The following is a 50,140-nucleotide window of genomic DNA, read 5'->3' on the forward strand; positions in this document are numbered from 1 at the left end:
TGAAAAATTAGCAATTGTTGCTAGAGAAACTGGAATTGCAATGGCGGTGGGATCAACACATGCAGCTTTGCGAAATCCTAATATGATTGAAACATTTAGCATTGTGCGTAAAACAAATCCCAAAGGAACCATTTTCAGCAATGTGGGTGCCGATGTACCAGTGGATAAAGCGCTACAAGCGGTTGAATTATTAGACGCTCAAGCGCTACAAATTCATGTGAACTCACCTCAAGAATTAGTCATGCCAGAAGGGAATCGTGAATTTGCTTCATGGATGTCAAATATTGAATCTATTGTTAAACGCGTTGATGTTCCAGTTATTATTAAAGAAGTTGGTTTCGGAATGAGTAAAGAAACATTACAAGCGTTACATGATATTGGTGTTAACTATGTTGATGTCAGTGGACGCGGAGGGACTAATTTTGTTGATATTGAAAATGAAAGACGTTCGAATAAAGATATGAATTATTTATCTCAGTGGGGACAATCTACCGTAGAATCCTTACTTGAGAGTACTGAATTTCAAGATCGATTAAATATTTTTGCTAGCGGTGGCTTACGTACGCCACTCGATGCTGTAAAATGTTTAGCATTAGGTGCAAAAGCAATAGGGATGTCTCGCCCGTTCTTAAATCAAGTAGAACAATCAGGTATTACAAATACCATCGACTATGTAGAGTCTTTTATTCAACATATGAAAAAAATTATGACGATGTTAGATGCACCGAACATTGAGTGTTTACGACAAGCAGATATCGTAATGAGTCCGGAGTTGATATCATGGATCAATCAACGTGGCCTTCATTTAAATAGAAAATAAAAAATGAAATAGTACATTGTAATAATTTCAACATACAAATAAAACGATAATTCCCAAGTGAGATTTATAGGAATTATCGTTTTTTTTATTGTTATGCCGAAATATAAGAGGTTTTTATTATAAAGCGTGTACTTATAATAAAAAAGGTGAATGGTTTAACTGAAAAGTTGAATAAAACTCATAACAATAATTACACCGATTAAGTCGATGAGGAAAGCACCAACAATAGGAACTACTAGATATGCTTTAGGAGAGTTGCCAAACTTTTTAGTGATAACATCTAAATTAGCCATCGCATTTGGTGTTGCGCCCAGACCATGACCAATAAATCCTCCTACCATAACAGCAGCGTCGTAATCTTTGCCGAGTCCTTTAAATAATATGAAAATCGAGAACAGTACCATAAATACGACTTGTACAAGAACAATTATGATTAGTGGGATAGCTAAAGAATATATTTGAGTTAGTTGGATACTCATTAAAGCTAATGATAAAAAGATGCCTAATGAAATATCACCTATTTGTTCGCTCATTTTTAAATCAACGATATCCCAACCAATAAAGTCTGTAGCATTTCTAATAATTACTGCTACAAACATTGAACCAACATACATTGGAATATTAACTCCGGTTAAATCGGTAAAAGTATTGCCAATATATGTTCCTAATGCCATGCAAAATACGAGTATAGAAAATTGTATAAAAAAGACTTGAATAGGTTTATATTTTGTATGTAATGATTGATTGTATTCAACGATACCATAATTTTTAAATGAATCGTCACGATGCTCTGGCTTAAGATCATAGCGTTTTATTAAATATTTAACGATGGGACCGCCAATGAGTCCACCGAATACAAGGCCTAGTGTAGCGGCAGCTAAAGCAGCTGCAACTGCTGAATCTACACCCATATCTTGTAAGGTTTTACCATAAGCTGCAGCATTACCGTGACCACCCTCCATTGACATTGAACCTGCTGTAAGACCTAATAAAGGTTTAATGTTTAAGAGTTTAGCGAGTGATACACCAATAATATTCTGACAAATAGCCATAATTCCACAAAAAGTGAAATAAATCAACATGACTTTTCCACCAATTTTGAATAGTTTTAATGATGCGCCCAGTCCAATTGTAGTAAAGAAAGCGAGCATAAAGAAATTCTGAATGAACGCCGAGTCAAGTTTTATTTTAACGATATTAAATGAATCTAATATAGCCACTAATATTGCAAATAAAAGACCACCAATGACAGGTGCTGGAATACAGATTCGTCTTAAAATAGAAACATGGTTGATTATTGTTTGACCAATTAAATATAAAACACATGCCAAACATAATGTGGTAATTGCATCAAATTCTATCATTTAAAAGCCCCCTTTGTATGAAACCCTATATAACTAGTTATATATTAGAGTAACTCAATGTAAACCTTATAAAGTCCCATAATACACATTATACATACACAAATAAAATAAATCCAGTTTGCCAAATAATGATATAAGTATATTAAAAACATTAATTTTTATAATTTATCAATAAAAGATGGTGAGATTTGTATAAAGATGTGTGTATTAATAAATTAGACACAGTACCTTGCAATGTATAGTAGTAGATGCTATAGTTATTTTAAATCACTACTGTGTATAGTTTAATACTGTTTATACGATTGAGGAGGTAGGTATATGAATGCACAGTTTAAGAAAGGTGCTTTAGAATTAATCGTTCTGCTTATTATTAAAAAAGAAGATCAGTATGGTTATTCACTTGTACAAAATATCTCGAGATACATGACCATAGCTGAAGGTACAGTTTATCCTCTACTAAGGCGTTTGGTTAAAAGTGGGGAACTGAGTACGTATTATCAACCTTCAACTGAAGGACCGTCTAGAAAGTACTATCAATTAACTCAACAGGGGGCTGCGAGGGTTGATCAATTGGAAGAGGAATGGAAATTGTTTACGGAAGCTGTAGAACATTTCATTGAGGAGAGTGAGAATGAATGAATAAAAATGATTATTTAAAAGAACTTAAAAAGCATTTGAAACATATGAATAAAGAAGAAAAAGAAGATATTTTGAATGAGTACGATACGCACTTTTATAGCGGACAGCAAGAGGGAAAGTCTGAATCAGACGTATGTAAAGAGTTAGGTAATCCAAAAGTAATAGGTAAGGAACTTACAGCTACTTTTAGTGTAGAAAATGCACATCAAAAAGTGTCTTTAATGAATATTTCATCCGCAATTGTAGCAGTAATGGGGCTAAGTTTGCTTAACTTTTTTATTGTTACAATACCAGCTTTTTTAAGCATTCTGCTCGTATTAACCTTCATCATTTTTACTCTAGCTTCACTAGTTGCACCATTGATGTTGCTCATTAAAGGAATTATGGATGGTTTTCATTCCATTATCCTATATGACATATTTATGACTGGTTTAATGTTTGGTGTTGGACTTGTACTTGCAGTGGTGACTTACTACCTCATTAAGTGGCTATTTTACTTAACTATGAAATATTTAAAATGGAATATTTCTATTGTCAAAGGAAGTGTACAATCATGAAAAAAATTTCAGCGATAATATTATTAATAGGCTTGTCACTAATTATTATTTGTAGCGTGGGAGTATATGCACAAAATAAAAAATTGAGTAAAGACAAGCAATATAATGATCAAACAACAAATTTAATGAAAAACTATGATGATAATACTGTGAAAAGTATTTACGTTGATGGAAAAGTAAGCGATATAACTGTGAAAAAAGGTGAACATTTTTCGGTTAAGTCCAAAGGGAATGACAAAAATTTAAACGTCACTAGCAAGGTGAACAATCAACATTGGGTAATTACAGAGCGTCAAACAAGGCCGCATATTAATTTTAGAATACAAGGTCATGTTAGTAATCATATTACGATTACAGTACCTAAATATATTAAAAACATAGATATTAAAACTAATGATGGGGATTTAAATGTTGTTGGAGTAAATAGTGACACAGGAAGATTTGATACTGAATCTGGAGACATTAAAGTTCAAAACGGACGATATAAAAAGGTGACGCTTCATAATGAGGATGGAGATATTCATACGAAAGATATTCATTTTAATCATGCTGATATTCAAAATGACAATGGGGATATTCAAATGAAACAATTGCCCCCTGATATTCCTTTACGTATTAAAAATGAAGAAGGGGATATAAACTTGAATTATAAAAAAGAACTTCATCACACCCAAATCATCACTCGTAATGCAGAAGGGCAAACAGACATCGATCATCGTGTGTTAAATAATAGTAAAGTTAACAATGGGAATAATAAAGTGAAATTAATTAATGAAAATGGAGATATTACAGTGAAATAAAGGCATTTTTCTAACATTAGCTCAAAAATTGAGGAAAGAGGTACTTTCAATAAACAATGAATGGTGTATTTTAAAATGCACTTTTCTGCAGATTTTAATTTGAATAAATTTAGAAAAAGGAAGTAGGACAAATAATAATATCCTGCTCCCTTTTTTATTTCCATGTATCGTCGGGATTTTGAAAATCTGATTTGCGCATTCTAGAGACATATGGATTGCCTTTAACAGTGAAACGTAGTGGTTTATTTGTCCATTCTCCTTTATTAGGAATACCGATACGACCACTTTCTACAATAGTTTTTGGATATTTGCGATGATTGGTATCTATAGATAATTTACAGTCATTTAAGGTTGAGCCATCAATTGACCGTGGAATATTGAAAGCTTTAGTCCATTTTCCTGGACCATTAGTGAGCTCGTATCCAGATTTTCCACGATTGACGTTCATAGCGCCGATACCTTCATCTGGTTCAATAGCACGAATAAGTACACCTTCTGGAATGCCCTCAGTTCGTGTAACAAAATTGATTAATAAATGTGTATGCATCACATGTGCATATATTGTGCCACCTTTTTTATATAAAGATGTCACTTTTGGTGTTATTTTGCCACCAAAACCATGTGCCGCTTTATCTTGTATACCTAAATAAGCTTCAGTTTCTACAATATATCCAGTATATGTTTGATAGTCATCTTGGTATATAATTTTAACACCTAATAAAGCTTTTGCAGTTTGAGTTGTCTGCTGATTTATAAAGTCCAAATATATCATCTCTCTTTTTTATTAAAAGAATTTACTTAAAAAAATGTAAATTGAAATATTATGTTTTATATTACTATTTTTATTTAAAATACTTTTTGTTATACTTTCATTATGAGTTTTAATAGAAATAAACTCTTTTTAATGTAACAAATAATGTATTGATTTAAAACACTTGTTTTAATGACAAAATGAAAAGGAGTATATCTAATGAGAGAAAAAGTTAGATTTACACAAGCTTTTAAATTATTTTGGACTAACTATTTTAATTTTAAAGGGCGCTCACGTAGAAGTGAGTATTGGTTTGCTATGTTATGGCATTTAATTTTTATGATTCCTGCAATTATTGGTTACGCTTTTGGATTTATCTTTTTAATATCAAGTGAAACTTTTAAAAGTGAAGGATTTATCTTGTTGGGGGTAGGAATTTTAATCTTTTCTTTAATTTATATTTTTATTTATAGTTTAGTTACATTAATACCTAATGTTGCGATATTATCAAGAAGATTCCATGATCGCTCAATGACGATGACTCTTCCGATTATTTTTTATGTTTTCACTATCATTGTATCTGCTTTTAATTATATATTAAATATAGATAATTCAGCGGTATTAATATTTATGGGAATTATCTGCTTAATCTACTGGATTGGGTCGATATTAATATTAGTATTGACTTGCTTAGATAGTAAAACAGAGTCTAATAAATATGGACCAAGTCCAAAGTACAATTGCAACGAGACAAATTTCCATGGTGATAATGCTAATCCAGTTGATAAATAAAATTTAAACAATAATATAGCCCGAGACAATCATGATTGTCTCGGGTACTTTAATTGTATTGATAGTTTTTGATTGAATTGAAAATGTTCATGTATTCAGCGTAAGCATTATCAAGTAGTTATTAATCCTTGTATGCCTTTATATGTATTTTAGCTCTTTTGTTGTCGTTCCTCTGATAACAAAAGCTCAAGTTAAGCTTTAATTATCAAGTTTAGTTATTTTTGTGATACTTATTTTGTTCTTCATGCTATATGATGATAGAAAAATACATGTTTATAGAAAACCAGAATTTATTAAACGTCATTAAGTCAATAAAAAACAACGAGTTTAGCTTAAGATTAATTTCGCTATATATTTGCTGATTCATATCACTGTGGAACTTCTTATGCATCGACGTCCTATTGCATCAATGCTGACATGTTTATTCATTTCAACTTTAATCATGGTATCGGTGATTAAAATTAAACGTCTTGAAAGGGATAACAACTTAAATCAAATATGATAATTCAGGATATTGACGACCTAATAAATCATGTAGTTCACAATATTTATGGTAAAGTGGTTCATATGCTTGAACTTTTTGGAATTCAGGTTCTTGTATATAAGCTATAGGTTGCTTCATAGATAATGCCGCCTCTTTTAATGTACTATATGCGTTACCAACAGTTGCACCTAACATCGCTGCACCTAATGCTGAAGCATTAGACGAATCTAAGACGACAACCTTTTTATTTAAGACATTTGCATAAATTTCAACGAGTAATTTACTCTTTTGTGGGATACCGCCAGATGCATATACTGTATGAACAGGGATATGATTATCTTCAAATTGTTTCATAATTAATTTTGTTCCAAATGCTGTAGCTTCAATATATGCTCGATGAATCATTTCATATGGTGTTTGAAGTGTAAGACCAAAGATACTTCCAGTTAGATGGCTATTACTTAGTATACTACGATTTCCATTCAACCAATCTAAAACAACAACATGTTGTTCTTCTATTTTAATATGACTTGCTAATTCTTCTAAATAGTTAAGCACAGGCATATGATGTTCATTTGCTTTATCCACAATATGTTTAGGTGCTTGGTTCTTTGAGTATTCGAACAAATCACCGACAGCTGGTTGACCAGCTTCATAGGCATATAATCCAGGTATAATAGCATTTTTAACTGAGCCAGTTATAGAAGAAATGGGTACTTGCTTTGAATCTAACATGAGATGACAAGTACTTGTACCAATGACTGCAGTGAATTCTCCAGCTTCTATTGCCCCAACACCTAAGACGCCAGAATGTGCATCTATGATAAAAGGTGAAACCTGGACATCTTGAGAAAGCCCCCATATCTGTTGATAGTCTTTACATAAACGACCTGCACTTTTTCCAATTGATATGATTGGCGCTTCACATTTTTCTTTGACGATTTTAGGTAAATCAGGATCCACGCTATGGAAGAACTCGTAATTAAATCCTGCATCATTGTCCCAAAAACCTTTAAAGCCAATACCACAATTTGATCGTACATTTGAATTTGTTAGTATACTAGTAATGTAATCTCCAGCTTCCATTATATACCGTGCTCTTCTAAGAATTTCTGGTGCTTCATGTTTAACTTCCATGATTTTCGGTATCATCCATTCGCTATTTACGCTTGAGCCATAATAATCTAACCAATTTTTATTCTTACTCATCTGAATCATATGGTTTGCCTCATCTTGAGCTCCATGATGTTTCCATAATTTTACGTACGCGTGTGGATTTGTCTTTAAATCTTCATGACGATGAAGCGGTTCAAATTGTTCATCGAGAAAGATAATTGTACTGCTTGTAAAGTCGACTCCAATACCAACCACATCGTTTTTATTAACTTTACTATCTTCTAATACAAATTGAACACCTTGTTCAAGAATTTGTAAATAGTCGTCAGCATTTTGTAAGAAGTAGTTTTCAGGTAACGGTTTATCATATAATGAGTTCATATAAGTTCCGTTCGCATAGTCTTCCTCATATCTTGATATGATATGTCCGTTGGATGTGTCAGCTAATATCACCCTTCCAGAAGCGGTTCCAAAATCAATTCCTATACTATAACTCATGTGTATGCCTCCTATATATAGCGTAATTGTAATCAATCATATTGTTCTGAGTCGACGATTTGATGTTTAAGTATAGTTTACATGAATGTAAGTGTTTACAAAAATAATAATTATATTTTCGAATCATCTGACATACAATTTATTTACGTTAATTGCCGAAATCTATGGAATATTACAAGAAAAAGTGTAACAATATGTAAGTGAAACACTGTTGATAAAAGTTGAATTTAAAAAGTCTTATATTGCTATTTTAAAGTATAAAGTGTTTGATTTGTTTAGCCAAAAAGCTACCCCTTTTATGGCGAACGTCTTAAAAAATCAGGGAATTGAAAGTAATGTAAGACTTTGAACGTTTTTCTATGTAAAAATTTGTCCAATTAAAAGCAGATGTTCTTATATCATTATTAACTTTTAAATCAATCGCTAGGCTGGCGATTATAAATACAAATCAAATTGATATAAGTAAGTAATTATAAACACTGTTAACTAAGGTGATGAGGGGAATTAGGACAGGTGAGATAGAGGCCTTTAGTCATTGAAATATAGTTAGAAGGGCGTTAATTTTACAAGGTTGAAAGGGAGATTATGTAATGATATCTAAAGTTGAACATCAAAGACACGGTTTAGATTTAATTAAAATTGATAATGACGATACGAAAATTGTATTTACAAACTATGGTGCAAGAATTGTTTCTTGGAAATACCATGATAACAATATCGTTTTGGGGAATGTAGTAGAAGCAGATGAATTTTATTTTGAAGAACCTTTTAATTTTGGTGCTACGATAGGTCGCTATGCAGGTAGAATTGAAAATGCATCATTTAAATTAGATGATGATACTTTTCAAATAGAATCAAATGATGGTCAACATCATTTGCATGGGGGCAGTCATGGATTAAATAGACGTATTTTTGATTATGAAATAGTTGATGATATTGGACAAGTAAAGATTATATTCACAACAACGATTAAAGAAGAAGAGGACAATTATCCTGGAGATATGATGGTAAAGGTTATTCACACTTATGATGCCAATCATCGATGGTCCGTACAATATGAGGCAAAATCAACAAAAAAAACAGTATTTAATCCTTCAAATCATGTTTATTTTAATTTGAATCGTGATAACAATGTTGTGTATAACCACTGTATTAATAGTTCAGAATTAAAAATGTATATGTTAAATGATAAACATATTGTTAAAGAGGAGCAATCTCTTGATTTACATCGATTATTGGGTACAAAAAAAGTCTATTTAAAAGATATTTTTGAAAGTGACAATGAAACTTTGCAACAACAAATTAATCATTATAATGGCATTGATCATCCTTTCGAATTTGGTGGAAATGAGCTTACCATTGATAATTCTGAATTTGAACTTAATATTAAGACTGATATGCCTCACTTTGTAATGTTTACGTTTAATAATCCACAAGTTTGGAACAATGATTTTAATATTTATAAGGCGCATTCTGGATTTTCCATCGAAACTCAATATATGCCTAATGATATAAATATGTACGGCGCCAAAGCTCAGTCTATTTTAGAGGCAGATACATTATTTACATCTAAAACAAGTTTTCAAATTCATGAAAAGTAGTATTTTTATGATGATGATCATCATTCATTGCAATACATATGAGAGTCTGAGCTTAAAAGTTTCAGACTCTTTTTAAACTACTTATCGTCAGAATTAATGAATTTTCTATTTTCGGCACGCGTTTTCATTTTCTGTAGTTTTTCCTTTCGATCAGGTGAAAGATAAGGATTTCGAAGAGCATGATAAATTAATCTTAAATTATCACGCTCATTATAGAATAGATGATTTAAGTCTTTCACAGATAGACGTGAGTTTGATTCTGCCTTTTTAATGAGTTTTAAATTATCACTCTGATGTACATATCCTTCTTTTATAACTCTAAAATAAAATCCAGTTTTACCAGATTGCGACATTTTTTGAACTAAATTAGGTATTGCATATTTAGCTTGAATTTTCCAACAAGGTTCTCGTATATCTGATACTTCTATGATTGTATCGCCTAGTTGATACTGATTACCAAAATAAACATCGGCTTCATCTAGATGTTCAACTGTCAAATTCTCACCAAACATTGCATATTCAGGTAATTGATGTAAGTCATCTTTAAATAATTGATAATTAGATTTACTAAAACAACATATCGCTTTATGTATACCACCATGTTTATGATAGGCTTGTTCATCGTCCACGAACCCAAGTCGATTGAGCCACATTTGACCTTTAAAAGGAATTTTGTTTAACGCTGATTGCATTGGTTTATAGTTACCATAAGACAATGTTTCTATTTTGCCAATAGATATGGCATTCACTTTAATCATGTATATCACGACCTTTTAATTTATAAGCTATTATCAAGTGTTGATACAAATAGTTTAACAATAAAATGAAATGATTAATATGAAATCAAAAATGAGGTATGTTAAAAAATTGAATCTCATGTAGAATATAATTAGATACTTTTATGAAGAGGAGAGCAACGACCCATGAAAGATGCAAAAGAGCTAAAATTGATGACCTTAGAAGATGTACTTGGTCAAATTGAAAATGGTATGACACTAGGAATAGGAACAGGGAGCACAATTGAATTATTAATTCCCCAAATTGCTGAATTAATTCAGCAAAAGAATTATACAATTACCGGCGTCTGCACTTCTAATAAAACAGCATTTTTAGCTAAAGAATTAGCTATGAATATAGTTGATGTAAATGATGTTGAGAAAATCGACTTAGCAATAGATGGCGCTGATGAAGTAGACAGTGCGCTTAACCTTATTAAAGGCGGTGGTGGAGCCTTATTTAGGGAAAAGGTCATAGATGAAATGGCTGACCGATTTGTCGTTGTTGTAGATGAAAGTAAACTCGTCAACTATTTAGGAGAAACATTTGCATTACCAGTTGAAGTCGATAAATTTAATTGGTACCAAGTTGCCAAAAAAATTGAGTGTACTTATGATATTCATGTAAACAGAAGAATTAATGAAGATGTACCTTTTATTACCGACAATGGTAATTACATATTAGATTGTTCATTGCAAAATCGAATTTCTGCTTATGAGCTACACGAATTTTTAATTCATTTAACTGGTGTTCTTGAAACAGGATATTTCCTCAATATTGCCGATCAAGTAATAGTAGGAACACAAGAAGGCGTAAAAATATTAAATAAAGAGACTTAGCCATTATATTAAGCTGAAAAAATTAATCTGAGATAGAGCATTTGTGTTAAAGTGATTACCTTACACAGGCAATACATAATAGAGTTGTAAAGACATGAATGACATACAATCTTATCATAGTCATTGAGTCCTCCAATTTGTAATAAAGTTAGTTCAATAACTGATTTGTGCTGAACTCCGAAAATGTAAGATTGTATGCTGATTTATGTTTTCTATATTATTGAGTGAGGTAAACATTTCTATTTTGTTTAAACTCAATTTGTTATAAACGTTAATATCAATTTATCTAATTGATGTAAGACATCAACTAATTTTTTAAGAAAAAGTTTATTGGTGTTTTAGTAATAATTTTTGAAAAAATAGTTAGGTCTTTAGCTGGGGTAAAAGGAGGTTTTATTTTGAAAGTTTTTTTATATTTCATTTACTTTTTCGTTGCGTTTTTTGTTGTTGATTCTTTAATTAGCTTGGTATTTCCAATTGAATTTGATGTGTATACAAATTTAATTACTGCATTCTTTTTTGCAGTTTTTATGACACCATTATTTTTTGTATTAAAACAAGACAAAAACAAAAAATAGAATAAAGATATATAATGGAAAAATTGATAGATACTGAGAAGAATATTTAAGCGTAAAAATGTTATGGTGTTTAAATATTACGATTAATAAAGTAATATGGATGAATTTAATATCCTGCTAATGCAAACCCTAGTAAGTAGATTAAGATTCTAAATGCAAAAGCAGTTATCATCTTAATAGTTCTAATGAAACACAATAAATTATCTTTAATCAATATAGCGAATGTATATTGATTGTTACTTAAATTGATAGATATGAAAAAGCCAGTCCAATGATTAAGGTGTCGAACGTAATCATTAGACTGGCTTATTTATGCATTTTAATACTAAAATCAAACTTTTAGAGTGCGAATCATTAATACAAGATTTATTTTAAAGTATCAATTATTACTGTGATTTATCTGTGTCGGCTTTATGATCTTCAACTTCGTGAATTTCATCTTTAACATCGTTGACAACTGATGAGTGTCTATCTTCGGTATAAGTTGAATGATCTCTAAGCTTATCATTGTGATTTGTATCCGTTTCTTTATTAACTGAAGAGGCGTCTTCTTTATAATCAGAAGTAGCAATCGCATCGTCACTCTTATTAGGTTTCTTTGATTGATATTTGTCATTATCAATTTCTTGTTGCTTTGTTTCATCTTTAGATGATACATCATGATCTGAAGTTGAAGAGGTGTCTTCTTGACTTGGTTCTTCATCTTGAATATGAGATAAATAATTATTAGGATCAACTTCGTCTAAACTTTGTTTCGTCGTTTTATAAACAATAGCACGAATGATGAGACTAAGAATAATAAATGAAACACCCACAATTGTTGTAGAAAGTGCAATGACTTTCATTGAGAAAAGGTCGCCTGTTTCTTCACTAAATAAAAAGACGAGAGCAAAAGTCATGGATGCGTGAAAGGCAGTTGCAATATAAATTGTACGACCATTAGTAGCTCTAATTAATTCACCAATAATCATTGAAAACATGAATGTATATAAGAAATGGTATCCGGCGTATTCTACACCATATGTCGTATTAGCTGTAAATACTGAATAAATAAGACCAACAACAATACTCGCAAAAAATGTATTCATTCTTGTTTCAAGAATATTTTGTAAGTAAGAACGGAAACCAAACTCCACTACAAAAGCCATTAAAATATGACCAATTAGTATAGTTAGTAATGATACTGATAAATCTGAAGTTTGTAATAGGATGAAACTATCAGCATAAGTATTAAAGCTAAACAAGCCGATCATTAAAATGATAAGTGGTAGAATGAGTGCTAAAAGTAGACGCTCAATCACCTTTAAACTGATAGAAAATTTCAATCCTGCTAATTGTTCTTTTCTGTGTTTAAATATTAATATGCACACAATTGCAGCTATGAAAGGAGCTAAATCTTTAATGCTAAAGACAAAACGTTTCACTCCGATAGTCGCTTGAAAATCTCTGAGTATCACGGACAATGCCATTGTAATAACGAAAAATACAAAGACCATCATAGCCCATTGGAACCCAGAAAATCTAGAGTTTTTCATTGTATGTAACCTCCATTAGGTAACAAGCTTAAATTGATTTATTTACAATTATACATCTTACAAGCATATGTTTAAATTGTCTATTTTAATTATAATCAAAATGTAATAGTCTTGAATCATTTTGTTAGCTAATCGTAAATAATTTTATCATTATATGGGTATGTTAAAAGAGCAAGCATTGATAAAGAAAAATTCAATAGTTATACTTTAATTAACTTAACTGATAAAAATTCAAGGGGGATATATCATGTATCAACTTGCGCAATCTAATCTATGGACAGGTCGTTTAGATAGTGAAACTGATCCTACACAATTTAGGCATTTCCAAACTGTTAAATTCGGTGATTTAAGTCAATTAGATTTTTCGGAGAAACACAAAGGCGTGGGCTTATTAGGATATGCAATTGATAAAGGAGTAGAATTAAACAAAGGACGTGTAGGTGCAAAAGAAGGCCCCAATGCCATTAAGCGAGCTTTTGCTGGATTGCCAGATTTGAATCAATGTGAAGAGATTATAGACTATGGTAATGTAGAACACAATCATGAGTTGCTAATAGATACACAGCGCGAATTCGCAGACCTTGCTGCTAAGTCTATGAAACGACATAAACAAACATTTTTACTTGGTGGTGGTCATGATATAGCATATGCACAATATTTAGCTACTCGTAAAGTTTTTCCTGAGTCGTCAATAGGTGTGATTAATATAGATGCGCACTTTGACACACGTGATGAGGATTATTCAACCTCTGGTACTAGTTTTAGACAAATTCTAGAAGAAGATGATAATGCAGATTATTTAGTGTTAGGTATATCTCAAGGTGGTAATACACAAGCTTTATTTAATTATGCTAAAGAAAAAGATATTCAATTTGTATATGCAGATGAATTACTACATCAGGTGTCTCCCCCTATTAAAGATATGATAGAACGTTTTATCCATAATCATGATACGGTTATGTTCACAATTTGCATGGATGTAGTAGATAGTGCATTTGCACCAGGAGTAAGTGCACCAGCTGTCCTAGGTATATATCCACATACAGTTTTCGAACTTGCTAAACGTGTCATTCCAAGTGAAAAAGTAAAATCTATAAGTATAGCTGAAATGAATCCAACGTATGATTCAGATCAAAGAACTGCTAAATTAGTTGCTAATTTAGTACATCATTGTTTAATTTAAAGTTAGAAGTCGTCATGTAAAAATTTAATAAATTTAGATATACTTAGTTTCAAAATGCCTGTGATATTCGTTGATGTCTCGGGCATTTTGACGTTTTTTGACAGTTTATGACTGAATAAGAAATGATGTGTTAGTCACAAATTAAAATGTCATACTTGTTATCGTAATAGGAATAACCATTTATTGTGAAGATTGTTCATTTCACTATGAAAGAGAATTTTTAATGCATGTTTATCATATATTCCAGTAATCTAAGCAGTAACTAATGAGACATGTAACTGTTTCAACATGTTTTCGCTTTTTTAAATAATTTTAATAAACTAGCTCTTAAAAACGTTGAATATTTAGAATTTTCCGATAAAATGTTAAGATAACTTTACTAAAATTGACAATTAAGTTAATTAAAAGAATGCTAAATCACAAGTTAAGCATATGAATAAATTAGAAGTGTGAGAAAGGGCTGAGCGATATATGACAAATTATTCTACTTATGTAAATTGGAGAAGAACGTTTCATCAATATCCTGAACTTTCAGATGAAGAATATGAAACTACAGAAACGTTACGGAAAATACTCAAAAGTTATGGTATACGTATACTGGATGTCCCTTTAAAAACAGGTTTAGTAGCAGAAATTGGGCAAGGAGAGGAAATGATAGCGGTAAGAACAGATATTGATGCTTTGCCTATAGAAGAACAAGTGAAGCATGAATTTACATCAAAGCATCATGGTGCAATGCATGCATGTGGTCATGATATTCATATGGCAAGTATATTAGCTACTGGTACTCAACTAAAAGAGATTGAAGATGAATTAAATGGACGCGTTCGATTAATATTTCAACCTGCTGAAGAATTAGGACATGGTGCATTTGAAATTATAAATACTGGAGTACTTAAAGGAGCTAAAGCAGTACTTGGTTTTCATAATTATCCCACTTTAAAAGTTGGTGAATTTGCTATTAAATCGGGTGCAATTACCTCTGCTGTAGATCGTTTTGAGTTTAATGTTAAAGGTAAAGGTGCGCATGCTGCAAAACCTGAGCAAGGAAACGATCCAGTCATCGTCGTAGGACAACTTATCAATAGTTTACAAACTATTGTGAGTCGAAATTTATCAGCTTTTGATAGTGCAGTTGTAACAATCGGTGAAATTTCTTGTGGTAACACATGGAATGTTATAGCTGACAAAGCTTATATACAGGGCACTGTTCGGTCATTCGATGAGGATAAACGTCATTATATTGAAAATAGGATGAAAAATATTGCTGATGGTTTAAGTCGTGTTTTTAATGTGGATATTGATTTAACTTATTCAAGACTACCTGGTGCAGTAGTAAATGATGCACATCTAACACAAGAAGCAATCGAGGTCGCTAAAAATGTTGGCTATCATGTATCAATGCTCGATGAACCGGTTACTATTGGAGAGGATTTCTCAGGTTATACAGAAGAATACCCCGGTGTTTTCGCATTTATTGGCTCCGACAGTAAATTTGATTTACATCATCCTAATTATCATCCGGATGAGCGTATTTTGGAAAAAGTTCCTCAATATTTCGTACAGCTCGTTCAACGTTTATTGACATAATTTGTGATTTCATATTTTCTATGATTAAACGTACATGATAACTGGGTATACAGAAAGCATTAAATGAATTAGGGGATGATTTGAAATGTCAGCTCAAGATCCGCGCAATAAATTTAAAACTGATAATTATGAAAAACAGGAACAAGAAGTTCCAGGTATACAAGCTAAAATGTCACCACAACCAGATTGTGGGGAAGATTCTTATCATGGCCACCATCGATTAGATGGCTTTAAAATACTAGTGACTGGTGGCGATTCAGCAATTGGACGTGCGGCAGCAATTGCTTATGCTAAAGAAGGTGCAGATGTAGCGATTAATTATTTACCAAGTGAACAACAAGATGCCGATGATGTAAAACAGATCATTGAAAATGTTGGGCAAAAAGCTATCTTAATTCCTGGTGATATTAGAGATGAACAATTCAACTATGACATGGTTGAAGAGGCTTATCAGCAATTAGGTGGTTTAGACAATGTAACGTTGGTTGCTGGTCATCAACTTTATCAAGATGAATTATCGGAGTTTAAAACTCAAGATTTTACTGAAACATTTGAAACGAATGTCTATCCGGTATTTTGGACAGTCCAGAAAGCGCTTGAGTATTTACAACCAGGAGGGTCAATTACAACAACATCTTCAGTTCAAGGTTATAATCCTAGTCCAATTCTTCATGATTATGCTGCAACGAAAGCTGCAATTATATCTTTAACAAAGAGTTTTTCAGACGAACTGGGACCTAAAGGTATTCGTGTTAACTGTGTTGCGCCTGGACCGTTTTGGTCACCACTTCAAATTGTCGGTGGACAACCACAAAGTGCTATACCTACTTTTGGGCAAAACACACCGTTAGGACGTGCTGGTCAGCCTGTTGAATGTGCTGGGACATATGTGTTATTAGCGTCTGATGATGCAAGTTATATTACCGGTCAAGTATATGGTGTGACTGGTGGAACTCAAATAGATTAACTAACTATAGCATATTAATTAGTATATATTTTTCAAAGTGAAAGCACGACGAAGGTGCTAAACATCTTACAAAACTCTACAGTTTAATATAAGATTTGTTTATGATAATAAGCGCCTAGGACAAATATCAATGTCCTAGGTTTTCTTATCTTAAAGGCAAACAGTGATTCAATTGAATATACGATTTTCTTTAACTCTTTTTAATCTTGTCTACAAAGGGACAACAATAGTTAAATAGTAAATTTTATATTTTAAATAAAAATTGATTGGATTGATTGATAGTGAAAAAAATAAAAGCTGAAACACTTTCAGATATGCAAAATTACAAATTACTTAGTGGAAGTATTATACCTAGGCCGATAGCATTTGTAACTACTCAAAATTTAAAAGGGGATGTCAACGCAGCCCCTTTTAGTTTTTTTAATGTAGTTAATCATACACCACCTATGATTGCAATTGCTGTTCAACGTACAAATGGAAATAGAAAAGACACCTCAATAAATATAGAACAATCAGGTGAGTTTGCAGTGCATATTACTGATGAGGCTATTGTTAATGATGTGAATGAAACTGCTGCTCCGTTAGAATATGGTGTTAATGAACTTAAGAGAACTTCTCTAAGCATGATTGATTCTGATTTAATTAACGTTCCAGCAATCAAAGAAGCAAAAGTAAGGTTTGAGTGTAAGCTTCATCAAATAGTACAATTGGGCAACAAAGATAACGGGAGTGATTTGATAATTGGTGAAATTGTCATGTACCATATTGATGAAGAAGTTTATTTTGAAGATAGTAAAATTGATGCAAATCAATTAAATCCGGTAGCTAGGTTAGCTGGAAATGATTACTCTTTGTTAGGTCAAACATTTACAGTTAATCGTCCTACTTCATAAAGATAAAAAGATATTTACAAATATCATTTTAAGGGTGTCATTGATGAAAGCATATCTATATAAATTCATGCCGTTGCTCATTTTAGTTATAGGACTGATTGTCTTATACGTTATTAATGATTATCCCACATTGTTACATGTCATAGTGATTATTGCTTTTATAACGAGTGGATTGAAAAATGTATACTTTGTTAATAATAATATTAGAAATCATATCATATGGATGAGCCCTAAACTCGATCGTATCCTTGGTATGCTTTCGGGCATACTATATTCTGGCATTTACTGGGTTAGCTTTATAAAGCAACAGCCTTTATGGATAGTAATACTTATTCTGGTATTAACAGTGGGTACTGCAGTTTTATTAGAAACGAAATTACATATTACATCACTTCAATTAGAGGAGAGGTTATCATCTGAACGGATAAAACGTAAAGTAATTTCAAGACATAAGGCACAACGTCTTAAGAATATATTTTTTACTGTGATTGTTGTAGTAATCATTTCAATGCTCATATCATTATATTTAAAGTTAATGGTTATTTTTGGAATTGCATTGGCGATATTCATCCTTGCATCAATCAGTGTGGCTATTTTTGAAAAATACTTTACTATATATTGAAAATATGTAAACTATTATTAAAATATTTAAAATAATAAGTGTTGACGTTATTGCAAATATCTTGTAACGTTAAACACAATTCAATAACTTATCAAGAGAAGTGGAGGGACTGGCCCAAAGAAGCTTCGGCAACATTGTATCATGTGCCAATTCCAGTAACCGAGAAGGTTAGAAGATAAGGTTAAACACGATGTTAACTGAGACTGGGGCATGATTACGTGTCCTGGTTTTTTATTTTTGAGTTATTGATTAAATAGATAGGAATTTTTTAGTATAAAATCTATCAATCCATTATACGGGAAAGTAGGTTAGATTATGAAAGAGATGAAGAATGGCAATGCTTGGGCATTAATTCCTTTATTGTTATTTGTCTTACTATTTCTAGGTGTTGGTATTATTTCTGGTGATTTTACCACTATGCCATTAAATGTTGCTATTACAATTACTGTTATTGTTGCCTTACTGATGAATCGCAAGGAAACTTTTGCGAAAAAAGTAGAGGTATTTACAAAAGGTGCAGGTCACTCTAATATCATTTTGATGATGCTTATTTTTATCCTTGCTGGAGCTTTTTCGACGACTGCTGAAAAAATGGGTGGCGTGTCATCTACAGTTAATTTAGGCTTATCACTTATTCCTCAAAATTTAATAATTGTTGGACTATTTATTATTTGTATGTTTGTATCAATTTCAATGGGAACTTCTGTCGGCACAGTTGCAGCTATTGCACCAGTAGGTTTTGGATTTGCACAAGCAACAGATGTACCAGCTGCATTAGCCATGGCAACAGTTGTTGGGGGAGCGATGTTTGGTGATAATCTATCTATGATTTCTGATACCACTATTGCAGCAGTAAGAACACAAAAAACAAAAATGAGTGATAAATTTAAAGTCAATTTTAAAATTGTATTACCAGGTGCGATTATTACAATCATTATTTTATTCTTTTTAACAAATGGTATTTCCATAGATCATACTAAAAACTATGATTATAATTTAATTAAAGTTATACCATACTTGTTAGTTTTGATTCTTGCGTTAGTTGGTATTAATGTAATTATTGTATTAATAGGAGGTACTGTATTAGCCGGTATAATTGGACTGATTGATGGTTCTTTTGGTTGGAATGGCCTTTTAAATGCTATTTCTAAAGGGATTATCGGAATGGAAGATATTGCTATGATTGCATTGCTTATAGGCGGTCTAGTAGGAATTATTCAACATAATGGTGGTATTGATTGGTTGCTTAATTTTGTAAGGTCAAAAGTAAAATCAAAGCGTGGTGCAGAACTAGGTATAGCGAGTTTAGTGAGTGCAGCTGACATTTCAACAGCAAATAATACAATTTCTATTATTATGGCTGGACCATTAGCTAAAAATATTGCTGATGAATATGATGTCGATCCAAGGAAATCAGCAAGTATATTAGATATCTTTGGTGGGTGTTTTCAAGGATTATTACCATACAGCCCGCAAGTGATTTCAGCAGCAGGTGTAGCCGGAATTTCCCCATTCCTAATGTTACAATATAGTATTTATCCAATATTATTAGGTGTTTGTGGATTAGTAGCAATTATTTTAAGAGTACCTCGTTTAAATCAATCGTCAAAGAAATAAAATACGACCCATAGTATATATTGGCTGTCAACAATCTTATGATTGTTGACAGTTTTATAATGATTCTTTGATACTCACCATCTGTATCTTATTTTTAAGTTGAGTATCAAGCAATTTAGAATAGTAGTAAAATGTTGATAAGGACAAGACTATACACTCAATCTTGAATTTAAAAAGTTAAAAATCACTAAAATTATAAGTTTTATTTAATATAATTTAATTTTATAGAGCTCAAAGTTTGTGACCTAGCTCAAATACGTTAAAATAGTATTAAGAGTGAAAGTAGGTGAAATGAAATGGCAAAATATAATGTGGAAAATGAATATGTTGAAATCGACATTGAGAGATTACTTAAATATACACCAGAGGTCGTTTATGAGGCATGGACAAAAACAGATATCTTAAAAAAATGGTTTATGACCACACAACGCACGAATAAATCGTTTGATGCAGATATTCAAGAGGGAGGAAAGTATCGCATCATTGATAGTAGAAATGGTAAACAAAACATCATAGAAGGTACATATGAAGAGTTAGTTTTAGATGAATATATCAAGATGACGATTGGAATGCCAGGACTAAGTGAGGAAGAGGATGTCATTGAAGTAGAGTTCTTTGAAAGAGAGAATGGCGGGACTCAAATGTTCTTTTACTATCGCTCTTTTATTGAAAAGGAAAGACGTTTAACAACATTAGAATATAAGCAAAAGAAAAAAGAATATCATGATTCAACAGCACATGGATTTGAATTGATGATTGATCAAATGCAAAATGTGATAGATGAAATTGAGGAACAGCGTCATAACTAAACTAAAAAGCCTGGGACAACAAAAGTTGTTGTTCCAGGCTTTTTAACGTTTTAATAGTCATTGTCTAAGTTGAAAATGGAAATGCCAAATAATATTTATATGTAAAGTGAGAATTGCATTCAATGATAATGATGACTCACTTTCCTATGCTAATTCATGATTCTCTTTATATTCGTTATATTTTCTTAGTAGTGTTTCAAAGAAAATGTGATAACTAATAAAACTGGAATAATCGGTACCATCGTTTAAATAGAAGGTATTGCTTGAAACATAGACATTGTAATCAGCTTGTTGTGCCAATGTATTGTCCTTCATTGTTGTTACGGAAATAAAATATTTTTGTCTCAGTTGAAGCAATTGTGTGACTTCTTTAAGTTGATGTGTTTCGCCAGAAAGTGAAATAATGAAAAACAAATCTTCAGGAATTGTCTTGTTTAACACCATCTTTAGTTCATGAACATCATGTAACAATATAATATTTTTATGCATAGTCAACAGTATACGTTGTGCTTCTTCAGCGACATTCATCTGTGCACGTCCAGTACCATATAAGTATATTGTTGTAGCATGATGCATTTTGTGAGTTAATAAACGATAATCAATACGTTCTAAATAGTTGAATGTATTTTCAATTTCTTGTTTAAATTGCTCCATAGAATCAGAAGGAAGTTGATGATTCTTACTATCTTCAAATTTTAAAAAGGATTTAAAATCACTATAACCATCAAAACCTAGTTTACGAGTGAAGCGATGAATCGTAGCATTTGAAGCATGTGTCTGTGAGGCTAAATCTTGTATTTTCATATTTTTACAAACATCTATATGTGTATTAACATAATGTGCAATTTGTATATCATTATCATTTAATTGATCGAAATTAGAGTTTACTCGTTCATCTAAAATCATCTTAACACCTCATCATTGAAAATATTTTCTTTATATGAAAATATAATCTAATTATACAAAAATGTTTCAAAGTGCGTCAACGTCATTGTCATTATGTAAGCGTTTACTATATATTGGTAATAACTTATTAAATAAAGAGCAATAAAGGTAAACATATATTAGTTATCATAGTTAAGGGAAGAGGGAGGTATTCAAAAATGAATGCAATTAAACGATTTGGTAGTGCAATGATAGTACCTGTTTTGATGTTTGCTTTCTTCGGTATTGTTTTGGGATTCGCTACATTATTTAAAAATCCAACCATCATGGGAGGCTTAGCTGAACAGCATACATTTTGGTTTAAATTTTGGTCTGTTATTGAATCAGGTGGTTGGGTAATATTTACACATATGGAAATTGTCTTTGTAGTTGGTTTACCGTTATCTCTTGCTAAAAAAGCTCCAGGACATGCAGCTTTAGCAGCTCTAATGGGATATTTAATGTTTAACACTTTTATCAATGCAATTTTAACTCAATGGCCACATACTTTTGGCGCTAATTTAAAAAAAGGTGTAGAAAACACAACAGGATTAAAATCGATTGCAGGTATTGAAACGTTAGATACCAATATTTTAGGTGCAATCATTATATCAGGAATAATAACGTGGATACATAATAGATATTACAGTAAGCGTTTACCTGAAATGTTAGGTGTATTTCAAGGATTAACATTCGTTGTAACAATCTCTTTCTTTGTCATGCTACCAGTGGCAGCAATCACATGTGTTGTTTGGCCAACGATTCAACACGGTATTGCTTCAATTCAATATTTTATTGTTGCATCAGGATATATAGGTGTTTGGTTATATCATTTCTTAGAACGTGTACTAATACCTACAGGATTGCATCATTTTATCTATGCACCAATCGAAGTAGGTCCAGTAGTTGTTAATCATGGTTTGAAAGCAGAATGGTTGCAACACTTAAATCAGTTTGCCGAAAGTAACAAACCACTTAAAGAACAATTTCCATATGGTTTTATGTTGCAAGGAAATGGCAAAGTTTTTGGTTGCCTAGGTATAGCATTGGCAATGTATGCAACTACACCAAAAGAAAATCGTAAAAAAGTTGCTGCATTATTAATACCGGCAACACTTACGGCAGTAGTAGCTGGTATTACAGAACCACTTGAATTTACTTTCTTATTTATTGCGCCATTTTTATTCGTATTACATGCACTACTAGCAGCAACTATGGATACACTGATGTATGGATTTGGTGTCGTAGGTAATATGGGTGGTGGTGTACTAGATTTTATAGCAACTAACTGGATACCTTTAGGAAAAGCACATTGGATGACATATGTCTTTCAAGTAGTAATTGGTCTAATCTTTGTTGCGATTTACTACTTCTTATTTAAATATTTAATTTTAAAATTTGATATTCCGTTACCAGGACGTAAGAAAGGTGAAGAAGAAGTCAAATTATTTTCTAAACAAGATTATAATGATAAAAAAGGAGATTCAACTCGCAATCATTCACCTAATAGTGAATATGAAGAAAAGGCGATGTACTACCTAGAAGGTCTTGGAGGAAAAGAAAATATTAAAGACGTTACAAATTGTACGACGCGCCTACGTTTAACTGTTAAAGACGAAAGTAAAGTTCAAGAAAGTGCCTATTTTACACATAATCAAATGTCTCATGGTTTAGTAAAAAGTGGCAAAAGTGTTCAAATCGTCGTTGGAATGTCTGTACCTCAGGTAAGAGAAGCATTTGAAAATATTGTAAATGATGATCTATCTTAGAAATAAAGTAACTCCCAAAATAATTCAAATAGAGATTATTTTGGGAGTTTTTGTATTTATATTTGTAAATAAGTTATTCTTGCTCATATATTCTATCTTTCTATTTATGAAATGCGTGCTTTATGTAGCATCTTTGCTCTATAACTTGCTGATAGGATATCAATGTTACGCGTTGCAATAGTTTGAAGCAACTTTGTGAAAATATCAGGAGGACATGTGACGCTTGCGCAATTATTATTTAATGTATAATTCACATTGTGATGATTCACAAACATATTCATGATATCAATGACTTTATCTTTAATGAAGGCATCTTGTAAACCATCGATTGCTAAATCAAAGCGCTTAATAGATTGGTAAAGTTGTTCTGAATCAAGAAGTTCATTTACACGGCTGGGTAAAAGTATTTGATAAATAGCATAATTGTGGAAACTTAAGAAACTTATCAGATAAGGTAGTTGTTGCTTGGGGAGGCTAACTTCCAATGCGAACACATCGTTTTGCTTAATGATAGAATACTGAAAGGATTCACAAAAAGTAATTTCTTTACATAAATGTATTAATTTTTTTCGCGTTGAGCGAGATTTCAAACCTGCAACATTAATAATGTAGGTTTCAAATTTATCAATCAACATATGGGGACCTCCAATCGTTAACAATATATGTGTGGAAATGATATGAATGCTTATATTTTATACGCTGTTCGTTTAAATAAATTGTACCACTCTTTTTTTTTAGAATCACTAAGACTTTTGATTGAAGTTGAAAGAATTATAGTTATCTTATCTCGAATGAGTAATCATTGAAGGAAAAGTTTTATTCATAGCATAGTTGTGAACTAGATTTTATATTATTTGATGCTTAGTTATTTAGAGGCAAGTTTATATCAAATTATGTTAGTATGAAAAATAATAAATATTGAAAGGAGATGACAACATGTATAAAGCAGTAGTGTTTGATTTTGATGGTACTGTCATTGATACCGAAAAACATTTGTTCGATTTAATAAATACACATTTAAAAATCCATCAAAAAGCGCCGATTTCTTTAGAATTTTATAAACAATTTATTGGCGGTGAAACTACTGGATTACATACATATTTAGAAGATGCTATTGGTTTCAAAAATAAAGAAAAAATTTATGATCAATATTATCAAACAATTATTCAATTGCCGGTAAATCCCACAATCATTCAATTGATGCAATATTTAAAAAAACGTCATATCCCAATGGCGATTGCCACAAGTAGTTATAAAAAGAATATATATCCTATATTTAAACAATTAGGACTAGATACATACATTGATGTTGTTGTTGGTCGTGAAAATGTTGAGAGTGTTCAACCTAATCCCGAAATTTATTTAAAAGCTGTACAAGAGCTTAATTATAATCCTACAACCTGCTTAGCAATTGAAGATTCTGTCAATGGTGCTACTGCAGCGATGCTAGCAGGATTAGATGTTGTCGTTAATACGAATATAATAACGAAGGATCAAGATTTTTCGACAGTTCAATATGTTGGACAAGATATGGAATTTGAAGATATAGAGAATTTTTTATTTAAAGAATAAATTGGAGGTATTTAAAAATGGGCTATATTATCCTATTTTTCATAGCAGGTCCAGTTATTATAGGAGTGGGTAATCTCATATTGGGACCGATATTTAATAAACGCACACCTTTACATGTTCAATTTCGATCGTTTATTATTGGCTCTCTTGTATACCTTATTCTCGCTACGGTTTGCTATTTTTTGTTACTTCAAGGCAAATTATAATACTACTTACAGTATGAGTTGATATAGAACAATGTTTAAGCTAACTTAACTAAAATCAACTTGTTATTTATATTATAGAAAAGAAATCTAAAATCTACATTAGTGATTTATACTAGTTTGAATAAAATTATTAAATGAAAGGCTCAAAATTCGTATGAATATCTTAGTTGTTCACCAATAATGAGATTTGAAAACCATGATAGATTGTGGCATATGTTTAAGTCCATCATCGAGTGTCTTTACTAAAAAAGTCTGGTACATAAATCATAATGTCCCAGACTTTTTTATCGTCTATTCAACAGTAAATTTGTTGAACCTACATAATCAATTTTAATACTAATGTTACTAATATAAGTATAATTAATAATAAGTCAATGCCTACCATAATAGTATATCGTGTAGGTTTTTGGCCTTGCTGCTTAGCTAATACCATTGCTTTATAATTTGGAAGTAAACTAATGATTAACAAAATAATTACAATGAGTCCGATAATAATAGTCAAGATGTGTGACCTCCATTTTTTCTATTTAAGAACTCCCATATGACACCAGCAATCACACCCAAAATTAGTCCGACAATGATACCTATACGCGGAGTGAAGAAAATTGATCCGAATATAAGGCATATAAAAAGCGCAATAGGTAAAGTTGTACCATAAATAATTTTACGTTCTGACGAACTTAAAATTGTAAATACAATGATATAAATGACAAAGAAAACAATAGCTGCAATGACAGTTCGTACAATAATAGACGATATTGAAGCCTCTTTCATAGTCAATAAATTAAGAATTAAAAATGCAGTCATAAATATTAAAGAAAATTTGATTGCACGTATAACAAGCGCTTTATTCATATGAGCACTCCTTTACTATTTAAAAAAAGTATATCATATTTAAATAATTATTAAGAGCAAAGACATAGGTAAAATGGTAAAGTGATTTAAGTTAAATTTGAAATGACATTGTATATAGTTTTAACAATCATTTTATGTTATATAGCTAGGTGGTAAGCAGTTAATATTTTAAATCAACTATAAGAGTGTGTTCTGAACTATTTCGTTTGCTCTATAATCTCTATTATCAAAAAGATTTTAATATGAGTGTTAGCAAAAAGCAAGAAAACATCTTAGCAGGAAAGGTAAGCGCTTTTACAGAATTGTAAAAATATTGTTTCAATTTTGTCAATTTGTAGTATAATTACGGAAATAAGATTATCAAAAATTCAATCTAGATTTAGAGATGGGGTCAAGTTATGGAAAATAATGAGTTGCAAAGGGGATTGAATGCACGTCAAATGCAGATGATTGCTCTTGGTGGAACAATTGGTGTTGGTCTTTTTATGGGAGCAACAAGTACAATTAAGTGGACAGGTCCATCTGTTATTCTCGCATATTTAATTGCTGGTATTTTTTTATTTTTAATCATGAGAGCCATGGGTGAAATGATATATATTAATCCAACCACTGGTTCTTTTGCGACGTTTGCTAGTGACTATATTCATCCAGCAGCTGGCTACATGACTGCTTGGAGCAATGTATTTCAATGGGTTGTCGTCGGCATGAGTGAAGTGATTGCAGTAGGAGAATATATGAACTACTGGTTCCCAAGCCTTCCTAATTGGATACCAGGAGTGATAGCAGTTCTCTTTTTGATGGCGGCTAACCTAGTTTCAGTAAAAGCGTTTGGAGAGTTTGAATTTTGGTTTGCCTTAATTAAAGTTGTAACTATTGTATTAATGATTATTGCAGGATTAGGATTAATTTTATTTGGTATAGGTAATGGAGGGAATCCGATAGGGATTTCTAACTTATGGTCACATGGTGGATTTATGCCAAATGGATTCATTGGATTTTTCTTTGCTTTATCTATTGTGATTGGATCATACCAAGGTGTTGAATTGATTGGGATTTCAGCAGGTGAAACCAAAAATCCTCAAAAAAATATTGTAAAGGCAGTCAACGGAGTAATATGGAGAATTTTAATTTTCTATATTGGTGCAATTTTTGTCATTGTATCAGTATATCCTTGGAACCAATTAGGTAATATTGGTAGTCCTTTTGTTGCAACCTTTGCTAAAGTGGGAATTACGTTTGCTGCTGGTTTAATTAACTTTGTAGTCTTAACGGCAGCATTGTCTGGTTGTAATTCAGGTATTTTTAGTGCAAGTCGAATGATTTATACTTTGGCAAAAAAAGGACAAATGCCTAAAGTATTTACTAAAGTAATGAAAAATGGCGTACCTTTCTATACTGTATTTGCAGTATCTATGGGAATATTAATTGGTGCTTTATTAAATGTCATACTTCCATTAATTATTGATGGAGCTGATAGTATCTTTGTATATGTATATAGCGCCTCTATTCTACCGGGAATGATACCTTGGTTTATGATTTTATTTAGTCATCTAAGATTTAGAAGGTTACATCCTGAAAAGGTTCACAATCATCCTTTTAAAATGCCGGGAGGAGCAATTGCCAATTATTTAACTATCATGTTTTTACTCCTAGTATTAGTTGGTATGTTACTTAACAAAGAGACTGCGGTATCGGTTGTCATTGGTATCGTGTTTTTAACTGCTGTGACACTTTATTATTTTATTAGATATCACAAAAAGGAACGACAAATATAATAAAAGATGAAATGACAATTGATTGTTAAAATCAGTAATTTTTAAGAGTTAGTATAAATTAAAGCGATTCTTTCATACATTATCTTTTCTAGGATAAGTATAAAGAATCGCTTTTTATTATTTTAATGTTTGAAATCTATATTCGAGAGATGTTTACGGTAATTATCTAATGCGATTTTTGATTGAGTAATAAAATCTAAAGATGATTGATAATTTAGCGCAATATATCGATAGTACAATATATCAATAGTAAACATTTGTGCAAATAATGAAGTTGTGGCTCCCATGCGCATCTCATTTTCATCGGTTTGTCCATAGGTTAAAACAATATTAGATTGCTTTGCAACTGGATTATCAGAAGTGCTTGAAATAGTCGCAATGGGAATGTGATAATCTGCAATGACTTTAGCAATAGATTGCATTTCACTTTGAGTACCATTGTTAGATATAAATATAACACAATCGTTAGAGTTACGTGTTGCTAACATAGTTGTGAAAATATGAGTTTCATGCACTAGTTGAATATTTAGACCGATGCGAGATAATTTTTGATATAAATCTGTTGCTACAACAAAAGAGGCACCATAGCCATAAATAAATATAGTTTCAGATTTTTTAATTAGATCACAAATTTCATCGATGATAGCAGCGTTAATGGTTTCATTAGCATTACTTAACGCTGCCTTAGAGCGAGAATGCAATTTGTTTTTAAGTGAAATTGTACTTTCGTTATCAACTAACTCAACATTATATTGTGTGACTTCTTTAGGTAAAAATTTAGACAAACGTGTTTTAAGTTCATTAAAACCACCTGGTGTCACCTTTTTACTTAGACGTATGATAGAAGTAGAACTAGTTTCTAATTGATTTGCAATTTCTTGAGAAGTCATATTAACAACTTTATGAGGATAGTTGAGAATAAATTGCGCAATTTTTTTCTCGTTTTTAGTGAAATAGGGATACTGGTTGTCAATCTTATACAAAATGTTTGGCAATTAAATCACCCATTTATTCAGGATTTCTCATTTCTTTAGTTGTGCCGAAGAAATAAGTAAAGATAAAGCCACCCGCATAAGCAGCTAGTAAACCTACGATGTAACCGAGATACATATTATTGGCAATCAATGGTAATAATGAAATACCACTTGGTCCTACAGCTGTCGCACCAATATGACCGATACCACCAATGACAGCACCACCAACACCGCCACCTATGCACGCAGTGAAGAAAGGGCGACCTAACGGCAGTGTTACACCATAAATTAAAGGTTCACCTATACCTAAGAACCCTACAGGAAGAGCACCTTTGAGCGTATTACGTAATTCTTTATTTTTACCGCATCTCACCCACAATGCAATCGCCGCACCGACTTGTCCAGCACCAGCCATTGCGGCAATAGGTAACAAGTAAGTGGAGCCAGTTTGATTGATTAACTCGATATGGATTGGGGTGAAGATATGATGTAATCCCAGCATGACTAAAGGTAAAAAGAATGCTCCTATAATGAATCCACTGAAAATACCTCCTACTCCAATAATCCAGTTAATGACATAAACAAGACCATCGGAAACAAAGCCAGCTAGTGGCATGATTATAAATATAGTTAACAAACCAATAAGTAGTAAGGTTATTGTGGGCGTTACGATGATATCAATAGAGTTAGGTATTATTTTATGTAGACGTTTCTCAACCATGCTTAATAACCAAACTGCAAAGATAACACCAATAATACCGCCTTGTCCTGCAGCTAGATGTTCTCCAGTGAAAATATTTTTAATTGGATTTTCATCCGTGATACCGGTTAGTAATGTAGTACCCCCGATGACACCACCTAAACCTGGTGTAGCACCGAATACTTTCGCTGAGTTAATACCAGTGAAAATAGCTAAGTAAAATAACATGCCATCTTTAATAACATTTAAGACAGTAACAATTTGTTGAATCCATTGACCTGAAATGGAACCGGCTGTAAGCAAGTTACTAAGTATTGCTGCAATCCCACCGATTAATCCTGCACCTATAAATGCTGGTATTAAAGGTATAAAGATATTAGCAATGGATTTTAACACTTTATTCCATTTACTTTGTTTACGTTGACTTTGGAATTGTTGTTTATGTTCATACGCACGTTTTTCTGCTTGTGATTTATAACTTTGATTTTTAGTCGTCTCTTCAGCTAGAGTTGCTCCCGACTGGTCAGCCATATGTTTAGCAACTTTATTAACAATACCCGGCCCAACAACAACTTGAATTCTTTCATCTTCAACAACGCCTAATACGCCATTGATTGATTTTAATTCATCATAATTAACTTTTGCATCATTGTGTACTTTAATACGAACTCGAGTCATACAATGGATGATATTACTTATGTTTTGAGAACCGCCTAATGCGTGGGTAATGTCTTTGGCAAGGCGTTCTTCTTTACTCATGGAATCTCCTCCTTAAGTGTTGATAGCTTGCTTAATCACTCCATTATTTTGTTTTAAACGAAGTCTTGCATCTTGTTGAGTTGTGGAACATAAGTGCATTACGATAGCTATTTTGATATTGTGGTCTGATTTTTCATATAATTCTATAGCCTCTTGATGATTTAAATCACACACATCTTGAATGATGCGAATAGAACGATGGATTAACTTTTGATTTGTAGGCCGTAAATCAACCATTAAATTATCATAAACTTTACCCACGCCAATCATTGTCATTGTAGAAATCATATTTAAAACTAGTTTTTGAGCAGTACCTGATTTTAATCTCGTAGAGCCTGTTAATACTTCAGGCCCCACATTGATTTCTAATACGTGATTTGAATTTTTACTTATATCACTGTGAACGTTACAAGAGAGTGCGACTGTTTCTGCATTCAATTTATTTGCATAATCTAGTGCACCTTTTACATATGGTGTACGTCCACTAGCAGAAATACCCACTACAATATCTTTGGATTGAAGATGAATGTTCTTTAAATCCTGTGCACCTTGTTCAGCATCATCTTCTGCACCTTCAATAGCTACCGTCATAGCTTTTTGTCCACCAGCGATAATCCCAATAATGTCATTTGGTGAAACGTTAAAAGTTGGGACACATTCTGCCGCATCTAGTACGCCAAGTCTTCCACTTGTACCAGCACCAATATAAATAATTCGCCCTCCATTATTAAAGCGTTGAATTGCACTCTCTATCACTTTTGTTAAATTAGGAATAACAGGTTCTATCGCTTTAGGTACAAATTGATCTTCTTGATTCATAGTCTTTAATGCATCTTTTAGATTCATTTCATCTAAATGCATTGTTTGTATATTTCTCGTTTCAGTAGTTAAATGATTCATTTGTTATTCTCCTTCGTATATACAAATTTAAAAGTATCTCCTGGTTGAATCAGTGATAACAATGGAACATCTTTATCACAAACATGACCAATACAATTGATGTGGGAATGACCTGGCATAGGAGCTTTTATAACTTGAATTTCTCCTTCATAACGACCATTCAGGTGATTATCAATTGTGATATCTCCTTGATCTCTATGTGCCGATCCTATCATTGGGACAGTCTGTTGATTATCTGTACGAGAATATTGGGACCGAATTAAATGTTCAGGTGAATCTAATCTTGATGTGTGTATCTTTAAAACTTGTGATGTAAATGAGGAGTCTAGTTGATCTAAGTGTAAAATAAAGTGTCGATATAGCCACATATTAGATAATTGTTCCGCATAAATGTGTGATAATAGCGTATCACTAATTATAATGTTAGATATACCCGTTAATTGAAGGTCTTGTGCAGCAATAAGAGGGTGTTCAAAACGATGTTTTTCAACTGTAGGAAGACCTTTGAATAAGGGACCTCTTTTCTGCGTGCCAGGTATAAAAGCACAAATTTTTGCATGCGCATCGTATTTTCTAATGAGTTGATTTTTTTCTTCAATAAATGAGATAGATAAACCAGTATCAGGTCTAGGATAGTAATTATGACAGTATAAAAGTTGATTATTAAATTCAGTACGATATATGTGCGCTAACATGCTATCAGTTAACGTACTAGCATTAAGGCAGCATTTGAAGCCTTGACTGATAATGTCTTTGATAAGGTCAATATTTAATTGATTATCTATACGAATATAAAAATCCCCATGAGGTAATTGGTTCAAATAACTGTAAATAGTTTGATTAAGTAATGAAGGGGTTACATCGATAATATAAGTGATTTGATAGGCTGATAATAGTTGGCATAAGTCTCCCAAATAAGCCATTTGATTTTTCTTGTCTTCCTCAGGTATCTGTAGTGAAGTAAAAACTACATCATAGCCTAAGTCAGCCATATTTAAAATATAATCTCGATCTAAATTCTGTCCTAGATAGACTGAGAAACCAAGCATTTTAAACACTCCTTCTTGATACCTAATCATGGCTAATTATAACCTTATTGCAACAAGTTTACAATTTAGTAAATAGAATAAATAATTTAATGTTTTAATTATAAGAGATTGATATTTATAATTATTTTTAACGTTAATATATAATTAATAGTATAATAGTATAGAAACATTTGAATATACTAAAGGGCTTGTTTATGTTTAAGTAACTGTCGGTGAATGAGTGTTTGTTGTGTATTAATGTAATAAATTATATGTCCTTGGTTTAAAGTTAAAAGTGGGGAATCGTTTAACCTTCGAATCAATTGACAGTATGACACAAGCGTATCATTAGAATTCAACAACAATTGATGAGACATTGCCCATTTCATCTCTTGATTTACAGTAAGGTTGAAATCATCTATAAAAGATTCAAATTTGTTATGATGTATGAGTGCATAGTATTTCGCACTTTCACTCAGAGAGAGTAATTTAACAAGTTGTTGTTCAATATGTAGTGAAATTTCTAAATAATTCATAAAGCCTCCCATATGATTGAATAATTATTGGTGAGTGGAAAGGATACAATGATGAAAAAAGATAAAAAAAGGCAAAGTTATAGGTTTAAAGATATAGTATGGCGTGATTTCAGTTTAATTGCGATAGGCTTTCTATGTATATTTATATTTAGCTTTATAGGTTTAACAATTGCTGCTATAACTTTTCAAAATATTAATGAATTACAACTTACTATGATTGGAACTCTAGGACAATTTATGTCATATATTTTAGTGATATTAGCTTTTTATTTTTTACATATCAATTCATTTGTAGATAGAGTTAAGAGTGGTTTTGACTATTTGAAAAAACATTGGTTGTTTATAATTATCGTCATGTGTGCATCTTTTATTATTTCTAATGTTTATGACAAATTAATTGAACTATTACCTAAATATTTGCAATATAGTGAAACGCAAAATGAACTTGAACTTAATGAATTATTTAAAAGTGGTATATTTATTCCTTTTGCATTTGTACTTATTGTAATTGTAGGACCTATTGTTGAAGAATTGGTATTTAGACATTTGTTAATAGGTGAACTAGGTAAAAAGTTTAACTTTATTGTGATGGGGGTTATATCAGCATTGTCTTTTACATATATACATGTGAGTGATGCTAAGTCCCCATTTGAATTTGGAGCATATTTAATACTGGCAATAGCATTAGTATATGTTTACTTAAAATCGAATAGAAACTTAGCTTCATCAATTAGCTTACATATGTTAAATAATTTCATATCATTCATTTGGACAATTATTGTTGTATTCAGTAAATGATTTGAAAATATATTTCCGAGCAGTAGTTATAACGGGAAATGACTAAAGAGAGGTATAGTTTTGTCACTGGGAAGAAAATGAAAGTTTAAAAATGGATAAATGTACATTTATAACTCTATAGACAACTACTAGTGTACTAAATTGCCTGGGGGGCCTTTCGGCTATCCCAGGCTATATTTTTATCATTCAGAAGGCGCTAAAAACTGTCTATAATTTTCAATTGAGATATCTTGAGTTTGTATTGTTTTTTCAAAAGAATATGAGATATCTTGAATATTCATGATAGATAATTCACGAGTGTAACCTCTACCGATTTCAAATACAACAGCATGCCAAACGGCATTTTTGCATATTAAACCTATAAAAATAACATTTTCAGCTTGAGTTTGACCATCTTCATTTAAATCTACTAACATCACATTGCGCTCCGTGCAATAAATTAAAATATCAGAAAATAAATGAGGTAATGTGACATGATTAGAATCTTCAAATTTTATATAATAATCCATTTTTTTAAGCAATTTACGTAATCGTGTTTGAGGTAAATTTAAACATTGCTTGATTATTGCTCGAATTTCATTTTGATAAGGTAAAGTGGAATAGGACTGACTTTCATTTAGTGTTAAAAATAATGCCGAAAGTTGCTGTTCAGTTAACGATAAGGTGATTTTAGCATGTGCATCTTTGATTTGATAACCGCCTAATTTGCCATGACGAGCATATACTTTTACCCCTTGATCTTCTAATTCATCAATATCACGTAAAATAGTTCGCTTAGATACTTTAAATTGTTTTGCAAGTTGCGAAGCAGTAATGTTGTCAGAACTTTGAATAGTTTGAATTATTCGATTTTGACGTTCTAATTTATTCAATGAAAGTCACCTCCATAAACATTACATATTACAATTATTATAACATATAAGCGACAATGATGACATTTTGTCTGTTTTAACTCTACAATAGTGTAAAATTATACAAAAAACTTTTAGAAAACGCTTACAAAAACAAAAACAATATGATAATATAATATTTGTAACAGGGGGAGCGATTAGACAAAGGGGTAGAGCTACATATTAGATAGCTGTATAATCGTTCAAGTTACATCAAAACATCTTCAATATTTATTACTTACTTTCCTTTCTATTTGTCGGCTAGTTATTGACTAGCCGATTTTTTAATATTTATTAATACAAATTCTGATTTTATGACTCTATGATTTACAATAGATTTTACATATAACTATAATGATTTAAATGATAACACTATAGTCTTTGAAATAATGAAATGAAGGTGAAAATATGACAGAACTTTATTTAAAAAAATTAGATGAATATATATGTCAATGGATACGCGGTTTAGACAATATCATTCCGCGTTTGGTTGAGAAGATGGAAACATCAACAAAAAAAGATAGGTTTGATTTAGTTACCAATGTTGATAAACAAATTCAGAATCATTTTCAAAACTTTCTTCAGGAACATTATCCCACACATCAATTATTAGCTGAAGAGAAAGATAACTCAGATATAACACCTTACGAGGGTCACCTTTGGATTATGGATCCTATAGATGGAACAAGTAATTTAGTGAAACAACAAGAAGATTACTGTATCATTATAGGATATTTTATTGATGGGGAACCTAAACTTTCATATATTTATGATTATCCACATCAAAGATTATATAGAGCAATTGCTGGTGTGGGAGCTTACGAGAACAATCAATTAATGACATTGCCAAAAAGAATAGGTTTAAGAGATGCAATTATTTCATTTAAACCACAAGTGTTAAAAGAAGAGACGATTCAATCTTTATTTCATTCAGCCTTTGATTTTAGAATTATTGGGTCTTGTGGTCTTGATTCTATTCGAGTGATAAAAGGTCAGTTCGGGGCACACATTAACACGAATCCTAAGCCATGGGATATTTCAGCACAATTTCTTTTTGCAAGAGAACTAGGTTTGATTATGACACAAATAAATGGTGAACCTCTTGATTTTAGTACGGCAGGCCCATTTATCATTAGCAATCCTGGTTGTTACGATGATATGATACGTATCTTAAATGAAGGAGAAGCCTATTCAAAGAGTAATCATCATATAGAGCATGGTTAATGTATATTTTTATAAATTATATCAAATTAGCTCTATAGAGATTTTATACATTTAAGCTATACGATTTCTTAAAGAAAATTTAAAATAATTAATGAATAGGTCTGTAGATGTATACCAAATAAATTTATTTATAATATAATGACCTATGTATCATAAAACAACAAAATTATTGAATAGGAGTGGTAGGGATGCAAAGATCAGATAAAAGAAAAATGAGCCTGCCGATGAAAATACTACTATGGGTAGTGGGAATTTTATTTCTATTAGCAATCATTGCAGTTATTTATGTAAGTGCAAAAATATTTATTACAGGAGACAAGATACATAACCCCTTAAATCGAAATCATTCTGAACTACGTTCTGGAAAAGTAAATTTAAAAAATGGTGATCCATTTACTATTGCACTCTTTGGCGTAGATTCTGATGAAAAGCGAAAACAACAAGGCGGTGGGGAACGTAGTGATACAATCATGGTACTTTCCATTAATCCGAAAGAAAAGAAAACTGAACTAGTAAGTATTCCACGTGATACCAAAGCAGAAATTGCAGGTCGAGGTACTGAAGAAAAAATTAACCATGCCTATGCTTATGGCGGTCCTAACATGGCTGTTAAAACAATTGAAAAATTAATGAATGTTCCAATCGATCATTACGCTACGATTGACATGGATGGACTACATGACATGATTGATACATTAGGTGGCGTAGATGTCGTAAGTAATAGTACATTTACAATGGGTGCTAATCATTTTGTTAAAGGTGAAAAAACACATGTAGATGGTGATGCTGCCATGGACTTTATTAGAAGTCGTAAAGAAGATGGTGCAGGAGGCGATTTTGGTAGACAAGAGCGTCAGCAACTTATCTTAGAAGCAATGGCAGATAAGATGACAAGCGCATCTTCAATCACTCATTTTAATACATTAATGAATCAAATCCAGAAAAATGCTAAAACAGATTTAAAATTAGGTGATCTCAATACAATTAGAACTAAGTATAAAGATGCTAATGACCAAGTTAATCGACATCAGTTAGAGGGTGAAGGTGGTATACAAAATGACGGTTTGTACTATTTCATACCAAGTGATGCATCTAAAAATGAAAATACACAATTACTAAGAGACAATTTAAATTTATAAAAAAGAAAAAGCTTTAAAATCACATATAGTGTAATGCTTGAGTTTAAAACCTAGAACGAAATGTTCTAGGTTTTTTTGACAAATTAAGGATGGCTGAGTTAAATATTCTTATTTTAGTTTTTAAACATTTTTGCTTTATTTTTAAGGATTATATTGCATTATATACCATTTTCTTTTAACTAATATTTAAATAAAATGAGGCACTATGTAATTCAATGTCTTATAAGCAAAAAGTTATGATATTCAATGTTAAATGGCTTGAAATAAAGAAATTAATTTATTCATTTCACTCTTTAATTGATATTCATTTTCAATTAAATTGATTTTATTATATTTATTATGTAAACGCTTAACTTTTATAGAGTAAAGTAATACAATTTAAGTAATTCTACTAAAAGTTAAATTGTAGATTTAATCAATTAAGTTATAAAGTCTAAAGTGTTTAACAGTGAATAATTTAATGGGGGAGAAAAATATATGTTTAAGGAGATAAAAATTAATCTAGATGGTAAAGATTATCTTGTTGAAGCAGGGACGAATTTACTCGAATTTATACGCTCTAGAAATACATTTGTACCAGCCATTTGCTATAACGAATCGATGGGACCAATTCAAACATGTGATACATGCATGGTAGAAATCAATGGAGATATTGCCCGAGCATGTGGAACATCGATTGAATCCTCAATGACGGTAAATACATACAATCACCACGTGAAAACTAGCCAAAAAGAAGCATTAGATCGTATTTTAGAAAAACATATGTTGTATTGTACAGTTTGTGATTATAATAATGGCGATTGTGAAATACATAATACGATGGATAAGTGGGGAATACAACATCAAACTTATGAGTATAAGAGAAAACCATATGAAAAAGATTATGGCCCTTTTTATAGATATGATCCAAATCAATGTATTTTATGCGGACGTTGTGTTGAAGCATGTCAAGATGTTGAAGTTAATGAAACAATACGAATAGATTGGGAAAGAGATTATCCAAGAGTAATTTGGGATAATGATGTCCCAATTAATGAATCATCATGTGTTTCATGTGGTCAATGTGCGACTGTATGCCCATGTAATGCAATGATGGAAGTTAATATGGAAGGTAATGTGGGATATCTCACAGATACAGAACCTGGTTCACTAGCATCTATGATTGATATTATTAAAAAATCAGAACCTGGCTATGGTACTTTATTAGCTGTATCTGATTCTGAAGCAGAAATGCGTAAAGAACGTGTCAATAAAACTAAAACTGTTTGTACATATTGTGGCGTAGGTTGTTCGTTTGAAGTATGGACGAAAGATAGAGAAATATTAAAAGTTCAACCTTCCCATGATTCTCCAGCAAATAAAATAGCAACATGTGTAAAAGGTAAGTTTTCATGGGGACACATTAACTCAGATCAACGATTAACGAAACCTTTAGTGAGAAAAGAAGGTATGTTTCATGAAGTTGAATGGGAAGAGGCCCTACAAGTTATTGCTAACAATTTTGAAAGAATTAAAGAGCAATATGGCGCGGATAGCTTGTCATTTATTTCTTCATCCAAAGCAACTAATGAAGAATCTTATTTAATGCAAAAATTATCTCGTCAAGTTATTGGTACAAATAATGTAGATAATTGTTCGCGCTATTGTCAAGCACCAGCGACCAAAGGATTGGTAAGAACAGTAGGTATCGGTGGAGATGCAGGCGGGATTGTTGATTTAGAAAAAGCATCTATGACTGTATTAATAGGTACTAACACAGCAGAAGCGCACCCTGTAATTGCTTCACGAATGAAACGTGCACAAAAGTTATTTGGTCAAAAGTCATATGTTTTTGATATAAGAAAACATGAAATGGCAGAACGTGCAGATGCTTTTTATCAACCCAAACCTGGCACCGATTTAGCTTGGTTAAGTGCTGTCACTAAATATATTATTGATAACAACTTACATGATAAATCATTTATAGAAAAGTGGGTTGATCACTTTGATACATATTACCAATCACTAGAACCATTTTCAATGGTATTTGCAGAGGAAGTAACAGGAATTCCGCAAGAACGGTTAATACAATTTGCGCATGAAGTAGCAAAAGCTGATTCAGTAGCGATATGTTGGGCGATGGGTATAACACAACAAGATATTGGAAGTGATTCAAGTACTGCTATTTCTAATTTATTACTCATTACTGGTAATTATAGAAAACCTGGTGCTGGAGCATATCCTTTAAGAGGTCATAATAACGTTCAAGGATGTAGTGACATGGGAAGTATGCCAGATCAATTTCCTGGGTACCAACTTATCAGTGATGATAAAATACGTGCTAAATTTGAAAAAGAGTATGGAGTAAAGCTAAATGATAAACCTGGTAGAGATAATCATCAAATGATTGAAGGAATACATAATGGTGATATTCATTCGTTGTATTTGTATGGAGAAGATACAGGTATCGTAGATTCTAATATTAATTTTGTTCAAGCTGCTTTTGAAAAGTTAGACTTTATGGTAGTTCAAGATGAGTTTTTAACATTTACAGCTACGTTTGCAGATGTAGTTCTACCAGCAAGTCCTTCACTAGAAAAAGATGGAACTTTTACTAATACGGAGCGACGCATACAAAGATTGTATAAAGCATTAGATTCGCTTGGAGATTCAAAGCCGGATTGGGAAATTTTTCAACTTATTGCAAATCGACTAGGGGCGAATTGGGAGTATCAGCATCCAAGTGAAATTATGGATGAAATTGCACGAGTAACACCATCGTATGCAGGTGTAAGTTATGATCGTTTAGAAGGTTTTAATAGTTTACAATGGCCCGTAAATAAAGATGGTAAAGACACTCCAATACTTTATATCGATGGGTTTAATTTTGAAAACAAGAAAGCTAAATTATATCCATTAACCTTTGATAACTATTTTAAAGAAGATGAAGTATATGATTTACATGTCAATAACGGTCGATTACTTGAGCATTTCCATGAAGGTAATATGACGTATCAAACAGAAATGATTAAATATAAAGTACCTCGAGCATTTGTTGAAATTTCACCCGAGCTTGCACAAAGTCGTGACATTCATGAAGGAGCTGAAATTAAATTGATTTCTGAGACTGGAGAGGCTTCTTTACTAGCACACATTACTGATAGAGTAAAAGGAAAAGAAATATATATTCCATTAAATAATGATGCATTAGAAAATGGAGATTTAGGTGCTATTAATGCTCTTACGAATAGTGACGTAGATCCTTATACAGATACGCCTTCCTACAAACGAACACATGCACGAATGGAAGTTGTGACGAAAAGAGGCAAATCTCCATTGAATCCAATGAATTTCCGAGTTAATAAACAGCGGCAACCACAATATAGTGTTCAAGTTCAAAAAAAATGGGAGCGCTCAGATTATGTATTCCCAGGAAAGATGAGTGATTGATAATGGCAGAGAGAATTACTGAAATTAAACGTTTAAAAAAATCATATGAGCAAATTAAACAAGAAAGTTTGAATGATGTTATCGATGCAATTGTAGAAAATAAAGATAGTATTTTAAAAGCAATACGTTTAATTGGTATACTAGATGAAGCTAAAATTCTGGATGCATTAAATGGTGGTTTAAAAGCAAGACAAGTCATCATTAATAAATTTGCCGTTGAATTGAATAAAGATATATATTCAGGCGTTTTAACAAATATGGCACAACTTGTCTTTTTGCTAGGAGAATTAGATGTTAAAGATTTAAGTGAATTATTATCTCGTTTAAACAGAGGGATACATGCTGCGAATCTAACAAAACCTGGTGACAAAACAACAATTAAAAGTCTTGTTGGATTTTTACGTGATGATGATCTCAATCGTAGTATGACTTATATGTTAAATCTGCTTAGAGGAATGTCTAGTAATAACTAAATCTATTACGGTTTAATACACTTTTAAACTAATATCTATACCTTAAATTTCTAGTACATTTGATATAAAAATTTTTTAACGTATTATGAGTCGACATTTATTCTTCTAATCATGTATGATGAATAATGTTATTAAAAATCATAGAAGGAGTGACGCATATCAATCCTAAAGTATTAAAAGCTCTAGCAATCACATCTAATGTACTATTAGTTATTGGAATCATTTGTTTAATTATGCTAAAACTCATGTTAGCTATTGCATTTTTTGTTGTATCATTAACAATTAGTCTCGTTATTTTTAATGTTATGTTCAGACACCGTACAGGTATGAAAATTGCAATTAATGTCTCTTTCTTTATAGTGATGATTGCTATCGTAGTAGCCTATTTTGTATTATCTTAAAATTTTTAGGAGTTTGTTGAAATGTTAAAGAATACTCGGCTTCGTATGACAACATTGTTCATAATTAGCATACTCGCTATTTTAGCAATACTTTTTCTTATATTTGATACAAACCTTTTTAAAAATGATGTTAAACATACATTTAAAGAAGCGGTGTCACTTCAAACAAGTGAAGGAAATATCCATACTAAAGAAGTTAATGGTAAGTTTATATATGCTTCCAAACAAGATATAGAGAAAGCTATGCAAATAAAACATAGTGATAATAATTTGAAGTACATGGACATATCGGAAAAAGTACCTATGTCAGAGAAGGAAGTTAACCATATCTTAAAAGGAAAAGGTATTTTAGAAAATAAGGGATCAACGTTTATTAAAGCCCAAGATAAATATGAAGTGAATATCATATATCTCATTAGTCATGCACTAGTTGAGACAGGAAATGGTCAATCAGATTTATCAAATGGAATTAAAGAAGATGACCATCACTATTATAACTTTTTTGGTATTGGTGCTTTTGACGAAGATGCTGTAAAGACTGGTAAAAGTTTTGCTAAACAGAAGAAGTGGACCACTCCTGAAAAAGCGATAATGGGCGGCGCGTGGTTTGTGAGATTCCATTACTTTAAAAATAATCAATTGAACTTATATCAAATGCGGTGGAATCCACAAAATCCAGGCCAACATCAATATGCTAGTGATATTCAATGGGCTAATAATATAGCTGATTTAATGGAGAAATACTATGATAAATATGGAATAAAAAAAGATCATATAAGAAAAAAGTATTACAAATAAATAAAATTAAAGAATGATTGAGCAATCAACTAAGTGTTTCATTCTATTTGGGCAATTTATATATGAAAAGCTTCAAACAGAATAGTTTTAACTTTGCCAATGATTAGCTATATGATAAAAACTTGGGACAATAAAAGATGTCTCAGGTTTTTTAGCTTTAAAAGAATATTCGGAAGCATATACCCATGTAGAATATTTAAATATTTCTTTACAATAGAGTGAAAATTTAAATTGAGCATTAACGATAGAACGAATAGATATATTCATTATTTTTAACTAGAGAATTGTATTAATTGACAATTAAAATAGAAGGGTTTGCTTTTCAACATGTGTGTGTGTGCTAAAATAATAAAGAATGATAAATTTGAGGTGTAAAACATGAAAATAGCAATAGTAGGCGCAGGTATAGGTGGTTTAACTGCTGCTGCGTTATTAGAAGAACAAGGTCATCAAGTTAAAGTGTTTGAAAAAAATAATTCTATAAACGAATTGAGCGCTGGTATTGGGATAGGAGATAATGTTTTAAAAAAATTAGGGCATCATGACCTTGCTAAAGGCATTAAAAATGCTGGTCAAAATCTTACTGCAATGAATATTTATGATGAGCAAGGCACACCATTAATGTGCGCTAAATTGAAGACTCATTCCCTAAATGTCGCATTATCTAGACAAACTTTAATTGAAATCATACAGTCATATGTCAAAGAATCATCTATTCACACAGGCTTTAAAGTTACTAAAATTGAACAAACGAGTTGTAAGGTTACCCTACATTTTATCAAACAGGAAAGTGAATCATTTGATTTGTGTATTGGTGCTGATGGGATACATTCTGTAGTAAGAGAGTCTGTAGGTGCGCGAACTAAAATTCGTTACAATGGTTACACATGTTTTAGAGGAATGGTTGAAGATGTACAATTTAATGACCAACATGTTGCGAATGAATATTGGGGTGTTAAAGGGCGGGTAGGTATAGTCCCATTAATTAATCAACGTGCTTATTGGTTTATTACTGTTCATGCTAAAGAAGGAGATCCAAAATATCAATCTTTTGGAAAACCCCATCTTCAAGCATATTTTAATCACTTTCCAGATGAAGTGAGAAAAGTGTTAGAAAAGCAAAGTGAAACAGGTATATTACTTCATGACATATATGATTTAAAACCGCTGAAGACATTCGTTTATGGACGTACTATTTTAATGGGCGATGCTGCGCATGCCACTACGCCTAATATGGGACAAGGTGCTAGTCAAGCTATGGAAGATGCGATTGTATTAGTTAATTGTTTAGAAAAATATGATTTTAATAAAGCGATTGAGCGTTACGATAAACTTAGAGTTAAACATACCGCAAAAGTGATTAGACGTTCGAAAAAGATAGGTAAAATGGCTCAAAAGCATCATAAATTAACTGTTAAACTTAGAAATACCGCGATGAAATTGATACCAAATGCTTTGGCATCAGCTCAAACAAAATTTTTATACAAATCCAAAGAAAAGTAATATATGATGACATATATTGTTAAATGATAAAGTTAAATATTAAAAATGCAGTAATTTTAATAAATAAAGAGCTATGAAGATAGAGACTCAACTCAATATCTTCATAGCTCTTTTTGTGTTTATGTTGTTGAATGCATCAGTTAATTGACAATAAACTGAGGTTCGTCACCATTTAATTTTTTTATTGTATCATTCGCAACAATTTTAGCCATCATATCTCTAGCTTCAAATGTTGCATTACCAATGTGAGGTGTAAGCACAATGTTTTTAAATGATTTTAATGCATCGGTGATTTCTGGCTCAAATTCATATACATCCAATGCAGCACCTTCAATAGCTTTATTATCAAGTGCTTCAACTAAAGCTTGTTCATTTACTATTGGACCACGTCCTGCATTAATTAGATAGGCAGTAGATTTCATTTTATTAAATTGTTCAGTATCAATCATATGATGCAGTGAAGGATTATATGCCGCATTGATTGTAATAAAATCTGCATTTTTAAGTAAAGTATCTAAATCTACATATTTCGCACCGATATCTCGCTCTTTTTCCTCTTTACGATGAGGACCAGTGTAAAGTACATCCATATCAAATGCACGTGCGCGTTTAGCCACTGCACCTCCAATTTCACCTAAACCTATAATACCAATAGTTTTTCCTGATACCTCTCTACCTCGGAAGAATAAGGGTGCCCAACCATCAAAGCCTGTTGTTCTGGATAAATGATCTCCTTCTACAATTCTACGCGCTACTGATAAAATTAAGCCGATTGTTAAATCAGCAGTAGCATTTGTCGAAGCGTGTGGTGTATTTGTAACATCTATATTTTGTTGTCTTGCATATTCGACATCAATATTATTAAAACCTGCACCATAATTCGCTATAATTTTAAGGTTATTAGCACTATCAATAATATCTTTATCAACAGAAGTTGATAGTAAACTTACTAATGCATCTGCATGTTCTACCCCTTTTTTTAAGGTTTCTTTATCAATAAGTCCCTCGCCATCATACATGTCTACCTCAAAATGTTCTTTCAATAAGTTAAGTCCCACTTCAGGTATTGCGCCTGCAATATAAACTTTTGTCATAACCATCACTCCTTCTTTTATGAATAGTATAGTAAAATAAGAAAGCGCAAACAATCATTAAACCTTAATGATTGATATTAATAACTTATTAAACGTAATCCAACAACTGAAATGATGATTAATAAAATACATAAAATTCTACTTATACGTGTAGACTCTCCATAAAAAATCATTCCAATCAATGTACCACCAGCTGTACCAATTCCTGTCCATATAGCGTAGGCAGTCCCCATAGGAATAGATACCATTGCAAATTTTAACGTACTAAAGCTTAATATAAATGCTAATCCTAAAAAAATGACATAAATTTTATTCTTTGTACGTGATAGCTCGTTTAAAAGAACAACACCCAAAATTTCAAAACTTCCGGCTATCATTAGAAATAACCAAGCCATACTTTTTATCTCCCTTCTTTCGTTGCATCAGTTGTAAGTTTTAATCCTATTATTCCTAAAATAAGGGTCATTATTAAAAATATTTTAGTGAAAGTAAATGGTTGGTTGAAGAAAATCATATCAACTAACACTGTACCAACAGCACCGATTCCAACAAAAAATGCATATACTGTACCAACTGGTAAGTGCTTCGAAGCATCAATGACTAGAAAAAAGCTTAAAGCAATAAAAAAGAGGGTGAATATCCATGTAAACAATGAATGCGCTTGATCAAGTCCGGTGACCCAGATGATTTCAATAAAACCGGCTAATATAACTTTAAGCCATTGCATTCTTTTATTCCTCCTATTAAAGTAATAGAACCATTTTCTCAAATTAGTAACTTCGAGGCAATGGCTTCTCACAAACATTCCCATTAAATAAAAAATCCAATCTATTCTTACACAAGAATAGATTGGAGCAATTTTATTAGTTTAAATACTGATTAGTTTAGGTGGATGTAATTATATGAACTTGCTTCACTGGCAGAGATTGTTCGTGTACTTATAGAGAATGGACCACCATCATAGTTCATTTCTGATACAGTAATTGAACCATCATTATTGACACTTTCAACGAAAGCAACATGTCCGAAAGCACCTTCAGATGATTGCATAATTGCACCTTCTTCAGGTGTATTATTTACAGTGAATCCTGCTGCTTGAGCTGCAGATGCCCAGCTATTTGCATTCCCCCATGTTGATCCGATTTTTCCACCAGTTTTATCGTAAACATACCAAGTACATTGGCCAGAAGTATATAAATTTCCTGATTTAGAAAATGATACATCAGTTGTACTATAGTTATACGTACTTTGTTGTTGATTATTATTTTCAGCCGCATCAGCATGTGTTGTGTGACCTAGAAATGCTATACCAAGTCCAGCTACCAATGTCGAGATTGTTTTGATTTTTTTCATAATATTTAACGCCTCCAAAAATTGTAATATTTATTAGATGTACTGCAAATTGATTTAAAAAATTATTAACATGTTTACTCATTCATGTGTGTGCATGTAGTTGTTCTTAACAACACTGAATACTTTAACAGATTTAATTGAAAATATGGGGATTGTTACTTATTCGTAAACAAAATAAAAAAACCTTGATTATCTATGTAATAAAAGATAACCAAGATTACGAACTCAATTTATATTGTTAATGTGCTTCAAATCAAGATTTGAAGGGTCATAATGTAAATAATTTTAAGTGTTTTATTACAATGATTCTGTAATAATGTAACTTATTTTATAAACGGTATCGTGAGTGGGATAGTGTAAGTTTTGCCAGACATATATTTTACGCAAGCAATAATTGTACACACAAATGACATTATTAACAATGCCAATAAGATGAAGACTACCACCAGTAGCAAAATTAATAATAAGATGGCTAAACTTTCACTTATATTCATTAAAGGAACAATCATAAACATACATATCACGCCTACTGTTGAATAGATAGTATAAGAAATAAAATAGTTCAGATACGTTTTCCCAGATACATCAACAAGTCGAGACTCTTTACGTTTGAGTAACCAAATAATCAAAGGACCAATGATACCAGTAAATAAACTTAATAAATAAATTAACATTGCCATTAAACGATTATCTTGACTTTCCTTATTTTGAATAGTTGATTGGTGGTGAATTGTATTGTCATTCGATAAATTGTCTGTTGAAGCTTGATTAGACACATTCTTAGATTCTAATTCATTGTAATTCGTTTCTTTGTCCATAATAGGTTTTGCCTCCATTTGTAAAAAATTTACTTAATATAACTATAATTGTATCAATAATTAATTATTTATTAAATGTTAAATTTGATCTTTATATCGATTGACGAAGTAGTTTGAAATATAGATAATTTGGTTATATAGTACTGTTGTTATTAATAAAATTTTAAGCGTTATATATAATAGTAAAGTAAACGATAAAATTTCATATTATAATGCAGTTCTAGTACATATTTTAATCATTACATACATGTGGAGAGGCACATCGTTCAATCAGATTATGTTTGAATTGAGAACCACTCCTTTTTTATGGTAAGAATACAAAATATTATAGTGACTTATTGTAGTATAATCCTAAAAATTTAGTGAAATGAGGTAAAAAAATGAAAATAGCTATTGTAGGTTCAGGTAATGGTGCAGTAACTGCTGCAGTGGATATGGTAGATAAAGGGCATGATGTACGATTATATTGTCGTAATGAATCTATTAGTAAATTTGATGCGGCCCTAGAAAAAGGTGGTTTTGATTTTAATAATGAGGGAGAAGAGAAATTTATAGAGTTTACTGATATTAGTGATGATATGGAGTACGTTTTAGATGGTGCAGATATCGTTCAAGTTATTATTCCTTCATCATTCATTGAATATTATGCTAAAGTGATGTCAAAATTTGTGACGAACGACCATCTCATTTTCTTTAACATTGCTGCTTCGATGGGTTCAATACGATTTATGAATGTATTAGAAGATCGTCATATTGATGTACATCCACATTTTGCAGAAGCAAATACATTAACATATGGTACACGTGTTGATTTTAACAATGCTAAAGTAGATTTATCTTTAAATGTTCGCCGTGTGTTCTTTTCAACATTTGATCGTAGTGAGTTAAATGAAAGTTATGAAAAGGTATCTAAAATTTACGATTATCTTGTGAAAGAAGAAAGTTTACTTAAAACGAATCTTGAAAATGGTAACCCAGAAGTACATCCTGGACCAACATTATTGAACGTTGGACGTATTGATTACTCGGATGAGTTTTCTTTATATAAAGAAGGCATAACAAAGCATACTGTGAGATTATTACATGCTATTGAGATAGAACGTTTAAATTTAGGGAGAAAATTAGGTTTTGAATTATCGACTGCCAAAGAATCAAGGATTCAAAGAGGTTATTTGGAACGTAAAGATGAAGATGAACCGTTAAATCGTCTTTTTAATACTAGCCCTGTGTTTTCTCAAATTCCAGGACCGAATCATGTTGAAAATCGTTATTTAACTGAAGATATTGCATATGGATTAGTACTATGGTCTAGTTTAGGACGTGTCATTGATGTCCCGACACCTAATATCGATGCTGTTATTATGATAGCTTCAACAATTCTTGAACGCGATTTCTTTGAAGAAGGCCTCACTATCGAGGAATTAGGATTAGATAAATTAGGATTAGAGTAATGTTTAGCAATTAAAATTTAAGAAAAGAGGTTTTGTTTCAAATCATACTGAAGGGAGCAAAAGTATGACTCAAAAGTATAGATATCCTACTTTTTTAGAATCTATTTCAATTATTTTAGTTATGGTTGTTGTTGTGGTAATCGGTTTTGTTTTCTTTGATGTTCCGATACAAGTATTATTATTAATTTCTTCAGCTTATGCAGCATTGATTGCACATAGAGTGGGGTTAAAATGGAAGGATTTAGAAGAAGGGATTACTCATCGATTGAGCACGGCGATGCCAGCCCTCTTTATTATTTTAGCTGTTGGAATCATTGTAGGAAGTTGGATGTATTCTGGAACAGTTCCAGCGTTAATTTTCTATGGACTTAAATTTTTAAACCCAAGTTATTTATTAGTATCTGCATTTATAATCAGTGCAATGACTTCAATTGCTACAGGAACAGCTTGGGGATCAGCATCAACAGCAGGCATTGCACTCATATCAATTGCTAATCAATTAGGTGTGCCAGCAGGTATGGCTGCTGGTGCCATTATTGCAGGGGCTGTTTTTGGTGATAAAATGTCTCCATTATCTGATACTACAAATTTGGCAGCTCTCGTAACTAAAGTTAATATTTTTGCTCATATTAAATCGATGATGTGGACAACAATCCCTGCATCTATAATAGGGTTGGCTATATGGTTTATTGTTGGATTACAATTTAAGGGAGATGCAAATACACAACAAATTCAAAATCTATTAAAAGAATTATCAACAATTTATAACTTGAATTTTTGGGTGTGGATCCCACTTATTATCATCATTTTATGTTTAATATTTAGAATCTCTACAGTACCGTCAATGCTTATCTCTAGTATTAGTGCATTGGTTATTGGAACATTTAATCATCAATTTAATATGAAAGATGGTTTTAAAGCTTGTTTTGATGGATTTAATCATACGATGCTACACCAGTCTCATATTTCAGATAATGCCAAAACGTTGATAGAGCAGGGTGGTATGATGAGCATGACTCAAATCATTGTAACTATATTTTGTGGTTATGCTTTTGCTGGTATTGTTGAAAAGGCAGGTTGTTTAGACGTAATTTTAGAGACAATAGCTAAAGGAGTAAAGTCAATTGGAACACTAGTATTAATAACTGTAGTTTGTAGTATTATGCTAGTATTTGCAGCAGGAGTTGCTTCAATAGTTATTATTATGGTAGGCGTACTTATGAAAGATATGTTCGAAAAGATGAATGTCTCAAAGGCAGTGTTATCGCGTACACTTGAAGATTCAAGTACAATGGTATTGCCACTCATTCCATGGGGCACATCTGGTATATATTATGCACAACAACTTAATGTTTCAGTTGATCAGTTCTTTATATGGGCAATCCCATGTTACTTATGTGCCTTCATTGCAATAATTTATGGCTTTACAGGTATAGGAATTAAAAAAATAAGTAGAAAATAAGTTTAAATATTATCGTAAGTGGAATGTAAATAATAGTTGAAACATTAACTTACGATATGAATTGTAGCTATAGTATCATAAGTCGTTTCAAGTTTGTTAATATCCTTTATGTACATATCATGTATTTGTCTTGTAGCGAAATAAATGCATGACAGTACACGACGAATTCTTTTGACACTATTTTTGAAATGGCATAATTATTGAGAAAACTACCACAACAATTGAATTTGTTAAAAGTTGTAATTGAGGTTAAAGCGTTTATTAATACGTTTTAATCTCAATTTTTTAATATCTATAATCATAGAGCGTTGATGTATTACTTTAATTTTATATAAAGACAATGGCTCTACACTGTATAAGTTGGTAAAATACTGCTAAAAAATACCTGAGACATTGATTATCATTGTCTCAGGTATTTGACTATGTTATACAAGTTTTATATATGATTAGTGAATATAATTATATGAAGCAGCTTGG

Annotated in this window: 49 protein-coding genes and 1 riboswitch (1 of these 50 cut by a window edge); of the genes, 29 read left to right on the forward strand and 20 right to left on the reverse strand. The window is 31.7% G+C overall.

What is annotated here, in order from left to right; translation table 11 throughout:
* A protein-coding gene (fni, locus tag HMPREF3241_RS05285) for a type 2 isopentenyl-diphosphate Delta-isomerase (protein WP_002447237.1) crosses the window boundary here: on the forward strand, positions 1-820 show its 3' portion. Its footprint begins 230 nt before the window's first position; 820 of the gene's 1,050 nt are visible here — the last part of the coding sequence; its start codon lies beyond the left edge, outside the window; it ends in the stop codon at positions 818-820.
* Positions 821-975: 155 nt separating this feature from the next.
* On the opposite strand, the gene gltS is transcribed toward fni, so the two are convergent.
* A complete protein-coding gene (gene gltS, locus HMPREF3241_RS05290) occupies positions 976-2,184 on the reverse strand; it encodes a sodium/glutamate symporter (protein ID WP_002447238.1) in 1,209 nt (402 codons plus the stop codon).
* Between the two features lie 318 nt (positions 2,185-2,502).
* Between gltS and HMPREF3241_RS05295 the strand changes: the two genes are divergently transcribed.
* Genes HMPREF3241_RS05295 through HMPREF3241_RS05305 form a run of 3 tightly spaced genes read left to right on the forward strand, consistent with a single transcriptional unit; the run spans position 2,503 to position 4,180 of the window.
* Positions 2,503-2,823 (forward strand): PadR family transcriptional regulator, encoded by a 321-nt coding sequence (locus HMPREF3241_RS05295; RefSeq protein WP_002447239.1) that lies wholly within the window; start codon positions 2,503-2,505, stop codon positions 2,821-2,823.
* Complete coding sequence (locus HMPREF3241_RS05300) at positions 2,820-3,380, forward strand: DUF1700 domain-containing protein (RefSeq protein WP_070853509.1); 561 nt, start codon at positions 2,820-2,822, stop codon at positions 3,378-3,380. Before HMPREF3241_RS05295 ends, HMPREF3241_RS05300 begins: the two co-directional genes overlap by 4 nt.
* Complete coding sequence (locus HMPREF3241_RS05305) at positions 3,377-4,180, forward strand: DUF4097 family beta strand repeat-containing protein (protein WP_070853510.1); 804 nt, start codon at positions 3,377-3,379, stop codon at positions 4,178-4,180. Before HMPREF3241_RS05300 ends, HMPREF3241_RS05305 begins: the two co-directional genes overlap by 4 nt.
* Positions 4,181-4,334: 154 nt before the next feature.
* Here HMPREF3241_RS05305 and HMPREF3241_RS05310 read toward each other — a convergent pair whose 3' ends face one another.
* Positions 4,335-4,943, reverse strand: a complete 609-nt coding sequence (locus HMPREF3241_RS05310; RefSeq protein ID WP_002457274.1) for a DNA-3-methyladenine glycosylase — start codon at positions 4,941-4,943, stop codon at positions 4,335-4,337.
* Between the two features lie 207 nt (positions 4,944-5,150).
* Between HMPREF3241_RS05310 and HMPREF3241_RS05315 the strand changes: the two genes are divergently transcribed.
* A complete protein-coding gene (locus HMPREF3241_RS05315) occupies positions 5,151-5,723 on the forward strand; it encodes a DUF805 domain-containing protein (protein ID WP_002447243.1) in 573 nt (190 codons plus the stop codon).
* A gap of 487 nt (positions 5,724-6,210) precedes the next feature.
* Here the strand turns inward: HMPREF3241_RS05315 and HMPREF3241_RS05320 are convergent, their stop codons facing one another.
* On the reverse strand, positions 6,211-7,821 hold the full coding sequence (locus tag HMPREF3241_RS05320; protein WP_002490790.1) for a ribulokinase: 1,611 nt from the start codon (positions 7,819-7,821) through the stop codon (positions 6,211-6,213).
* A 590-nt stretch (positions 7,822-8,411) separates the two neighbouring features.
* Between HMPREF3241_RS05320 and HMPREF3241_RS05325 the strand changes: the two genes are divergently transcribed.
* Positions 8,412-9,422 carry an aldose epimerase family protein gene (locus HMPREF3241_RS05325; protein WP_070845864.1) on the forward strand — a complete coding sequence of 337 codons (1,011 nt, stop codon included), beginning with the start codon at positions 8,412-8,414 and terminating at the stop codon, positions 9,420-9,422.
* A gap of 77 nt (positions 9,423-9,499) precedes the next feature.
* On the opposite strand, the gene HMPREF3241_RS05330 is transcribed toward HMPREF3241_RS05325, so the two are convergent.
* On the reverse strand, positions 9,500-10,180 hold the full coding sequence (locus HMPREF3241_RS05330) for an MOSC domain-containing protein (RefSeq protein ID WP_020360894.1): 681 nt from the start codon (positions 10,178-10,180) through the stop codon (positions 9,500-9,502).
* A gap of 165 nt (positions 10,181-10,345) precedes the next feature.
* Here HMPREF3241_RS05330 and HMPREF3241_RS05335 point away from each other — a divergent pair, with 165 nt between their 5' ends.
* Together HMPREF3241_RS05335 and HMPREF3241_RS12955 are read left to right on the forward strand one after the other, a co-directional pair.
* Positions 10,346-11,038, forward strand: a complete 693-nt coding sequence (locus HMPREF3241_RS05335; protein WP_049386488.1) for a ribose 5-phosphate isomerase A — start codon at positions 10,346-10,348, stop codon at positions 11,036-11,038.
* Positions 11,039-11,436: 398 nt separating this feature from the next.
* Positions 11,437-11,616, forward strand: a complete 180-nt coding sequence (locus tag HMPREF3241_RS12955; RefSeq protein ID WP_002447249.1) for a hypothetical protein — start codon at positions 11,437-11,439, stop codon at positions 11,614-11,616.
* Positions 11,617-12,002: 386 nt separating this feature from the next.
* Here HMPREF3241_RS12955 and HMPREF3241_RS05345 read toward each other — a convergent pair whose 3' ends face one another.
* On the reverse strand, positions 12,003-13,151 hold the full coding sequence (locus HMPREF3241_RS05345) for a peptidoglycan release complex CPBP-like subunit SdpC (protein WP_002447250.1): 1,149 nt from the start codon (positions 13,149-13,151) through the stop codon (positions 12,003-12,005).
* A gap of 247 nt (positions 13,152-13,398) precedes the next feature.
* Between HMPREF3241_RS05345 and hutG the strand changes: the two genes are divergently transcribed.
* From hutG to HMPREF3241_RS05380, 7 genes are all read left to right on the forward strand, one after another.
* Complete coding sequence (gene hutG, locus HMPREF3241_RS05350; protein WP_002490789.1) at positions 13,399-14,334, forward strand: formimidoylglutamase; 936 nt, start codon at positions 13,399-13,401, stop codon at positions 14,332-14,334.
* A gap of 471 nt (positions 14,335-14,805) precedes the next feature.
* On the forward strand, positions 14,806-15,924 hold the full coding sequence (locus tag HMPREF3241_RS05355; RefSeq protein ID WP_002490809.1) for an amidohydrolase: 1,119 nt from the start codon (positions 14,806-14,808) through the stop codon (positions 15,922-15,924).
* 85 nt (positions 15,925-16,009) lie between these two features.
* A complete protein-coding gene (locus HMPREF3241_RS05360; protein ID WP_070853511.1) occupies positions 16,010-16,891 on the forward strand; it encodes an SDR family oxidoreductase in 882 nt (293 codons plus the stop codon).
* 281 nt (positions 16,892-17,172) lie between these two features.
* Positions 17,173-17,784 carry a flavin reductase family protein gene (locus tag HMPREF3241_RS05365; RefSeq protein ID WP_002447254.1) on the forward strand — a complete coding sequence of 204 codons (612 nt, stop codon included), beginning with the start codon at positions 17,173-17,175 and terminating at the stop codon, positions 17,782-17,784.
* A 43-nt stretch (positions 17,785-17,827) separates the two neighbouring features.
* Positions 17,828-18,406 carry a hypothetical protein gene (locus HMPREF3241_RS05370; RefSeq protein ID WP_070853512.1) on the forward strand — a complete coding sequence of 193 codons (579 nt, stop codon included), beginning with the start codon at positions 17,828-17,830 and terminating at the stop codon, positions 18,404-18,406.
* 85 nt (positions 18,407-18,491) lie between these two features.
* Positions 18,492-18,588: riboswitch (SAM riboswitch) on the forward strand.
* 133 nt (positions 18,589-18,721) lie between these two features.
* Positions 18,722-20,023: a Na+/H+ antiporter NhaC family protein gene (locus tag HMPREF3241_RS05375; RefSeq protein WP_001831611.1), complete on the forward strand. Its 1,302-nt coding sequence runs from the start codon at positions 18,722-18,724 to the stop codon at positions 20,021-20,023.
* A 296-nt stretch (positions 20,024-20,319) separates the two neighbouring features.
* Entirely contained in the window at positions 20,320-20,832 is a 513-nt protein-coding gene (locus tag HMPREF3241_RS05380) for an SRPBCC family protein (RefSeq protein WP_002457260.1), read from the forward strand.
* A gap of 144 nt (positions 20,833-20,976) precedes the next feature.
* Here the strand turns inward: HMPREF3241_RS05380 and HMPREF3241_RS05385 are convergent, their stop codons facing one another.
* Entirely contained in the window at positions 20,977-21,738 is a 762-nt protein-coding gene (locus tag HMPREF3241_RS05385) for a MurR/RpiR family transcriptional regulator (protein WP_070853513.1), read from the reverse strand.
* Positions 21,739-21,935: 197 nt separating this feature from the next.
* On the opposite strand from HMPREF3241_RS05385, the gene HMPREF3241_RS05390 reads away from it, so the two are divergent.
* Entirely contained in the window at positions 21,936-23,525 is a 1,590-nt protein-coding gene (locus tag HMPREF3241_RS05390) for an alpha-glucoside-specific PTS transporter subunit IIBC (protein WP_002495930.1), read from the forward strand.
* A 104-nt stretch (positions 23,526-23,629) separates the two neighbouring features.
* Here HMPREF3241_RS05390 and HMPREF3241_RS05395 read toward each other — a convergent pair whose 3' ends face one another.
* Positions 23,630-24,160 (reverse strand): hypothetical protein, encoded by a 531-nt coding sequence (locus HMPREF3241_RS05395; RefSeq protein WP_002447259.1) that lies wholly within the window; start codon positions 24,158-24,160, stop codon positions 23,630-23,632.
* 301 nt (positions 24,161-24,461) lie between these two features.
* Between HMPREF3241_RS05395 and HMPREF3241_RS05400 the strand changes: the two genes are divergently transcribed.
* Complete coding sequence (locus HMPREF3241_RS05400; RefSeq protein WP_070853514.1) at positions 24,462-25,097, forward strand: HAD-IA family hydrolase; 636 nt, start codon at positions 24,462-24,464, stop codon at positions 25,095-25,097.
* Between the two features lie 17 nt (positions 25,098-25,114).
* Complete coding sequence (locus tag HMPREF3241_RS05405) at positions 25,115-25,303, forward strand: hypothetical protein (RefSeq protein ID WP_002447262.1); 189 nt, start codon at positions 25,115-25,117, stop codon at positions 25,301-25,303.
* A 316-nt stretch (positions 25,304-25,619) separates the two neighbouring features.
* On the opposite strand, the gene HMPREF3241_RS05410 is transcribed toward HMPREF3241_RS05405, so the two are convergent.
* Together HMPREF3241_RS05410 and HMPREF3241_RS05415 are read right to left on the reverse strand one after the other, a co-directional pair.
* Entirely contained in the window at positions 25,620-25,805 is a 186-nt protein-coding gene (locus HMPREF3241_RS05410; RefSeq protein WP_002447263.1) for a hypothetical protein, read from the reverse strand.
* Positions 25,802-26,158: a hypothetical protein gene (locus HMPREF3241_RS05415; protein WP_002447264.1), complete on the reverse strand. Its 357-nt coding sequence runs from the start codon at positions 26,156-26,158 to the stop codon at positions 25,802-25,804. The genes HMPREF3241_RS05410 and HMPREF3241_RS05415 overlap by 4 nt, the downstream gene beginning before the upstream one ends.
* A gap of 398 nt (positions 26,159-26,556) precedes the next feature.
* On the opposite strand from HMPREF3241_RS05415, the gene HMPREF3241_RS05420 reads away from it, so the two are divergent.
* Positions 26,557-27,933: an amino acid permease gene (locus HMPREF3241_RS05420; RefSeq protein ID WP_002457989.1), complete on the forward strand. Its 1,377-nt coding sequence runs from the start codon at positions 26,557-26,559 to the stop codon at positions 27,931-27,933.
* 122 nt (positions 27,934-28,055) lie between these two features.
* On the opposite strand, the gene HMPREF3241_RS05425 is transcribed toward HMPREF3241_RS05420, so the two are convergent.
* The 5 genes from HMPREF3241_RS05425 to HMPREF3241_RS05445 all read right to left on the reverse strand — a co-directional run bounded on the left by HMPREF3241_RS05425 (position 28,056) and on the right by HMPREF3241_RS05445 (position 32,830).
* Entirely contained in the window at positions 28,056-28,928 is an 873-nt protein-coding gene (locus HMPREF3241_RS05425) for a MurR/RpiR family transcriptional regulator (protein ID WP_002447266.1), read from the reverse strand.
* Positions 28,929-28,941: 13 nt separating this feature from the next.
* Positions 28,942-30,366: a PTS transporter subunit EIIC gene (locus tag HMPREF3241_RS05430; protein WP_002447267.1), complete on the reverse strand. Its 1,425-nt coding sequence runs from the start codon at positions 30,364-30,366 to the stop codon at positions 28,942-28,944.
* Positions 30,367-30,378: 12 nt separating this feature from the next.
* Positions 30,379-31,266: an N-acetylmuramic acid 6-phosphate etherase gene (gene murQ, locus HMPREF3241_RS05435; RefSeq protein ID WP_002447268.1), complete on the reverse strand. Its 888-nt coding sequence runs from the start codon at positions 31,264-31,266 to the stop codon at positions 30,379-30,381.
* A complete protein-coding gene (locus HMPREF3241_RS05440; protein WP_002475780.1) occupies positions 31,263-32,315 on the reverse strand; it encodes a MupG family TIM beta-alpha barrel fold protein in 1,053 nt (350 codons plus the stop codon). The genes murQ and HMPREF3241_RS05440 overlap by 4 nt, the downstream gene beginning before the upstream one ends.
* 179 nt (positions 32,316-32,494) lie before the next feature.
* Positions 32,495-32,830, reverse strand: coding sequence for a hypothetical protein (locus HMPREF3241_RS05445; RefSeq protein ID WP_002457986.1), 336 nt, complete (start codon positions 32,828-32,830; stop codon positions 32,495-32,497).
* Between the two features lie 51 nt (positions 32,831-32,881).
* Here HMPREF3241_RS05445 and HMPREF3241_RS05450 point away from each other — a divergent pair, with 51 nt between their 5' ends.
* Complete coding sequence (locus HMPREF3241_RS05450; RefSeq protein WP_002475871.1) at positions 32,882-33,628, forward strand: CPBP family intramembrane glutamic endopeptidase; 747 nt, start codon at positions 32,882-32,884, stop codon at positions 33,626-33,628.
* Positions 33,629-33,810: 182 nt separating this feature from the next.
* On the opposite strand, the gene HMPREF3241_RS05455 is transcribed toward HMPREF3241_RS05450, so the two are convergent.
* Positions 33,811-34,500, reverse strand: coding sequence for a helix-turn-helix transcriptional regulator (locus HMPREF3241_RS05455; RefSeq protein WP_002447272.1), 690 nt, complete (start codon positions 34,498-34,500; stop codon positions 33,811-33,813).
* 426 nt (positions 34,501-34,926) lie between these two features.
* Between HMPREF3241_RS05455 and HMPREF3241_RS05460 the strand changes: the two genes are divergently transcribed.
* The 7 genes from HMPREF3241_RS05460 (at position 34,927) to HMPREF3241_RS05490 (ending at position 43,485) form a co-directional block, all read left to right on the forward strand.
* Positions 34,927-35,742: an inositol monophosphatase family protein gene (locus tag HMPREF3241_RS05460; RefSeq protein WP_002475870.1), complete on the forward strand. Its 816-nt coding sequence runs from the start codon at positions 34,927-34,929 to the stop codon at positions 35,740-35,742.
* A gap of 188 nt (positions 35,743-35,930) precedes the next feature.
* Positions 35,931-36,881 (forward strand): LCP family glycopolymer transferase, encoded by a 951-nt coding sequence (locus HMPREF3241_RS05465; protein WP_002475869.1) that lies wholly within the window; start codon positions 35,931-35,933, stop codon positions 36,879-36,881.
* Between the two features lie 477 nt (positions 36,882-37,358).
* The gene (gene fdhF / locus HMPREF3241_RS05470; RefSeq protein ID WP_070853515.1) at positions 37,359-40,310 is read left to right on the forward strand and encodes a formate dehydrogenase subunit alpha; all 2,952 of its coding nucleotides are present in this window, start codon (positions 37,359-37,361) and stop codon (positions 40,308-40,310) included.
* 2 nt (positions 40,311-40,312) lie between these two features.
* A complete protein-coding gene (locus tag HMPREF3241_RS05475; RefSeq protein WP_002457980.1) occupies positions 40,313-40,783 on the forward strand; it encodes a helical membrane plugin domain-containing protein in 471 nt (156 codons plus the stop codon).
* Positions 40,784-40,908: 125 nt separating this feature from the next.
* Positions 40,909-41,184, forward strand: a complete 276-nt coding sequence (locus tag HMPREF3241_RS05480; RefSeq protein WP_002447277.1) for a hypothetical protein — start codon at positions 40,909-40,911, stop codon at positions 41,182-41,184.
* Positions 41,185-41,205: 21 nt separating this feature from the next.
* Positions 41,206-41,982, forward strand: a complete 777-nt coding sequence (locus HMPREF3241_RS05485; protein WP_070853516.1) for an N-acetylglucosaminidase — start codon at positions 41,206-41,208, stop codon at positions 41,980-41,982.
* Between the two features lie 378 nt (positions 41,983-42,360).
* A complete protein-coding gene (locus tag HMPREF3241_RS05490; RefSeq protein WP_002447280.1) occupies positions 42,361-43,485 on the forward strand; it encodes an FAD-dependent monooxygenase in 1,125 nt (374 codons plus the stop codon).
* Between the two features lie 140 nt (positions 43,486-43,625).
* Here the strand turns inward: HMPREF3241_RS05490 and HMPREF3241_RS05495 are convergent, their stop codons facing one another.
* From HMPREF3241_RS05495 to HMPREF3241_RS05515, 5 genes are all read right to left on the reverse strand, one after another.
* Positions 43,626-44,579 (reverse strand): 2-hydroxyacid dehydrogenase family protein, encoded by a 954-nt coding sequence (locus HMPREF3241_RS05495; RefSeq protein ID WP_002475089.1) that lies wholly within the window; start codon positions 44,577-44,579, stop codon positions 43,626-43,628.
* A 77-nt stretch (positions 44,580-44,656) separates the two neighbouring features.
* Positions 44,657-44,974: a DMT family transporter gene (locus tag HMPREF3241_RS05500; RefSeq protein WP_002447282.1), complete on the reverse strand. Its 318-nt coding sequence runs from the start codon at positions 44,972-44,974 to the stop codon at positions 44,657-44,659.
* Positions 44,975-44,979: 5 nt separating this feature from the next.
* Positions 44,980-45,306 carry a DMT family transporter gene (locus HMPREF3241_RS05505; RefSeq protein ID WP_001830041.1) on the reverse strand — a complete coding sequence of 109 codons (327 nt, stop codon included), beginning with the start codon at positions 45,304-45,306 and terminating at the stop codon, positions 44,980-44,982.
* A 152-nt stretch (positions 45,307-45,458) separates the two neighbouring features.
* A complete protein-coding gene (locus HMPREF3241_RS05510; protein ID WP_002447283.1) occupies positions 45,459-45,932 on the reverse strand; it encodes a CHAP domain-containing protein in 474 nt (157 codons plus the stop codon).
* 323 nt (positions 45,933-46,255) lie between these two features.
* Entirely contained in the window at positions 46,256-46,750 is a 495-nt protein-coding gene (locus HMPREF3241_RS05515) for a DUF4870 domain-containing protein (protein ID WP_070853517.1), read from the reverse strand.
* 380 nt (positions 46,751-47,130) lie between these two features.
* On the opposite strand from HMPREF3241_RS05515, the gene HMPREF3241_RS05520 reads away from it, so the two are divergent.
* Complete coding sequence (locus HMPREF3241_RS05520; RefSeq protein WP_002476249.1) at positions 47,131-48,201, forward strand: NAD/NADP-dependent octopine/nopaline dehydrogenase family protein; 1,071 nt, start codon at positions 47,131-47,133, stop codon at positions 48,199-48,201.
* Between the two features lie 64 nt (positions 48,202-48,265).
* Positions 48,266-49,663 carry a Na+/H+ antiporter NhaC gene (gene nhaC, locus HMPREF3241_RS05525; protein ID WP_070853518.1) on the forward strand — a complete coding sequence of 466 codons (1,398 nt, stop codon included), beginning with the start codon at positions 48,266-48,268 and terminating at the stop codon, positions 49,661-49,663.
* Positions 49,664-50,140: the final 477 nt, after the last annotated feature.

It is taken from the genome of Staphylococcus sp. HMSC34G04 (assembly GCF_001838765.1).
In the GTDB taxonomy this organism is placed as follows: Bacteria; Bacillota; Bacilli; order Staphylococcales; family Staphylococcaceae; genus Staphylococcus; species Staphylococcus epidermidis.

Excerpts from the sequence above, each read along its gene's own strand:
- HMPREF3241_RS05335 (WP_049386488.1), top strand. The coding sequence starts at position 10,346 with ATGAAAGATGCAAAAGAGCTAAAATTGATGACCTTAGAAGATGTACTT.
- HMPREF3241_RS05305 (WP_070853510.1), top strand. The coding sequence starts at position 3,377 with ATGAAAAAAATTTCAGCGATAATATTATTAATAGGCTTGTCACTAATT.
- HMPREF3241_RS05345 (WP_002447250.1), bottom strand. The coding sequence starts at position 13,151 with ATGAAAAACTCTAGATTTTCTGGGTTCCAATGGGCTATGATGGTCTTT.
- HMPREF3241_RS05475 (WP_002457980.1), top strand. The coding sequence starts at position 40,313 with ATGGCAGAGAGAATTACTGAAATTAAACGTTTAAAAAAATCATATGAG.
- HMPREF3241_RS05330 (WP_020360894.1), bottom strand. The coding sequence starts at position 10,180 with ATGATTAAAGTGAATGCCATATCTATTGGCAAAATAGAAACATTGTCT.
- hutG (WP_002490789.1), top strand. The coding sequence starts at position 13,399 with ATGTATCAACTTGCGCAATCTAATCTATGGACAGGTCGTTTAGATAGT.
- HMPREF3241_RS05515 (WP_070853517.1), bottom strand. The coding sequence starts at position 46,750 with ATGGACAAAGAAACGAATTACAATGAATTAGAATCTAAGAATGTGTCT.
- HMPREF3241_RS05325 (WP_070845864.1), top strand. The coding sequence starts at position 8,412 with ATGATATCTAAAGTTGAACATCAAAGACACGGTTTAGATTTAATTAAA.
- HMPREF3241_RS05490 (WP_002447280.1), top strand. The coding sequence starts at position 42,361 with ATGAAAATAGCAATAGTAGGCGCAGGTATAGGTGGTTTAACTGCTGCT.
- HMPREF3241_RS05300 (WP_070853509.1), top strand. The coding sequence starts at position 2,820 with ATGAATAAAAATGATTATTTAAAAGAACTTAAAAAGCATTTGAAACAT.
- HMPREF3241_RS05480 (WP_002447277.1), top strand. The coding sequence starts at position 40,909 with ATGTTATTAAAAATCATAGAAGGAGTGACGCATATCAATCCTAAAGTA.
- HMPREF3241_RS05380 (WP_002457260.1), top strand. The coding sequence starts at position 20,320 with ATGGCAAAATATAATGTGGAAAATGAATATGTTGAAATCGACATTGAG.
- HMPREF3241_RS05370 (WP_070853512.1), top strand. The coding sequence starts at position 17,828 with ATGAAAGCATATCTATATAAATTCATGCCGTTGCTCATTTTAGTTATA.
- HMPREF3241_RS05485 (WP_070853516.1), top strand. The coding sequence starts at position 41,206 with ATGTTAAAGAATACTCGGCTTCGTATGACAACATTGTTCATAATTAGC.
- nhaC (WP_070853518.1), top strand. The coding sequence starts at position 48,266 with ATGACTCAAAAGTATAGATATCCTACTTTTTTAGAATCTATTTCAATT.
- HMPREF3241_RS05520 (WP_002476249.1), top strand. The coding sequence starts at position 47,131 with ATGAAAATAGCTATTGTAGGTTCAGGTAATGGTGCAGTAACTGCTGCA.
- HMPREF3241_RS05445 (WP_002457986.1), bottom strand. The coding sequence starts at position 32,830 with ATGAATTATTTAGAAATTTCACTACATATTGAACAACAACTTGTTAAA.
- fdhF (WP_070853515.1), top strand. The coding sequence starts at position 37,359 with ATGTTTAAGGAGATAAAAATTAATCTAGATGGTAAAGATTATCTTGTT.
- HMPREF3241_RS05465 (WP_002475869.1), top strand. The coding sequence starts at position 35,931 with ATGCAAAGATCAGATAAAAGAAAAATGAGCCTGCCGATGAAAATACTA.
- HMPREF3241_RS05510 (WP_002447283.1), bottom strand. The coding sequence starts at position 45,932 with ATGAAAAAAATCAAAACAATCTCGACATTGGTAGCTGGACTTGGTATA.
- HMPREF3241_RS05495 (WP_002475089.1), bottom strand. The coding sequence starts at position 44,579 with ATGACAAAAGTTTATATTGCAGGCGCAATACCTGAAGTGGGACTTAAC.
- HMPREF3241_RS05295 (WP_002447239.1), top strand. The coding sequence starts at position 2,503 with ATGAATGCACAGTTTAAGAAAGGTGCTTTAGAATTAATCGTTCTGCTT.
- HMPREF3241_RS05505 (WP_001830041.1), bottom strand. The coding sequence starts at position 45,306 with ATGCAATGGCTTAAAGTTATATTAGCCGGTTTTATTGAAATCATCTGG.
- HMPREF3241_RS05400 (WP_070853514.1), top strand. The coding sequence starts at position 24,462 with ATGTATAAAGCAGTAGTGTTTGATTTTGATGGTACTGTCATTGATACC.
- HMPREF3241_RS05320 (WP_002490790.1), bottom strand. The coding sequence starts at position 7,821 with ATGAGTTATAGTATAGGAATTGATTTTGGAACCGCTTCTGGAAGGGTG.
- murQ (WP_002447268.1), bottom strand. The coding sequence starts at position 31,266 with ATGAATCATTTAACTACTGAAACGAGAAATATACAAACAATGCATTTA.
- HMPREF3241_RS05415 (WP_002447264.1), bottom strand. The coding sequence starts at position 26,158 with ATGAATAAAGCGCTTGTTATACGTGCAATCAAATTTTCTTTAATATTT.
- HMPREF3241_RS05430 (WP_002447267.1), bottom strand. The coding sequence starts at position 30,366 with ATGAGTAAAGAAGAACGCCTTGCCAAAGACATTACCCACGCATTAGGC.
- HMPREF3241_RS05405 (WP_002447262.1), top strand. The coding sequence starts at position 25,115 with ATGGGCTATATTATCCTATTTTTCATAGCAGGTCCAGTTATTATAGGA.
- HMPREF3241_RS05460 (WP_002475870.1), top strand. The coding sequence starts at position 34,927 with ATGACAGAACTTTATTTAAAAAAATTAGATGAATATATATGTCAATGG.
- HMPREF3241_RS05500 (WP_002447282.1), bottom strand. The coding sequence starts at position 44,974 with ATGGCTTGGTTATTTCTAATGATAGCCGGAAGTTTTGAAATTTTGGGT.
- HMPREF3241_RS05390 (WP_002495930.1), top strand. The coding sequence starts at position 21,936 with ATGAATGCAATTAAACGATTTGGTAGTGCAATGATAGTACCTGTTTTG.
- HMPREF3241_RS05375 (WP_001831611.1), top strand. The coding sequence starts at position 18,722 with ATGAAAGAGATGAAGAATGGCAATGCTTGGGCATTAATTCCTTTATTG.
- HMPREF3241_RS05385 (WP_070853513.1), bottom strand. The coding sequence starts at position 21,738 with ATGATTTTAGATGAACGAGTAAACTCTAATTTCGATCAATTAAATGAT.
- HMPREF3241_RS05450 (WP_002475871.1), top strand. The coding sequence starts at position 32,882 with ATGAAAAAAGATAAAAAAAGGCAAAGTTATAGGTTTAAAGATATAGTA.
- gltS (WP_002447238.1), bottom strand. The coding sequence starts at position 2,184 with ATGATAGAATTTGATGCAATTACCACATTATGTTTGGCATGTGTTTTA.
- HMPREF3241_RS05395 (WP_002447259.1), bottom strand. The coding sequence starts at position 24,160 with ATGTTGATTGATAAATTTGAAACCTACATTATTAATGTTGCAGGTTTG.
- HMPREF3241_RS05440 (WP_002475780.1), bottom strand. The coding sequence starts at position 32,315 with ATGCTTGGTTTCTCAGTCTATCTAGGACAGAATTTAGATCGAGATTAT.
- HMPREF3241_RS05355 (WP_002490809.1), top strand. The coding sequence starts at position 14,806 with ATGACAAATTATTCTACTTATGTAAATTGGAGAAGAACGTTTCATCAA.
- HMPREF3241_RS05315 (WP_002447243.1), top strand. The coding sequence starts at position 5,151 with ATGAGAGAAAAAGTTAGATTTACACAAGCTTTTAAATTATTTTGGACT.
- HMPREF3241_RS05420 (WP_002457989.1), top strand. The coding sequence starts at position 26,557 with ATGGAAAATAATGAGTTGCAAAGGGGATTGAATGCACGTCAAATGCAG.
- HMPREF3241_RS05360 (WP_070853511.1), top strand. The coding sequence starts at position 16,010 with ATGTCAGCTCAAGATCCGCGCAATAAATTTAAAACTGATAATTATGAA.